Source organism: Pseudomonas sp. JH-2 (genome assembly GCF_036231725.1).
In the GTDB taxonomy this organism is placed as follows: Bacteria; Pseudomonadota; Gammaproteobacteria; order Pseudomonadales; family Pseudomonadaceae; genus Pseudomonas; species Pseudomonas delhiensis.
In genome coordinates, this window is record NZ_JAZAQP010000014.1 from 100,907 (window position 1) to 144,463 (window position 43,557).

41 protein-coding genes (1 of these 41 running past the window's edge) are annotated in these 43,557 nt (G+C 67.4%); 10 read left to right on the forward strand and 31 right to left on the reverse strand.

Features of this window, described 5'->3' with window-relative positions; genetic code table 11:
• Both VV867_RS12620 and erdR read right to left on the reverse strand, forming a co-directional pair.
• Positions 1-132 carry the start of a diacylglycerol kinase gene (locus tag VV867_RS12620; RefSeq protein WP_089394559.1) on the reverse strand. 240 nt of this gene lie to the left of the window's left edge, so the window shows 132 of its 372 coding nt (coding positions 1-132); its start codon is at positions 130-132; its stop codon lies beyond the left edge, outside the window.
• An 81-nt stretch (positions 133-213) separates the two neighbouring features.
• A complete protein-coding gene (gene erdR, locus VV867_RS12625; RefSeq protein ID WP_089394560.1) occupies positions 214-864 on the reverse strand; it encodes a response regulator transcription factor ErdR in 651 nt (216 codons plus the stop codon).
• A gap of 227 nt (positions 865-1,091) precedes the next feature.
• Here erdR and VV867_RS12630 point away from each other — a divergent pair, with 227 nt between their 5' ends.
• The gene (locus VV867_RS12630; RefSeq protein ID WP_275629086.1) at positions 1,092-1,973 is read left to right on the forward strand and encodes a DMT family transporter; all 882 of its coding nucleotides are present in this window, start codon (positions 1,092-1,094) and stop codon (positions 1,971-1,973) included.
• A 3-nt stretch (positions 1,974-1,976) separates the two neighbouring features.
• Here the strand turns inward: VV867_RS12630 and VV867_RS12635 are convergent, their stop codons facing one another.
• The gene (locus VV867_RS12635; RefSeq protein ID WP_109937119.1) at positions 1,977-2,717 is read right to left on the reverse strand and encodes a tRNA-uridine aminocarboxypropyltransferase; all 741 of its coding nucleotides are present in this window, start codon (positions 2,715-2,717) and stop codon (positions 1,977-1,979) included.
• A 167-nt stretch (positions 2,718-2,884) separates the two neighbouring features.
• Here VV867_RS12635 and VV867_RS12640 point away from each other — a divergent pair, with 167 nt between their 5' ends.
• The gene (locus VV867_RS12640) at positions 2,885-3,292 is read left to right on the forward strand and encodes a quorum-sensing-regulated virulence factor family protein (RefSeq protein ID WP_109937118.1); all 408 of its coding nucleotides are present in this window, start codon (positions 2,885-2,887) and stop codon (positions 3,290-3,292) included.
• A 10-nt stretch (positions 3,293-3,302) separates the two neighbouring features.
• Positions 3,303-3,524, forward strand: coding sequence for a DUF3820 family protein (locus VV867_RS12645; RefSeq protein WP_109937117.1), 222 nt, complete (start codon positions 3,303-3,305; stop codon positions 3,522-3,524).
• A gap of 14 nt (positions 3,525-3,538) precedes the next feature.
• Here VV867_RS12645 and VV867_RS12650 read toward each other — a convergent pair whose 3' ends face one another.
• Entirely contained in the window at positions 3,539-5,944 is a 2,406-nt protein-coding gene (locus tag VV867_RS12650) for a xylulose 5-phosphate 3-epimerase (protein ID WP_328566578.1), read from the reverse strand.
• A 129-nt stretch (positions 5,945-6,073) separates the two neighbouring features.
• Between VV867_RS12650 and VV867_RS12655 the strand changes: the two genes are divergently transcribed.
• Both VV867_RS12655 and VV867_RS12660 read left to right on the forward strand, forming a co-directional pair.
• A complete protein-coding gene (locus VV867_RS12655) occupies positions 6,074-7,495 on the forward strand; it encodes an MBL fold metallo-hydrolase RNA specificity domain-containing protein (RefSeq protein WP_109937115.1) in 1,422 nt (473 codons plus the stop codon).
• 85 nt (positions 7,496-7,580) lie between these two features.
• Positions 7,581-8,672 carry an LOG family protein gene (locus VV867_RS12660; protein ID WP_109937114.1) on the forward strand — a complete coding sequence of 364 codons (1,092 nt, stop codon included), beginning with the start codon at positions 7,581-7,583 and terminating at the stop codon, positions 8,670-8,672.
• Positions 8,673-9,112: 440 nt separating this feature from the next.
• Here VV867_RS12660 and recX read toward each other — a convergent pair whose 3' ends face one another.
• From recX to VV867_RS12675, 3 genes are all read right to left on the reverse strand, one after another.
• Positions 9,113-9,577, reverse strand: a complete 465-nt coding sequence (gene recX / locus VV867_RS12665; RefSeq protein WP_089394568.1) for a recombination regulator RecX — start codon at positions 9,575-9,577, stop codon at positions 9,113-9,115.
• Between the two features lie 8 nt (positions 9,578-9,585).
• Positions 9,586-10,647 (reverse strand): recombinase RecA, encoded by a 1,062-nt coding sequence (gene recA / locus VV867_RS12670; RefSeq protein WP_328566579.1) that lies wholly within the window; start codon positions 10,645-10,647, stop codon positions 9,586-9,588.
• Between the two features lie 87 nt (positions 10,648-10,734).
• Positions 10,735-11,247 (reverse strand): CinA family protein, encoded by a 513-nt coding sequence (locus VV867_RS12675; RefSeq protein WP_328566580.1) that lies wholly within the window; start codon positions 11,245-11,247, stop codon positions 10,735-10,737.
• Between the two features lie 82 nt (positions 11,248-11,329).
• Between VV867_RS12675 and mutS the strand changes: the two genes are divergently transcribed.
• Positions 11,330-13,903, forward strand: a complete 2,574-nt coding sequence (gene mutS / locus VV867_RS12680; protein WP_328566581.1) for a DNA mismatch repair protein MutS — start codon at positions 11,330-11,332, stop codon at positions 13,901-13,903.
• Positions 13,904-13,969: 66 nt separating this feature from the next.
• Entirely contained in the window at positions 13,970-14,293 is a 324-nt protein-coding gene (gene fdxA, locus VV867_RS12685; protein ID WP_074985513.1) for a ferredoxin FdxA, read from the forward strand.
• A 753-nt stretch (positions 14,294-15,046) separates the two neighbouring features.
• Here the strand turns inward: fdxA and rpoS are convergent.
• From rpoS to VV867_RS12725, 8 genes are all read right to left on the reverse strand, one after another.
• A complete protein-coding gene (gene rpoS / locus VV867_RS12690; protein ID WP_009616703.1) occupies positions 15,047-16,048 on the reverse strand; it encodes an RNA polymerase sigma factor RpoS in 1,002 nt (333 codons plus the stop codon).
• A gap of 95 nt (positions 16,049-16,143) precedes the next feature.
• The gene (locus VV867_RS12695) at positions 16,144-17,022 is read right to left on the reverse strand and encodes a peptidoglycan DD-metalloendopeptidase family protein (protein ID WP_109933392.1); all 879 of its coding nucleotides are present in this window, start codon (positions 17,020-17,022) and stop codon (positions 16,144-16,146) included.
• 66 nt (positions 17,023-17,088) lie between these two features.
• Positions 17,089-17,724 (reverse strand): protein-L-isoaspartate(D-aspartate) O-methyltransferase, encoded by a 636-nt coding sequence (locus tag VV867_RS12700; protein WP_099049128.1) that lies wholly within the window; start codon positions 17,722-17,724, stop codon positions 17,089-17,091.
• A gap of 22 nt (positions 17,725-17,746) precedes the next feature.
• Positions 17,747-18,505 carry a 5'/3'-nucleotidase SurE gene (surE, locus tag VV867_RS12705; RefSeq protein WP_109933391.1) on the reverse strand — a complete coding sequence of 253 codons (759 nt, stop codon included), beginning with the start codon at positions 18,503-18,505 and terminating at the stop codon, positions 17,747-17,749.
• Positions 18,493-19,551 carry a tRNA pseudouridine(13) synthase TruD gene (gene truD, locus VV867_RS12710; RefSeq protein ID WP_328566582.1) on the reverse strand — a complete coding sequence of 353 codons (1,059 nt, stop codon included), beginning with the start codon at positions 19,549-19,551 and terminating at the stop codon, positions 18,493-18,495. The genes surE and truD overlap by 13 nt, the downstream gene beginning before the upstream one ends.
• On the reverse strand, positions 19,548-20,021 hold the full coding sequence (gene ispF, locus VV867_RS12715) for a 2-C-methyl-D-erythritol 2,4-cyclodiphosphate synthase (RefSeq protein WP_109933389.1): 474 nt from the start codon (positions 20,019-20,021) through the stop codon (positions 19,548-19,550). Before ispF ends, truD begins: the two co-directional genes overlap by 4 nt.
• A 56-nt stretch (positions 20,022-20,077) precedes the next feature.
• On the reverse strand, positions 20,078-20,926 hold the full coding sequence (gene fghA, locus VV867_RS12720; protein ID WP_089394575.1) for an S-formylglutathione hydrolase: 849 nt from the start codon (positions 20,924-20,926) through the stop codon (positions 20,078-20,080).
• A 49-nt stretch (positions 20,927-20,975) separates the two neighbouring features.
• Positions 20,976-22,088: an S-(hydroxymethyl)glutathione dehydrogenase/class III alcohol dehydrogenase gene (locus VV867_RS12725; RefSeq protein ID WP_328566583.1), complete on the reverse strand. Its 1,113-nt coding sequence runs from the start codon at positions 22,086-22,088 to the stop codon at positions 20,976-20,978.
• A 190-nt stretch (positions 22,089-22,278) separates the two neighbouring features.
• On the opposite strand from VV867_RS12725, the gene VV867_RS12730 reads away from it, so the two are divergent.
• The 3 genes from VV867_RS12730 to yedF all read left to right on the forward strand — a co-directional run bounded on the left by VV867_RS12730 (position 22,279) and on the right by yedF (position 24,678).
• Positions 22,279-23,169 carry a LysR substrate-binding domain-containing protein gene (locus VV867_RS12730; protein WP_275628961.1) on the forward strand — a complete coding sequence of 297 codons (891 nt, stop codon included), beginning with the start codon at positions 22,279-22,281 and terminating at the stop codon, positions 23,167-23,169.
• 68 nt (positions 23,170-23,237) lie between these two features.
• Positions 23,238-24,464, forward strand: a complete 1,227-nt coding sequence (gene yedE, locus VV867_RS12735) for a selenium metabolism membrane protein YedE/FdhT (protein WP_109935159.1) — start codon at positions 23,238-23,240, stop codon at positions 24,462-24,464.
• Positions 24,430-24,678: a sulfurtransferase-like selenium metabolism protein YedF gene (gene yedF / locus VV867_RS12740; RefSeq protein ID WP_009616683.1), complete on the forward strand. Its 249-nt coding sequence runs from the start codon at positions 24,430-24,432 to the stop codon at positions 24,676-24,678. The genes yedE and yedF overlap by 35 nt, the downstream gene beginning before the upstream one ends.
• 428 nt (positions 24,679-25,106) lie before the next feature.
• Here yedF and VV867_RS12745 read toward each other — a convergent pair whose 3' ends face one another.
• The 16 genes from VV867_RS12745 to bamA form a co-directional block, all read right to left on the reverse strand.
• Positions 25,107-25,679: a hypothetical protein gene (locus VV867_RS12745; protein WP_109935160.1), complete on the reverse strand. Its 573-nt coding sequence runs from the start codon at positions 25,677-25,679 to the stop codon at positions 25,107-25,109.
• A 4-nt stretch (positions 25,680-25,683) separates the two neighbouring features.
• Complete coding sequence (gene ispD / locus VV867_RS12750) at positions 25,684-26,397, reverse strand: 2-C-methyl-D-erythritol 4-phosphate cytidylyltransferase (RefSeq protein ID WP_328566584.1); 714 nt, start codon at positions 26,395-26,397, stop codon at positions 25,684-25,686.
• Entirely contained in the window at positions 26,394-26,672 is a 279-nt protein-coding gene (gene ftsB, locus VV867_RS12755; protein WP_024128518.1) for a cell division protein FtsB, read from the reverse strand. The genes ispD and ftsB overlap by 4 nt, the downstream gene beginning before the upstream one ends.
• Before the next feature lie 75 nt (positions 26,673-26,747).
• Positions 26,748-28,037 carry a phosphopyruvate hydratase gene (eno, locus tag VV867_RS12760; RefSeq protein WP_089394581.1) on the reverse strand — a complete coding sequence of 430 codons (1,290 nt, stop codon included), beginning with the start codon at positions 28,035-28,037 and terminating at the stop codon, positions 26,748-26,750.
• 47 nt (positions 28,038-28,084) lie between these two features.
• Positions 28,085-28,930: a 3-deoxy-8-phosphooctulonate synthase gene (gene kdsA, locus VV867_RS12765; RefSeq protein ID WP_109935162.1), complete on the reverse strand. Its 846-nt coding sequence runs from the start codon at positions 28,928-28,930 to the stop codon at positions 28,085-28,087.
• Between the two features lie 2 nt (positions 28,931-28,932).
• Entirely contained in the window at positions 28,933-30,561 is a 1,629-nt protein-coding gene (locus VV867_RS12770; protein ID WP_089394583.1) for a CTP synthase, read from the reverse strand.
• A gap of 169 nt (positions 30,562-30,730) precedes the next feature.
• A complete protein-coding gene (gene tilS / locus VV867_RS12775) occupies positions 30,731-32,044 on the reverse strand; it encodes a tRNA lysidine(34) synthetase TilS (RefSeq protein WP_328566585.1) in 1,314 nt (437 codons plus the stop codon).
• A gap of 378 nt (positions 32,045-32,422) precedes the next feature.
• Complete coding sequence (locus VV867_RS12780; RefSeq protein ID WP_109935165.1) at positions 32,423-33,373, reverse strand: acetyl-CoA carboxylase carboxyltransferase subunit alpha; 951 nt, start codon at positions 33,371-33,373, stop codon at positions 32,423-32,425.
• Positions 33,374-33,489: 116 nt separating this feature from the next.
• Complete coding sequence (gene dnaE, locus VV867_RS12785; protein ID WP_328566586.1) at positions 33,490-37,023, reverse strand: DNA polymerase III subunit alpha; 3,534 nt, start codon at positions 37,021-37,023, stop codon at positions 33,490-33,492.
• Positions 37,024-37,120: 97 nt separating this feature from the next.
• A complete protein-coding gene (rnhB, locus tag VV867_RS12790; RefSeq protein ID WP_109935167.1) occupies positions 37,121-37,732 on the reverse strand; it encodes a ribonuclease HII in 612 nt (203 codons plus the stop codon).
• On the reverse strand, positions 37,732-38,874 hold the full coding sequence (gene lpxB / locus VV867_RS12795; RefSeq protein WP_328566587.1) for a lipid-A-disaccharide synthase: 1,143 nt from the start codon (positions 38,872-38,874) through the stop codon (positions 37,732-37,734). The genes rnhB and lpxB overlap by 1 nt, the downstream gene beginning before the upstream one ends.
• A 2-nt stretch (positions 38,875-38,876) precedes the next feature.
• Positions 38,877-39,653, reverse strand: a complete 777-nt coding sequence (gene lpxA, locus VV867_RS12800; protein ID WP_109935169.1) for an acyl-ACP--UDP-N-acetylglucosamine O-acyltransferase — start codon at positions 39,651-39,653, stop codon at positions 38,877-38,879.
• A complete protein-coding gene (gene fabZ / locus VV867_RS12805) occupies positions 39,650-40,090 on the reverse strand; it encodes a 3-hydroxyacyl-ACP dehydratase FabZ (RefSeq protein ID WP_009616653.1) in 441 nt (146 codons plus the stop codon). The genes lpxA and fabZ overlap by 4 nt, the downstream gene beginning before the upstream one ends.
• 48 nt (positions 40,091-40,138) lie before the next feature.
• Entirely contained in the window at positions 40,139-41,200 is a 1,062-nt protein-coding gene (lpxD, locus tag VV867_RS12810) for a UDP-3-O-(3-hydroxymyristoyl)glucosamine N-acyltransferase (RefSeq protein WP_328566588.1), read from the reverse strand.
• A complete protein-coding gene (locus VV867_RS12815; RefSeq protein WP_109935171.1) occupies positions 41,200-41,703 on the reverse strand; it encodes an OmpH family outer membrane protein in 504 nt (167 codons plus the stop codon). The genes lpxD and VV867_RS12815 overlap by 1 nt, the downstream gene beginning before the upstream one ends.
• A gap of 48 nt (positions 41,704-41,751) precedes the next feature.
• The coding region (gene bamA, locus VV867_RS12820; RefSeq protein ID WP_328566589.1) for an outer membrane protein assembly factor BamA at positions 41,752-43,557 on the reverse strand (1,806 nt) is incomplete at its 5' end.

The window sequence follows — 43,557 nt, forward strand, 5'->3', positions numbered from 1 at the left end:
GACGTTGATCAGCACCAGTTGGCGGAAGGCCGCCTCGCCACGGAAGGCGGCGACGAAGCCGGCCATGGAGTAGCCGGCGGCATTGAGGATGCGCTTCAGGCCGGTCTGGCCCTTGAAGGGGGAGGAAGTCACGAAGGGCTCTCTGCGAAAAAGACGCGGCACTCTAAACCAGGCGCCGTAGGAAAGTGTGAAACGAAGGTCACGGGCAGCCGCTCAGGCGCCCGGAACCGTTTCCATCTGTTGCAGCAACAGCGCCGCCTGGGTACGGGTGCGCACGTTGAGCTTGCGGAAGATGGCCGTGACGTGGGCCTTCACGGTAGCCTCGGAGACGCTCAGCTCGAAGGCGATCTGCTTGTTCAGCAGGCCCTCGCAGACCATGGTCAGCACGCGGAACTGCTGCGGCGTGAGGCTGGCCAGGCCGGCGCTGGCGGCGCGCACTTCCTCGCTGAGCTCGGTCACCGCGTCGGCCTGCGGCGGCCACCAGACATCGCCGTCGAGCACCGCGCGCACCGCCTGCTGCAGGGTGGCCATGTCGCTGGACTTGGGAATGAAGCCGCTGGCGCCGAACTCCCGGGAGCGCTGCACCACGGCGGCGTCTTCCTGGGCCGAGATCATCACCACCGGAATCTGCGGGTACTGCCCGCGCAGCAGCACCAGGCCGGAGAAACCGTAGGCGCCCGGCATGTTCAGGTCGAGCAGGACCAGGTCCCAGTCGGCCTTGTCGTTGAGCCTGGCTTCCAGCTCGGCGATGCTCGCCGCCTCCACCAGCTTCGCGTCGGGACCCAACCCGAGGGTCAGGGCCTGGTGCAGGGCACTACGGAACAGCGGGTGATCGTCAGCGATCAGGATTTCGTAGGAAGCCATGTAAGTTCCTTGGTGGCCAGGCTCGATCCCCGACCAAGGGTAGTGGCGGGGCCAGCGTGGGAAAGGTCGTAACCTGATTGCCGCATTGTACGCAAATGCATCGGCCGATGCCCGTGCAGAATGCGCCCCGCCCCCATTCCCGGCGCTCCCGCTGACAGGTTGGACAGCTTTTCAAAGTCCCCGGCTTGCGGCAGAGTTGCGCTCTTTTTTTGCCTGCCGAGAACACCATGAAGAGCCACGCCCTGCGCGCCGATATCCTGATGCTGGTCACCGCCATGATCTGGGGGGTGTCCTTCGTCGCGCAGCGGTTGGGGATGGATGCCATCGGGCCCTTCCTCTACACCGGCCTGCGCTTCGCCCTCGGCGCCCTGATGCTGCTGCCGCTGCTGGCCTGGTCGGCCAGGCGCGGCGCCCAGCCGTTCAACCGCGGCCTGCTGCTGGCGGGCCTGGCCATCGGCACCGCGCTGACCCTCGGCATCAATCTGCAGCAGGTCGGCCTGCTGTTCACCAGTGTGACCAACTCCGGCTTCATCACCGGGCTGTACGTGATCATAGTGCCGCTGCTCGGCCTGCTGCTGGGCCACCGCACCGGCATGGGCACCTGGCTCGGCGCCGCGCTGGCGGTGATCGGCATGGCCATGCTGAGCATCGGCCCGGGCTTCCAGGTGGCCTCCGGCGACTGGCTGCAGCTGACCGGCGCGCTGGTGTGGGGCTGCCACGTGCTGCTGGTGGGCCTGTTCGCCAGCCGCTACGACCCGATCCGCCTGGCCTTCCTGCAGTTCGCCACCTGCTCGGTGGTGAGCATGGTGCTGGCGGTGATCTTCGAGGAAATCCACTGGGACGCCATCGTCCAGGCCGGCCCGGCCCTGCTCTACGGCGGCCTGCTGGGCGTCGGCACCGGCTTCACCCTGCAGGTGATCGCGCAGAAGCACGCCATCGCCTCCCACGCCGCGATCATCCTGTCCCTGGAGGCGGTGTTCGCCGCCATCGCCGGGGCGATCTTCCTCGACGAGAGCCTGCACACGCGCGGCTACATCGGTTGCGCGCTGATGCTCGCCGGCATGCTGGTGGCCCAGCTGTGGCCGCAGAAGAAGGCCGCGGCGGCCTGAGCCCTAGAGTGCGGTATAAGGCCGCAGGGCTTGGTGCGCCGGGCTCTGCTCGTCCAGGCCGCGCTGGTGCTTGGCGCCCAGGTAGCGCTCGCTGAACACATCCAGGTAGGCGTCCAGCGCATCCCCCGCGCGCCGGTCGCCGGCCAGGCCCAGGCACAGCGCCGCCACTTCCGCGGTGCACAGGTGCTCGTCGAACTTGGAGCGGCGCAGGCGGTAGCGCGACAGCGCCTCGGGGGTGATGCTCAGCACCGGGAAACGGTCCAGGTAGGGGCTCTTGCGGAACATCTTGCGCGCCTCGTTCCAGGTGGCGTCCAGCAGGATGAACAGCGGGCGCTTGCCGGGCGCCGGTTCCACCCGCTCCACCACCCGCTCGGCGGCGACGAACTCGCCGGGGAACACCACGTAGGGCTGCCACTGCGGGTCGTCCAGCAGCGCCAGCAGGGCCGGGTCGACCTCGATCCGCGACCAGCCGAAGGCCCAGGTGTCCGGCACCGTCTCGGCGATCAGCCAGCCGGTGTTGCTCGGCTTCAGCGGCTCGGTGTCGAACATCACCAGGCACATCCCGGCATTGGCCTGCACCCGCGGCTGCCAGGCGCACATGCAGTAGTCCGGGCGCAGGCGGCAGCCGGCGCAGCGCGGCGAACGCGAGCCGCGAGCCACGAAGGGCTTCACGCAACGGGCCAGGCGCTCGGCGCGCAGGCGGGCGACGGCATGGTTCTTGGCGGCGGGATGGGCGGGCGACATCGGCGACTCGGGCGGGCGATCACGGCGGGCGGCGATTGTAGCAGAGCCCCTGCGCGCCCAGGCCGCTCGGCAGCCAGGCGGTTTTCGGGGACAATGGCGCCCGCATCCATCCGCCGAACCCAGAAGGGTCCGCGCGGTCGAACAGGCACCCATGCCAGGAGATACCCATGCTGCGCCTAACCGCCCTCGCCCTCTGCCTCGTCCTGCCCGCGGCCCACGCCGCGTCGCTCAAGAATTTCGAACTGGCCAAGACACTGGAGAAAGTCGCCAAGGAAAGCAGCGAAGGCACTCCGCGCGCGATCAACGAGGATATCCTCGACCAGGGCTACACCGTCCAGGGCAACCAGTTGATCAACCACCTCAGCGTGCGTGCCAGCCACGCCGCGAAAATGCGCGCCAACCCCGAGAAGGTGCGCAGCCAGCTGGGTGACAGCGTGTGCAGCAATACCGGCTACCGCCAGTTGCTGGCCCAGGGCGCGGTCCTCACCTACGACTTCACCGAGTACCACACCAACGCCCCGGTGGCCGTCGAGCGCTTCGACGCCGGCAGCTGCCGCATCAAGCTGCAGAAGTGAAGCCGGCGCCATGCTGGAGTCGGAAAAGCTCAACCTGCTGAAGATCGCCCGCACGCCGATGCCCTTCGGCAAGTACCAGGGGCGCATGCTGGTGGACCTGCCGGAGGAATACCTGCTGTGGTTCCAGCGCAATGACAGCTTTCCCAAGGGCGAGCTGGGCCGCCTGATGCAGATAGTGCTGGAACTGAAAGTCGAGGGCCTCGACGCCCTCGTCAAACCGCTGAAGCGCTAAGACGCCCCAGCGTTTCAGCGCAGGGCCCGCGGGTCCCCCTTGCCGGCCAGCGCCGCGACCTCCTCGGCGGTCAGCAGCGCGCTGCGCGGCACTTCCAGCAGGCGCGCGCAGGCTGCCAGTACATCGCCCCAGCTGGCCCGGTTGGCGAACAGCATGCCGGGCTCGTCGAGGGTCCCGCCGCGGTTGCGATACCCCAGCACCGAACTGCGCAGCGCATCCGGCAGGATCGGCCAGAGATGCCCGCGCGCCACCTCCGGGCGCATGTGGGTGAGCAGCACGCGGCGCCCATAGGCATCCGGGAACAGCTGCTCGATCAGCGCCTCGTCGGCCACCGCCGCCAGCTCCCAGTTGTCCCTGGGGGCGCGGAAACGCCCGGGCTCCTGCAGGTAGACCAGGCGGTACGGGTAGCCGGCCTCGGCCAGGCGCTCCGCAGCGCGGCGCATCTCGCCGAGCTGGTAGCTGCCATTGGCGATCAGCAGCAGTGGGTCGCTGCCCGGGTGTTCCTCCACCACGATGGCGCCGTCGCGCGCCAGTTGCTCGGCCTGGGCCCGGTCGAACAGGTTCGGCCGCTCGCGCTTGGGCGCCACCAGGCAGGCCAGCTGCCCGCGGCTGCGGTAGATCTGCGGCAACAGCGCCAGCAGGCTGTTGTGGTCGGCGGGGAACAGCACCCGCACCATGTCGCTCATCTCGCCGAGCAGGCTCTCGCAGAAAGTGGTGTCCTGGTGCGACTGCTGGTTCTTGCCGTTCTCCCAGGTGTGCGAGGTGGCCACCAGCGGCCAGCCGAGCCAGCCGGCCGGGCGCCCGGCCTCCTTCTGCAGGCGGGCGAAGATCAGCGCCTGGCGCACCGCGCCGAGCATCTTCACGCAGAAGGCCTCGTAGCTGGCCACCAGGTTGAGCCCGCCCTGGTTGGCCAGGCAGGCGGAGACCACGGTCTCCTCGTTGAGCGCGGTGATGACCCGCCCGTCGAGGGCCTCCAGCACGCTCTCCGGCTGGCAGACGCGGTGCTTCAGCGCCTTGAGCACGCCGCCCAGGCGGTTGCTGGCCAGTTCGTCGGGGTTGCCGACGCGTGCCCGCAGGTCCGGGTTCGCCGCGCACAGCTCGGTGAAGAAGCGGTCCAGCGCCAGCATCGGCGAGCACTGGTCGTTGCGGTAGTGCAGTTGCGGCAGGCTGGGCTCGATGGGCCGCCGCACCGCCAGCGGGTTGTCGCGCTCCAGCAGGCGCCCCTGGCGGCTCGCGGCGAACAGCGCGCAGGCGGCGTCCAGCTCGGCCTCCGGCACCCACAGCTGCGCCGCGTGGTGGTTGAACAGCTCCCGGGCGTTCTCGTCCTCGCCGGGGTTGCCCGGCAGCGGCAGGTTGTGCGCGGCGTTGCTGCCGGCGCCGTAGAAGCCGAAGCCCTTGACCGTCTCGGCGATGCCGTAGGGGATCGGCAGCGGGTAATGCAGGATGCCGCTGTTCTTCTCGTGGACGCGATGGGCCAGGCGCTGCTCCATTTCCCAGAGGGCGCAGACGAAGGCGGCCGGATCGCGGCCATCGAAACTCAGGGGGTCGAAGCCACAGCCGCTGAGGTGGTGCTTGAAGCCTTCCAGGCCCTCGCGGGTCCCCAACTGGGTGCGCTGCTCGATGCGCCGGCCATTGGCGATCATCACCGGCAGGGCCACGCCGCAGTCCTCGGCGCGCCACCAGCGCGGCATCCAGTCGCTGCCGCGCTGTTCCTCGGCGGCGCCATCGGAGAGGAAGGCCACCAGGGTCTCGCCGGGCAGCGGCAGGTGCGCGTACTGCAGTTCGGCGAAGCCCAGGTAGCCGCCTTCGGCGATGCCGCCGGCGGTATGCGGGTTGACGTGGCTGCCCAGGGGCGCGGCGACGCTGCCGTCCGGCGCCTGGGCGTAGCTGTAGAAGTCCTGCACCAGGCGCTCCAGGCCGGCGGCGTCGATGCCGTAGCGCCGTGCCTGCTCGGGGTGCAGGTTGCCGGTCAGCACGTTGAGCGCCTCGATGGCCGCCACGCAGTGCCCCTGCCCCATCAGCCAGCCGCGGGTGGTGCCGGTCAGGGCATTGAGCGCCAGGTAGCCGGCGTAGGCCGGCACCATGTTCAGGGCGCCGCCGGTGTGGCCCTCGGGGCTGGCCTTGAAGTCCTCGGCCTGCAGCGGCGTGCCGTCCAGGTGCACGCGCCGCGCGTAGGTCATGTGCACCACCAGCCAGAGCCCGGCGCAGGTCAGCCGGTCCAGCGCGCGGAACATCCGATAGACGCTGGGCAGGTCCGGCTGCAGGCCGGCTTGGACCAATTGATGAGCCATGCGGAAGACCGCAGCCTGGGTCTGCGCGCTATGCTCAAGCGGACCGTATCCGCTCAGCCATTCGGTGAATGCCGGCTGCTCCGCCGCGTGCGCGGCCAGCTCCTCCGGACTGGGCAGTATCTGCGACATGCTCGACGTTCTCCCTTGGGCTATTGGAGGAAGTCTAGGTCGCCGGATGGGAGCGGCGCTGACCTGTATCAACGCCATTTCGTTCCAGCTACGCGAGTCTGAAATACCGAATCCTGCTAAGGAGGCCCCATGGCCCTACTCACCTTCATCGGCGCAGCCCAGGAAGTCACCGGCTCCTGCTACCTGCTGGAAACCCGGGATGGCGCGCGCGTGCTGCTCGAGTGCGGCATGCGCCAGGGCCGCAGCAACGGCAAGGGCACCCGCGACAATGAGGCCAGCAACCGCACGCCCTTCCCCTTCGATCCGAAGAGCCTGAACGCGGTAGTCATCTCCCACGCCCACATCGACCACAGCGGGCTGCTGCCGCGCCTGGCGAAGGAAGGCTACAAGGGGCCGATCTACGCCACCGAGTCCTGCTGCGAGCTGCTGGAACTGATGCTGATGGATTCGGCCAACATCCAGGAAAAGGACGCCGAGTGGGAGAACAAGTGGCGCGCCCGCCTGAACAAGCCGGCGACCACCCCGATCTACACCGTCGAAGACACCGAGAAGGCCCTGGCCCTGCGCCGCGGCGTCAGCTACGGCAGCACCGTGGAAGTGGCGCCCGGCATCCGCGTGACCTTCCACAATGCCGGGCACATCCTCGGCTCGGCCATCGTCGAGATCGAGATCCACGAGCAGGGCCTGACGCGCCGCCTGGTGTTCTCCGGCGACCTGGGCAACACCTGCTCGCCGCTGATGCGCACGCCGACGCCGCTGAGCCGCGCCGACGTGGTGCTGCTGGAGTCCACCTACGGCGACCGCGACCACCGCGACAACAACGAGACGCTGCTGGAACTGGCGGACATCCTCGAACAGGCGCAGAAGGACGGCGGCAACGTGCTGATCCCCGCCTTCGCCGTCGGCCGCACCCAGGACCTACTGTTCTACCTCGGGCGCTTCTACCAGGAAGGCCGCCTGCCGCAGCAGATGGTCTTCCTCGACAGCCCCATGGCCGCGCGGGCCAACGACATCTACCTGCGCCACTCCGGCGAATTCTCCGATAGCGACCGCGAATACATCCGCGGCACCGGCACCGTGAAGCTGTCCGAATGGCTGCCGCTGCTGCGCACCACGCAGACGCCGGAAGACTCCATGGCGATCAACCGTATCAAGAGCGGCGCCATCATCATCGCCGGCAGCGGCATGTGCACCGGCGGGCGCATCGTCCACCACTTCAAGCACAACCTCTGGCGCGAGGAATGCCACATCGTTTTCCCCGGCTTCCAGGCCAAGGGCACCCTGGGCCGCGCCATCGTCGACGGCGCCGAGAGCGTGCGCGTGCTGCGCCAGCGCATCGCCGTGCGGGCGAAGGTCCACACCCTCGGTGGCTTCTCCGCCCATGCAGGACAATCGCAATTGATTCAGTGGGTTGGCCACTTCGAGAACAAACCCGAGCTATACCTGATACATGGCGAGCGGGAAAAGATGGATGCCCTGCAGGCCGCACTGCTCGAACGCCTCGACTGGAAAGCCAACATTCCCGAACAGGGGGACCGCATCGCAATCTGAAACAGGGTCATCGCCAACAGCCGTCGGCGGCATGTCAGACTGGCGCAAGCCTACGACAAGGGGTTGAAGAACAAGGAGTATCCCCATGCCCTATGAACCCGAGGACTACCTCTCCAGGCACTTCCAGACCAGCGGCACCGACCTGACGCAGAAGGTCGAGGAGCTGGCCGCCCTCGCCGCGCCGGGCGACAGCCCGAACCTGCCGCTGTACCGCGAGATGCTCTTCACCGTGGCGCGCATGGCCCAGGCCGACCGCAACCGCTGGGACGCCAAGATCATGCTGCAGACGCTGCGCGAGATGGAGCACGCCTTCGCCACCCTCGAGCAATTCAAGCGCCGGCGCAAGGTCACGGTGTTCGGCTCGGCGCGCACGCCCCCGGACCACCCGCTGTACGCCCTGGCCAGGGACCTGGGGCGCACCCTGGCCCGCTACGACCTGATGGTCGTCACCGGCGCCGGCGGCGGCATCATGGCCGCCGCCCACGAAGGCGCCGGGCTTGAGAACAGCCTGGGCTTCAACATCACCCTGCCCTTCGAGCAGCAGGCCAACCACACGGTGGCCGGCACCAACAACCTGCTGTCGTTCCACTTCTTCTTCCTGCGCAAGCTGTTCTTCGTCAAGGAAGCCGACGCCCTGGTGCTCTGCCCCGGCGGCTTCGGCACCCTGGACGAGGCGCTGGAAGTGCTGACGCTGATCCAGACCGGCAAGAGCCCGCTGGTGCCGGTGGTGCTGCTCGACCAGCCCGGCGGGCATTACTGGGAGCAGGCGCTGCAGTTCATGCAGGAGCAGTTGCTGGACAACCGCTACATCCTGCCCAGCGACATGCACCTGATGAAGCTGGCCCGCTCGGTGGAGGACGCGGTCGGGGAGATCGCCCACTTCTACAGCAACTTCCACTCCAGCCGCTGGCTCAAGGACAACTTCGTCATCCGCCTCAACCACCGCCTCAGCGACAGCGCCATCCAGCGCCTGCACGAGGAGTTCGGCAACCTCTGCCTGCACGACGGCTTCCACCAGCAGGCCTGCGGCGAACTGGAAAAGGACGAACCGGAATTCACCAAGCTCACGCGCCTGGCCTTCGCCTTCAACGGCCGCGACCACGGCCGCCTGCGCGAGTTGGTGAATTTCATCAATGACAAGCAGAACTGGACCGAGGCTTGTCCCGTTCCTGCATAGGCCACCGCACCTGTAGGAGCGGGCCCTGCCCGCGAATCGTGCGCAGGGCGCGCTCCTACATGGGATGGCGCTCCTACGCCCACGCCCAACCGTAGGGCGTATAACCGTTCGCGGTTATACGCCGTTGGCCCGACGTGACACTGCGCTGGCGCGTGATTCCGGGGGGAACGGTGTGTGAAATGGCGTAGGGGCAACTGTCTTGCCGACTACGCCGAGATGTTCTCTGTAGGAGCGAGCTTGCTCGCGAACAGACTCCGCTGCGGGGTTTATTCGCGAGCAAGCTCGCTCCTACGAGAAGCCGTTCCCGCGCCTTACAAGCGGATCTTATCCACGAACCGCGCCGATACCGCCAGCTATCGCGGACAAGCCAGGGGAATGTGGGCGTAGGAGCGGACTCCGTCCGCGATCCGGCCGATAGGCCGGCCAGCACCGCGCAGGGCTCAGTCGTCCCCGCCGCGCCCGCTGAACAGGCGGTTGATGGCTTCCATGGAAAACCCCCGGTAGGCGAGGAAACGCCCTTGCTGGGCACGCTCGCGGGCATCCTGGGGTAGACGGGGGAACTTGCGGCGCCAGGCGTCCCGCAATTGCGCCTGCCAGTCGACGTCGGCCTCGCCCAGGGCCTTCTCGATCTCGCCGCGGGGCAGGCCGCGCTGGCTCAGTTCGTCGCGGATGCGCAAGGGGCCATAGCCGCTGCGCGCCTTGCTGGCGATGAAGGCTTCCAGGTAACGGGATTCGTTGAGCAACCCCTCCTCGGCCAGGCGGTCGAGGGCGGGCTCGATGAGTTCCGCAGGTGCGCCGCGCTGGCGCAGCTTGCGGACGAGTTCGGCGCGACCGTGCTCGCGCCGCGCCAGGAGGTCCATGGCGGCCCGTCGCACGGCGACGGGCGTATCGAGCACGGTCGGCATCGGCGGGATCAGTAGTCGAGGTCGGCTTCAGCGGCCTCGGCGGCTTCGGCTGCAGCCAGCTCGGCCTTGGTCGGCGCCGGCTGGTTGCTCAGCAGTTGCTCGCGGATGGCCTTGTCCAGCACCGCGCAGATTTCCGAGTTTTCTTCCAGGAACTTGGCGGCGTTGGCCTTGCCCTGGCCAATCTTGCTGCCCTGGTAGCTGTACCAGGCGCCGGATTTCTCCACCAGGCCCAGTTGCACGCCCAGGTCGATGATCTCGCCGGTGCGGTAGATGCCCTTGCCGTAGAGAATCTGGAACTCGGCCTGGCGGAACGGCGGAGCGACCTTGTTCTTCACGACCTTGACGCGGGTTTCGCTGCCGACCACCTCGTCGCCTTCCTTCACCGCGCCGGTACGGCGGATGTCCAGGCGCACGGAGGCGTAGAACTTCAGGGCGTTACCACCGGTGGTGGTTTCCGGGTTGCCGAACATCACGCCGATCTTCATGCGGATCTGGTTGATGAAGATGACCAGGCAGTTGGCGTTCTTGATGTTGCCGGTGATCTTGCGCAGCGCCTGGGACATCAGGCGGGCCTGCAGGCCGACGTGGGCATCGCCCATCTCGCCTTCGATCTCGGCCTTGGGCACCAGGGCCGCCACGGAGTCGACGATGATCACGTCCACCGCGTTGGAGCGCACCAGCATGTCGGTGATTTCCAGGGCCTGCTCGCCGGTGTCCGGCTGCGAGACCAGCAGGTCGTCGACGTTGACGCCCAGCTTGCCGGCGTAGTCCGGGTCCAGCGCGTGCTCGGCGTCGACGAAGGCGCAGGTGGCGCCCTGGCGCTGGGCTTCGGCGATGACCGAGAGGGTCAGGGTGGTCTTGCCCGAGGATTCCGGGCCGTAGATCTCGACGATCCGGCCTTTCGGCAGGCCGCCGATGCCCAGGGCGATGTCCAGGCCCAGGGAGCCGGTGGAGATGGCCGGGATGGCCTGGCGCTCGTGGTCGCCCATGCGCATCACCGCGCCCTTGCCGAATTGGCGTTCGATCTGTCCCAGGGCCGCGGCCAGGGCGCGCTTCTTGTTGTCGTCCATTGAAGTCCTCGCGAAGTCAGGCGGCCGGGATGGGCCACGAACAACTGTATAAGTAGACAGTATTATTTCACAGGGCAAGGCGCTCGCCTACCCCCGGACGGGATTTTCCCCGACGGCCAGTCGCAACACCCCGTCCAGAGCGGCCGCCACCGCCTGCCGGCGCACCGCGAGGCGGTCGCCGGCGAAATGCAGGCACGCCGGGAGCAGCCTTTCGCCGTCGGCCCAGCACAACCAGACGGTTCCTACAGGCTTCTCTGGTGAACCACCGTCCGGCCCGGCGATACCGCTGACCGCCACGGCGAAACGCGCGCCACTGCGCGCCTGTGCGCCACGGGCCATGGCCTCGACCACCTCGCGGCTGACCGCGCCGACCTGTGGGAAAAGTTCGTCGGGCACGCCCAGTTGCGCGGTCTTCTGCGCGTTGGAATAGGTGACGTAGCCGGCATCGAACCAGGCCGAGCTGCCGGCGATCCGCGTGATCGCCTCGGCGATGCCGCCGCCGGTGCAGGATTCCGCGGTGCAGACCCGCGCGCCCAGCCGCTGCAACTGCGCGCCCAGGCGCGCGGCCAGGTCGGTGATGCCTTCGTCGCCGATGCTCATTGCGTACTCCGATGCTTAAGCCGTCAGGCCGGATACCGTACACTAGGCGCTTTTGCATATAGAAGACGGACCGCCCAAAGTCATGAGCCAAAGCGACCTTTCCGCTCACACCCCGATGATGCAACAGTACTGGAAGCTGAAGAGACAGCATCCGGAACAACTGCTGTTCTACCGCATGGGCGACTTCTACGAGCTGTTCTACGAGGACGCCAAGAAGGCTGCCAAGCTGCTCGACATCACCCTCACCACCCGCGGCCAGTCCGCCGGCACGCCCATTCCCATGGCCGGCATTCCCTTCCATGCCGTGGAGGGCTACCTGGCCAAGCTGGTCAAGCTCGGCGAGTCGGTGGCGATCTGCGAGCAGATCGGCGACCCGGCTACCAGCAAGGGCCCGGTGGAACGCCAGGTGGTGCGCATCATCACCCCCGGCACGGTCAGCGACGAGGCACTGCTCGACGAGCGCCGCGACAACCTGCTGGCGGCCCTGCTGGGCGACGAGCGGCTGTTCGGCCTGGCGGTGCTGGACATCACCAGCGGCCGTTTCAGCGTCCAGGAAATCCGCGGCTGGGAAACCCTGCTGGCCGAGCTCGAGCGCCTGAACCCCGCGGAACTGCTGATCCCCGACGACTGGCCCGCCGGCCTGCCGGCGGAGAAGCGCCGCGGCGTGCGCCGCCGCGCGCCCTGGGACTTCGACCGCGACTCGGCGTTCAAGAGCCTCTGCCAGCAGTTCGCCACCCAGGACCTGAAGGGCTTCGGCTGCCAGGACCTGACCCTGGCCATCGGCGCCGCCGGCTGCCTGCTGGCCTACGCCAAGGAAACCCAGCGCACCGCCCTGCCGCACCTGCGCAGCCTGCGCCACGAGCGCCTGGACGACACCGTCATCCTCGACGGCGCCAGCCGCCGCAACCTGGAGCTGGACACCAACCTCTCCGGCGGCCGCGACAACACCCTGCAATCGGTGGTGGACCGTTGCCAGACCGCCATGGGCAGCCGCCTGCTGACCCGCTGGCTGAACCGCCCGCTGCGCGACCGCGCCGTGCTGGAGGCGCGCCAGGAGTCGATCGCCTGCCTGCTGGAACGCTACCGCTTCGAGACCCTGCAGCCACAGCTGAAGGAAATCGGTGACGTCGAGCGCATCCTCGCCCGTATCGGTCTGCGCAACGCCCGCCCGCGCGACCTGGCGCGCCTGCGCGACGCCCTGGCCGCCCTGCCGGAGCTGCAGCGCGGCATGACCGAGCTGGAGGCCCCGCACCTGGGCGAGCTGGCCGCGAGCATCCGCACCTACCCGGAACTGGCCGAGCTGCTGGCCCGGGCGATCATCGACAACCCGCCGGCGGTGATCCGCGACGGCGGCGTCATCAAGCGCGGCTACGATGCCGAGCTGGACGAGCTGCAGACCCTCAGCGAGAACGCCGGCCAGTACCTGATGGACCTGGAGATCCGCGAGAAGGAACGTACCGGGCTGTCGGGCCTGAAGGTCGGCTACAACCGCATCCACGGCTACTACATCGAGCTGCCGCGCATGCAGGCCGAGCAGGCGCCGGCCGACTACCAGCGGCGGCAGACGCTGAAAGGCGCCGAACGCTTCATCACCCCGGAGCTGAAGGCCTTCGAGGACAAGGCGCTGTCCGCCCAGAGCCGCGCCCTGGCGCGGGAGAAGCAGCTCTACGAGGAACTGGTGGAACTGCTGATCGCCCAGCTGGCGCCGCTGCAGGACACCGCCGCCGCCCTGGCCGAACTGGACGTGCTGGCCAACCTGGCCGAGCGCGCGCTGAACCTCGACCTGAACCGCCCGCGCTTCGTCGAGGCGTCGGGCATCCTCATCGAGCAGGGCCGCCACCCGGTGGTGGAGCAGGTGCTGGAAACGCCCTTCGTGGCCAACGACCTGAAGCTCGACGAAGACACCCGCATGCTGGTGATCACCGGCCCGAACATGGGCGGTAAATCCACCTATATGCGGCAAACGGCGCTGATCGTGCTGCTGGCGCATATCGGCAGCTTCGTCCCGGCGGCGCGCTGCGAGCTGTCGCTGGTGGACCGCATCTTCACCCGTATCGGCTCCTCCGACGACCTCGCCGGCGGCCGTTCCACCTTCATGGTGGAGATGAGCGAAACCGCCAACATCCTGCACAACGCCACCGACCGCAGCCTGGTGCTGATGGACGAAGTGGGCCGCGGTACCAGTACCTTCGACGGCCTGTCGCTGGCCTGGTCGGCCGCCGAGCACCTGGCGCACCTGCGCGCCTTCACCCTGTTCGCCACCCACTACTTCGAGCTGACCGTGCTGCCGGAGAGCGAGCCGGTGGTGGCCAACGTGCACCTGAACGCCACCGAGCACAACGAGCGCATCGTCTTCCTGCACCACGTGCTGCCCGGCCCGGCGAGCCAGAGCTACGGCCTGGCGGTGGCGCAGCTGGCCGGCGTGCCCGGCCCGGTGATCCTGCGCGCCCGCGAGCACCTGGCACGCCTGGAGACCACCAGCCTGCCCCACGAGGCGCCCCGCCAGGAGGCCGGCAAGCCCACCGCGCCGATGCAGAGCGACCTGTTCGCCAGCCTGCCGCACCCGCTGATCGACGAGCTCGCACGCCTCAAACCCGATGACCTGAGCCCACGCCAGGCGCTCGATTTGTTATATGCATGGAAGACGCGAATCTGACGGATAGCGGAACAAGCTGCTAGAATCGCGCGCGCTTAGCCGCCCGCCTGAGGAGAGAACTAGAAAATGACCTTCGTCGTCACCGACAACTGCATCAAGTGCAAATACACCGACTGCGTGGAAGTCTGCCCGGTGGACTGCTTCTACGAAGGCCCGAACTTCCTGGTCATTCACCCGGATGAGTGCATCGACTGCGCGCTCTGCGAACCGGAATGCCCGGCCCAGGCGATCTTCTCCGAAGACGAAGTGCCGGAGAACATGCAGGAATTCATCGAGCTGAACAAGGATCTGGCCGAGGTGTGGCCGAACATCACCGAGAAGAAGGATTCGCTGCCGGACGCGGAAGAGTGGGACGGCGTCGCCGACAAGCTCAAGCACCTGGAGCGTTGACCGCTTCCTCCAAGGCCCGCCTAGCGCGGGCCTTGTACCATCTGTGATGGCACTTTTTCGCAGGCAAAAAAAGGGGCGGGATGGCCCGCCCTTTTTTCCCTACCCCATCATCCTGATGAGTCGCATCCCGCGACGTCCCGACCGGCATCCCTGTCGGCCTGCGTCATTCCCTGTACGCAGGAGTGATATTAGCCATCCGTACGAACGCCGCAAGCGGCTGCGGGTCGCACCCGGCGATGTGCAGGTCGAGCGCAGGCAAAAATAAAATCCTTTTTATTCAATAAGTTAATTATGAAAACCAGGAAAAAGAGCCCCTGGCCGGCAGGCCGAATCGTCAAAGGCTCACAGCATATGTAAGCGATGGCTTACAAAACCAAACTTAAAAAGTGCTGTCTCGCCTGCTCTCGCGGGCAGGGAAACGGGAATTCCGTTGGGCGTATAACCGTTCGCGGTTATCCGCCGTTAGCCGCAACACCGGCGTCAGGGACAATGGCGGATAACGCCATAGGCGTTATGCGCCCTACAATGCGGCTTCAGCGAGGAGGTATGGAGCGCTCCTCGTAGGATGGGTCGAGCGAAGCGATACCCATCGCCGTGCCGGATCAGGCGCCGGCCTTGCCGACGGAATCGCGGACGGAGTCCGCTCCTACGCTGCATTCACGAGCGGCGCCCTGCGCGCGAACCGCGACAGGTACGCCACAGACGAAAAAGCCCGGAGGGATGCTCCGGGCTTTTTTCGCTACGGGTGGTGCCTTACTGGAATAGCGCGTCGCTCGACAGACCGTTCTTCTCCAGGATTTCCCGCAGGCGCTTGAGCGCCTCGACCTGGATCTGCCGCACCCGCTCGCGGGTCAGGCCGATTTCCTGGCCGACTTCTTCCAGGGTGCTGCTTTCGTGGCCGCGCAGGCCGAAGCGGCGTATCACCACCTCGCGCTGCTTGTCGGTCAGCTCGGACAGCCACTGGTCGATGCTCTGGCTCAGGTCGTCATCCTGCAGCAGTTCGCAGGGGTCGGTGGGACGGTCGTCGGTCAGGGTGTCCAGCAGCGTCTTGTCCGAGTCCGGGCCGAGGGACACGTCCACCGAAGTCACCCGCTCGTTGAGGCCGAGCATGCGCTTGACCTCGTCGACCGGCTTCTCCAGCAGGTTGGCGATTTCCTCGGGGGACGGCTCGTGGTCCAGCTTGTGCGTCAGCTCGCGGGCCGCGCGCAGGTAGACGTTGAGTTCCTTGACCACGTGGATCGGCAGGCGGATGGTGCGGGTCTGGTTCATGATGGCCCGTTCGATGGTCTGGCGAATCCACCACGTCGCGTAGGTGGAGAAGCGGAAACCCCGTTCCGGATCGAACTTCTCCACCGCCCGGATCAACCCCAGGTTGCCTTCCTCGATCAGGTCGAGCAGGGACAGGCCGCGGTTGACGTAGCGCCGGGCGATCTTCACCACCAGGCGCAGGTTGCTTTCGATCATGCGCCGACGCCCGGCGGGATCGCCCCTTTGCGCGAGCCGCGCGAAGTGGACCTCCTCCTCGGGAGTCAGCAGGGGGGAAAAACCGATTTCGTTGAGGTAGAGCTGGGTGGCATCCAGCGCGCGGCTGTAATCGATGTGCTTGTGCTGCTTCGATGACAGCGAGCTTGCCTTGCCGGTGACCTGAAGTGAGACCTGCTCTTCGGCAAGTGACTCGTCGAATGTGATGGCGGGCTCTAGAAGCAGCAGCTCGTCATCCACGTCAAACTCCGGCCCTTCTTTTTTGAGTGCCATGTCGTTATCCCTTGCTGAGTTCGACAACAAGCCCGGACGAATCCATATCCTTGGGACGTCCAAGCCCGCTCACCCACGCGGGATACGGCGGTCGATCAACGAGGTGGCAGGTATTGCAAGGGGTCCACGGGTTTGCCCTGACGGCGAATCTCGAAGTGCAGCTTCACCCGGTCCGTGCCTGTGGAGCCCATCTCGGCAATGCTCTGCCCGACTTTGACCTGTTGCCCTTCCCGAACGAGCAGCCTGCGGTTGTGGCCGTAGGCACTCACGTAGGTATCGCTGTGCTTGATGATCACGAGTTCGCCGTAGCCCCGCAAACCACTACCGGCGTACACAACCGTGCCATTCGACGCAGCCAGGACAGGCTGGCCCAATTGCCCGGCTATATCAATCCCTTTATTCAAACTGCCGTTTGATGCAAAGCGGCCTATCAAAGTGCCATTGGTCGGCCACATCCAGCCCTCCGCGCCCTTGCCCGAAGCCTGGGAAGGAGCACTGCTGGCGGGGGGTGTCGTATTGCTGACGGTGGCCGCGGGCGCGGGCTTGGCCGGTGCCGGAGAACCGGCGGTGGGCTTGCCGGCCACCACTGGCACGACGGACGGCGCGGTTTTGGCGACCACCGGCTGTGCCGCCGTACTGGAGCCGGCACCGCCGAAACGAATGGCCTGCCCCGGGCGGATGGTGTAGGGCGGCGGGATGTTGTTGTGCGCGGCCAGGGCCTTCCAGTCCCAGCCGTAGCGGAAGGCGATGGAGTACAGGGTGTCGCCGCGGCGCACCACGTACTGGCCGCTGGTGGTCGCCGGCGTGCGGTCGGCCTGGTTGCGGTCGACCACCTTGACCTTGCCCCCGGAGGAGGATGCGCAGGCCGCGAGCAGGGAACAGAATGCTGCCGCCAGCAGCAAGCGGACGCCGCTCCGAATCCAGATCCATTGTTTCTGGGCCGCGATAGGGCTCACCCCTTCCCCCTTATCCATCGAATATGTGCCCGGCATCTCGCCGTTATGCTCCCCCTGGCCGTGCGACGGCGCTCCCGCCGCCGCTCAGCCCAGGGGGCCGTTGAGCAGGGGAACGAAGCGCACCGAGTCCAGCACGCGCCGGTCGAATCCGTCGCCGGTGCGCTCGATCAGCATCAGTTGCTGCACTTCGCCGCTGCCCACCGGGATCACCAGGCGCCCGCCCGGCGCCAGTTGGTCGAGCAGCGCCTGCGGGACCTCGGCGGCTGCCGCGGTGACGATGATACCGTTGTACGGTGCCAGCGCCGACCAGCCTTCCCAGCCATCCCCCCAGCGAAAGACAACATTTCTCAGGTTTAGCTCCGCAAGTCGCTCCTTGGCGCGGTCCTGCAGGGCCTGAATCCGCTCGACGGAGAACACCCGCTCGACCAGTTGCGCCAGCACCGCGGTCTGGTAGCCGGAGCCGGTGCCGATCTCCAGTACCTTGTCCAGGGGGCCGGCGGCCAGCAGCAGTTCGGTCATCCGCGCCACCATGAAGGGTTGCGAGATGGTCTGATTGTGGCCGATGGGCAGCGCCGTATCCTCGTAGGCGCGGTGCGACAGCGCCTCGTCGACGAACAGGTGGCGCGGCGTGCGGCGGATCACCTCGAGCACCCGGGCGTTGGACAGGCCTTCCTCGTACAGGCGCTGGATCAGCCGTTCGCGGGTACGCTGGGAAGTCATGCCGATACCGCGGCGACTCAGTTCATCGGCCATGGTCCAGCCCTCCGATCCAGTCCTGCAGTCCATTGAACGCCTCGCGGAAGGTTCGGTCCAGTTGCAGCGGCGTGACCGAGACGTAGCCCTGCATCACCGCATGGAAGTCGGTGCCCTCGCCGCCGTCCTCGGCGTCGCCGGCCGCCGCGATCCAGTAGCCTTCGCGCCCCCGCGGGTTGACCACCCGGACCGGCGCCGCGGCGCGCTTGCGATGGCCCAGGCGGGTCAGCTGGATGCCGCGGATGCGCTCCAGCGGCAGGTTCGGGATGTTGACGTTGAGCACGGTGCGCGGCGGCAGCTCGAGCCGCTCGTGGTTCTGCACCAGCAGGCGGGCGAAGTGCATGGCGCTGTAGAGGTTGTCCGGCTGGCGCGAGAGCAGCGAGAAGGCGAACGCCGGGCGCGCCAGGAAGCGGCCCTCGATGGCGGCGGCCACGGTGCCGGAATAGAGCACGTCGTCGCCCAGGTTGGCGCCCAGGTTGATGCCCGAGACGACCATGTCCGGCAGCGTCTCCAGCAGGCCGTTGAGGCCCAGGTGCACGCAGTCGGTCGGCGTGCCGTCGATGCCGATGAATCCATTGCTCAGCCGCTGCGCGTGCAGCGGCCGGTCCAGGGTCAGCGAGCTGCTGGCGCCGCTGCGATCCTGTTCGGGAGCGACCACCACGCATTCGGCATCTTCGCTCAGCGCGTCGTAAAGCGCGGCGATACCGGGTGCGTTCACCCCGTCGTCGTTGGCAATCAGTATGCGCATGGGTTTTCCGTTTGCCCTGCCGGTACCAGCTCGACCAGCTCGCGCACGACGACGGTGGCGAAGCAGCCTGCCGGCAGGACGAATTCCAGTTGCAGAATGTCAGGGGCCGGATAATGCCATGCCAGGGCCTGGATGGGGAGGCGCAGGATGCGCCGTTCGTGCGCCAGATCAGCATTGCCCAGCCACTGGCAAAGCGCCACCTCCGCGGCCCCCACGATATTTTCCAGCTCGCCGCTGGCGTCGCCGGCCGGCGAGGCGCCCTGGCCCCAGAGCGGCCCGGTGGGGTGCAGGTCGAGGGCGGCCAGGCGCGGGTCGTCGCATTCCGCCTGGCCCGCCGGGAAGAAACTGCGGCTGTCGGTGAAGGCCAGCAGGTCGCCGACCTGGGCGCGGTTCCAGCTGCCGTCGGCCACCCGTCGCGCCAGCACCCGGTTGAACAGGTAGCTGCGCCCGGCCGAGAGCAGGCGCGAACGCAGGTTGCGCTGCCCGGGCAGGATGCCGCGCTCGGCACAGCTGCGGGCATCCACGACGTTGCCGCCGTCGAAGCCGAAGCGCTGGCTGCCGAAATAGTTGGGCACGCCCTCGGCAGCGATACACCGCAGCCGCTCGTCGAGTGCCTCATGCTCACCCTGCAACTGCGTCAGGCGCAGGGTGAAGCCGTTGGCCGCATGGGCGCCGCGCTGCAGCTTGCGCTGGTGGCGGGTGCGCTTGAGGATGCGCAGGCTGTCGTCCTCGGCCGCGGCCAGGTCGGGGTCGGCCTTGCCCGGCAGGTGCAGGCTGAACCACTGCCGCGTCAGGGCCTGGCGGTCCTTGAGCCCGGCGTAGCTGATCAGCCGCTGCGACACCCCGGCCGCACGGGCCAGGCGGCGCGCGGCCTCCTCGGTGTTCAGCCCGCGCTTTTCCACCCACAGCCAGAGGTGCTCGCCCTCGCCGGACAGCGGGATGTCCAGCACCTCGTCGACCTGGAAGTCCTCGGCCACCGCCTTGAGCACCGCGCGGCCGCAGGGCTCGCCATGGGCGCGCGGGCCCAGCAGCTCCAGTTCGGTCATGGACGGACCAGCAGGGCGACGGCGTGCACCGCGATGCCTTCCTCGCGCCCGGTGAAGCCGAGCTTCTCGGTGGTGGTGGCCTTGACGTTGACCTGTTCGATATCGACCTGCAGGTCCTCGGCGATGGCGGCGCGCATGGCCTCGATGTGCGGCGCCATCTTCGGCGCCTGGGCGATGATGGTGGCGTCGACGTTGCCGATCACATGGCCCTTCTCGTGCACCAGGGTCACCACGTGGCGCAGCAGCGCGCGGCTGTCGGCGCCCTTGAAGCGCGGGTCGGTGTCCGGGAAGTGCTTGCCGATGTCGCCCAGGGCGCAGGCGCCGAGCAGCGCATCGCTCAGCGCATGCAGCAGCACGTCGCCGTCGGAGTGGGCGATGAGCCCGAACTTGTGGGGAATGCGCACGCCGCCGAGGGTGATGAAGTCGCCCTCGCCGAAGCGGTGCACGTCGTAGCCATGGCCGATACGCATAGAAAAACGCCCTGAGTCAGTCAGGGCGTCGATTCTACCGGAAAGCCGCGGCGCCTTCAGGACAGCGCCCGCGCATGGTGGCGCAGGTGGTCGTCGATGAAGCTGGCGATGAAGTAGTAGCTGTGGTCGTAGCCCGGGTGCAGGCGCAGCTCCAGCGGGTGCCCCGCCGCTTCCGCCGCCTGGCGCAGGGCCTCGGGCTTGAGCTGGGTGGCGAGGAAGTCGTCGCGCTCGCCCTGGTCCACCAGGATCGGCAGACGCTCGCCGGCGCCGGCCAGCAGCTCGCAGGCGTCCCATTCGGCCCAGGCCTTGCGGTCCTCGCCCAGGTAGCGGCCGAAGGCCTTCTGGCCCCAAGGGCAGTCGCTGGGATGGCTGATGGGCGCGAAGGCCGACAGCGACTGGTAGCGCCCCGGGTTGCGCAGCGCGCAGACCAGCGCGCCATGGCCGCCCATGGAGTGGCCGGCGATGCCGCGGCGGGCGGAGACCGGGAAGTTGTCCTCGATCAGCGCCGGCAGCTCGTGCACCACGTAGTCGTGCATGCGGTAGTTGCGCGCCCAGGGCTGCTGGGTGGCGTTGAGGTAGAAGCCCGCGCCCAGGCCGAAGTCCCAGGCGCCTTCCGCGTCACCGGGCACCTCGGGGCCGCGCGGGCTGGTGTCCGGCGCCACTATCACCAGGCCCAGCTCAGCGGCCAGGCGCTGGGCGCCGGCCTTCTGCATGAAGTTCTCGTCGGTGCAGGTCAGCCCCGACAGCCAGTAGAGCACCGGCAGGCCGGCCTCGGGCTCGGCCTGGGGCGGCAGGTAGATGGCGAACACCATGTCGCAGCCGAGCGTCGGGGAATGGTGGCGGTAGCGCTGGTGCCAGCCGCCGAAGCTCTTCTGGCTGCTGAGCAGTTCGATGGATTCCGTCATGGCAGTCTCCTTGTGTCGCGAAGCCGGGGCCGTGGCCCCGGCGGCTCGATCAGTAGTGGATGACGGAGCGGATGCTCTTGCCTTCGTGCATCAGCTCGAAGGCCTCGTTGATCCTGTCCAGGCCCATGGTGTGGGTGATGAAGGTGTCCAGCGGGATTTCGCCCTTCTGCGCCTTCTCCACGTAGCTGGGCAGCTCGGTACGGCCGCGCACGCCGCCGAACGCCGAACCGCGCCAGACGCGGCCGGTGACCAGCTGGAACGGCCGGGTGCTGATCTCCTGGCCGGCGCCGGCGACGCCGATGATGGTCGACTCGCCCCAGCCCTTGTGGCAGCACTCCAGCGCCGCGCGCATCAGCTGCACGTTGCCGACGCACTCGAAGGAGTAGTCCACGCCGCCGTCGGTCATCTCGACGATGACGTCCTGGATCGGCTTCTGGTGGTCCTTCGGGTTGACGAAGTCGGTGGCGCCCAGTTCCCTGGCGATGTCGAACTTGGCCGGGTTGATGTCGACGGCGATGATCCGCGAGGCCTTGGCCATCCTGGCGCCGATGATTGCCGCCAGGCCAATGCCGCCCAGACCGAAGATGGCCACGCTGGCGCCCTCTTCCACCTTGGCGGTGTTGAGCACGGCGCCGATGCCGGTGGTGACGCCGCAGCCGAGCAGGCAGACCTTCTCCAGCGGCGCGTCCTTGGGAATCTTCGCCAGGGAGATTTCCGGCAGCACGGTGTACTCGGAGAAGGTCGAGCAGCCCATGTAGTGGTAGACCGGCTGGCCGTTGTAGGAGAAGCGGCTGGTGCCGTCGGGCATCAGGCCCTTGCCCTGGGTGGCGCGCACGGCCTGGCAGAGGTTGGTCTTGCCGGACTTGCAGAACTTGCACTCGCGGCATTCGGCGGTATACAGCGGGATCACGTGGTCGCCGACCTGCAGCGAGGTCACGCCCTCGCCCACCGCTTCGACGATGCCGCCACCCTCGTGGCCGAGGATGCACGGGAACACGCCTTCGGAATCCTGGCCGGACAGGGTGTAGGCGTCGGTGTGGCAGACCCCGGTGGCGACGATGCGTACCAGCACCTCGCCCTTCTTCGGCGGCGCCACGTCCACCTCGACCACCTGCAGCGGCTGGTTGGGGGCGAAGGCGACGGCGGCACGGGACTTGATCATCTCGGAACTCCTGGCGGGTTGATGCATGGGCCTCCGCCTGCGGGGCGGAAGCGGCCGGCGAAGGACGCCGGCGGAAACCGGGCGGCCCCGGCGAAAAGCGCGGGGCACAGCCTTGAAAGTGTAGAAAAGTGCCTGGAAAGAAATAATCAGGCAATAATCAAAACATTATTGCCATGCAGGGATAATCCAGATGAATCGCTGGGAAGGCCTCGACGAATTCGTCGCGGTGGCGGAAACCGGGCAGTTCACCGCCGCCGCCGAACGCCTGGGCGTCTCCTCCTCCCATGTCAGCCGGCAGATCGCCCGGCTGGAGGAGCGCCTGCAGGCCCGCCTGCTCTACCGCAGCACCCGGCGCGTTTCGCTGAGCGAGGCCGGGCAGACCTTCCTGCAGCACTGCCAGCGCCTGCAGGATGCCCGCGACGAGGCGCTGCGGGCGGTCAGCGACCTCTCCGCCGAACCCAAGGGCCTGCTGCGCATGACCTGCGCGGTGGCCTACGGAGAGCGCTTCGTGGTGCCGCTGGTGAATGCCTTCATGGCCGACTACCCGCAGTTGCGGGTGGACATCGAGCTGTCCAACCGCCAGCTCGACCTGCTCCACGAGGGGTTCGACCTGGCCATCCGCCTCGGCCGCCTGAGCGACTCGCGCCTGGTGGCCACGCGCCTGGCGCCGCGGGTGATGTACCTGTGCGCCACGCCCGGCTACCTGGAACACCACGGCGCGCCGCAGTCGCCGGCGGAACTGGCGCAGCACAACTGCCTGGTGGGTAGCAGCGACCTGTGGAGCTTCCTGGAGGACGGCCGCGAGACGCAGCACCGGGTCCAGGGCAACTGGCGCTGCAACAGCGGCCAGGCGGTGCTCGACGCCGCGCTGCGCGGCTTCGGCCTGTGCCAGCTGCCGGACTACTACGTGCTGGAACACCTGCGCAGCGGCCGCCTGGTCTCCCTGCTGGCGGACCATCAGCCGCCGAACACCGCGGTCTGGGCGCTCTACCCGCAGCAGCGGCACCTGTCGCCGAAGGTGCGCCAGCTGGTGGACTTCCTCAAGGATGGCCTGCAGCGCATCCACCCCGGCATGCCCTGAGGCAAGGCTGGTTCCGGCGATTCAGTTAAACTTGTCGTTTTACCCGCTACCCTGCCAAGGATGCCGTCATGCCCACTCTTGCCGCCTTCCGCGAACGCTACCTGCTGCGCTTCTGGTCGCCACTGCCGACGCTGGTCGCGCTCGGCGTCGCCTCCGCCTACTACTTCGCCCTGACCGGGACCTTCTGGGCCGTCACCGGGGAATTCACCCGCTGGGGCGGCCACGTGCTGTCCTGGTTCGGCGTGCCGGTGCAGGACTGGAGCTACTTCAAGATCATCGGCCTGCAGGGCACGCCGCTGGACCGCATCGACGGCGTGATGATCATCGGCATGTTCCTCGGCGCGCTGTGCTGCGCGCTCTGGGCCGGCAACGTCAGCCTGCGCTGGCCGACCAGCCGGCGGCGCCTGCTGCAGGGCCTGGTGGGCGGCATCGTCGCCGGCTTCGGCGCGCGCCTGGCCATGGGCTGCAACCTGGCGGCCTTCTTCACCGGCATCCCGATGTTCTCGGTGCATGCCTGGGCCTTCATGCTGTCCACCGTGATCGGCGCCTGGTTCGGCGTGAAGCTGAGCCTGCTGCCGTTCCTGCGCACGCCGCTGAAGGTCACCGGCAAGGCCGCCAGCCTGCCCGACGCGGCGAGCCTGGCCCGCCGCGCCAAGGTGCAATGGCGCCTGGGCCTGGCGGTGCTGGCCGTGGCCGCGCTGTTCGCCGCCTGGCGCTTCGAGGTGTCCCTGGTGCTGGGCCTGGCCACCCTGTTCGGCCTGCTGTTCGGCGGCCTGATCGAGCGCGCGCAGATCTGCTTCACCAGCGCCGCCCGCGACCTCTGGACCACCGGCAGGACCAAGGCAGCCTTCGGCATCCTGCTGGGCATGGCCGCGGCCTGCGTCGGCACCTTCGCGGCGATCCACCTGGGCGTGGCGCCGAAGACCTTCTGGATGGGCCCCAACGCGGTGATCGGCGGCGTGCTGTTCGGCATCGGCATCGTCCTCGCCGGCGGCTGCGAGACCGGCTGGATGTACCGCTCGATGGAAGGCCAGGTGCATTTCTGGGTGGTCGGCGTCGGCAACGTGATCGGCGGCACCCTGGTGGCGGTGTACTGGGATTCGCTGGGCAGCGCACTCGCCCTGCCCTATCCCAAGCTCAACCTGCTGCAGATCTTCGGCCCCGGCGGCGGCCTGCTGCTGACCTTCGCCGGCCTTGCGCTGTGCATGCTGCTGGTGCAGCTGAACGCCAACCGCTTCACCCGTTCGAGGAAAACCGCCAATGAGCGCGAACAAGACGCCGACGCTGTCGCTTGACCTGCGCGGCGAGCATTGCCCGTACAACGCCATCGCCACCCTGGAAACCCTGGAGACGCTGAAGCCGGGCGACCTGCTGGAGGTAGTCACCGACTGCTCGCAGTCGGTGCACGGCATCCCCGAGGACACCAAGCGCCACGGCTACAACTGCCTGGCGGTGGAGCAGCATGGCGCGCTGTTCCGCTTCCTCATCGAGGTGCCGTTGTTGGGGTGAAAGCGGCGGCAGGCGGCAGGCTGCAAGCGGCAGGCAAGAGCGAAAAGCCTGCCCCTGCGGAAGCGGACCTTGTCCGCGATAGTCGGACGTATCGGCGCGGTTCGCGGATGAGATCCGCTCCTACGCTGCCCCGCCACACCATCCCCCTGTAGGAGCGCGCCCTGCGCGCGATTCGCGGGCAGGGCCCGCTCCTACAATTGCCATGAGACACGGTATATCCCTCCCCCGTAGGAGCGGACCTTGTCCGCGATAGCCGGACGTATCGGCGCGGTTCGCGGATGAGATCCGCTCCTACGCTGCCCCGCCGCACCATCCCCTTGTAGGAGCGCGCCCTGCGCGCGAAATCGCGGACGGAGTCCGCTCCTACAGGTTGCCGTGCGGCATGGCGTTTCTCGTTCGCGATGGCCGGATATCCCGGCGCGCCGTCTCTAGGCCGAATCGCCACGGCTGGCATGGCGGCCGTGGCGGTGCAGGAAGGCGTGGATACGCCCGGGGAAGCGCGAACCGACCCAGGCGAACGCCAGGTACTTGAGCAGCTTGCCGGTGAAGATCGCCAGCAGCACGCCGGGATAGTGCAGCGGCACGTTGGACAGCACCACCAGCGCCGGCGTCTGCGGCAATGGCGAGATGGACACCAGGAACAGCGCCAGCAGGCCGTAGCGGTGGGTCCAGTCCATCACCCGCGCCCAGCTCGGGTCCTGCAGCAATTGCGGGAAGTGGGCGTACAGGCTGGCCCAGCCCATGTGGTGCAGGACGATCGTCAGCAGCAGGGCCCCCAGTGCGCTGCCCAGGGCGGCGCTCAGCGCTATGCCGGCCCAGCGCCGTGGCGCCACGAGGACCGCCGGCACCACCACGGAGGTGATCGGGTAGGCGGCGCTGCAGGTACCCAGCAGCGCCAGGCCCAGGCACAGCCAGGGCATGCGCCAGCCGTCGCCGGCCCAGCGCAGGATGCGGTGCAAGTCGCCTTCGAGCCTGGGCAGGAACCTCGCAAGGCGCTTCATGGTTTCAGCGTTTTCCGAAAGTCCGTTGCAGCCGCTGCAGGTCTTCCGGGGTGGTGACCTTGATGTTGTCGGCGCGGCCCTCGACCATCTTCGGCGCGCTGCCGGCCCACTCCATCGCCGAGGCTTCGTCGGTGATGGCGGCGCCCGCCACCAGGGCGTCGGCCAGGGCGCGGTGCAAGGCGCCGAGGTGGAACATCTGCGGCGTGTAGGCCTGCCAGACCACACTGCGGTCGACGGTTTCCAGCACCCGGCCATCGGCGCCGACGCGCTTGAGCGTATCCCGCGCCGGCACGCCGAGCAGGCCGCCCACGGCGTCGTTCTCCAGCTCGCCCAGCAGGCGGTCGAGGTCGCCACGGCTGAGGTTCGGCCGCGCCGCGTCGTGCACCAGCACCCAGTCGTCGCTGGCGGCACCCTGTTCGTTGAGCAGCAGCAGGCCGTTGAGCACCGAGTCGGCGCGCTCGCAGCCGCCTTCGGCGCGCAGGATGCGCGGGTCGGCGGCGCAGGGCAGCTCCGGCCACCAGGGGTCGTCAGGCGCCAGGCAAACCACCAGGCCCTTGAGCATGGGATGGCCGAGGAAGCAGTCGAGGGTGTGTTCGAGGATGCAGCGACCGGCGAGGTCGAGGTATTGCTTGGGGCGATCGGCGCGCATGCGCGAGCCAATGCCCGCGGCGGGGATCACGGCCCAGAAGGCCGGCAGGGAGATGTCGCGGAATTTCATTGCGCCAGCTGGTAGAGGGTTTCCTTGTCCTTGACCATGCCGAGCTCGTGGCGGGCACGCTCCTCGACCGTCTCGGTGCCTTTCTTCAGTTCCGCCACCTCGGCCTCGAGGATGCGGTTGCGCTCGAGCAGGCGCTGGTTCTCGCCCTGCTGGTCGGCGATCTGCTTCTCCAGCTCGCGCACCTGCGCCAGGCTGCCGTCCCCCACCCACAGGCGATACTGCAGGCCGGCGAGGCCCAGGAGCAGGACGAGGAACAGCCAGTAGGGGCTGCGCAGCTTACTGAGACGCAATTGTGGGCTCCATGTGCGAAGGGGTGGCTCCTGCCACCCCTTCACCGTACCAGACTAGCGTCAGCCGCGGAATTCCGCGCGACCACGGTACGGCGCCTTGGCGCCCAGCTGCTCTTCGATGCGCAGCAGCTGGTTGTACTTGGACACGCGGTCGGAACGGCACAGCGAGCCGGTCTTGATCTGGCCGGCGGCGGTGCCTACGGCCAGGTCGGCGATGGTGCTGTCCTCGGTTTCACCGCTGCGGTGCGAGATCACCGCGGTGTAGCCGGCGGCCTTGGCCATCTGGATGGCTTCGAGGGTCTCGGTCAGCGAGCCGATCTGGTTGAACTTGATCAGGATGGAGTTGCCGATGCCCTTCTCGATGCCTTCCTTGAGGATCCTGGTGTTGGTCACGAACAGGTCGTCGCCGACCAGCTGGACCTTGCCGCCGATCTTGTCGGTGAGGACCTTCCAGCCCGCCCAGTCGGACTCGTCCATGCCGTCTTCGATGGAGATGATCGGGAAGCGCTCGGCCAGGCCGGCCAGGTAGTCGGCGAAACCGGCGGCGTCGAACACCTTGCCTTCGCCTTCGAGGTCGTACTTGCCGTCCTTGAAGAACTCGCTGGAGGCGCAGTCCAGGGCCAGGGTCACGTCGTCACCCAGCTTGTAGCCGGCGTTGGCCACGGCTTCGGAGATGGCGGCCAGGGCTTCTTCGTTGGACGCCAGGTTCGGGGCGAAACCGCCTTCGTCGCCCACCGAGGTGCTCAGGCCACGGGCCTTCAGCACGGCCTTGAGGTGGTGGAAGATCTCGGCGCCCATGCGCAGGGCGTCGGCGAAGGTCTTGGCGCCGACCGGCTGGACCATGAACTCCTGGATGTCGACGTTGTTGTCGGCATGCTCGCCGCCGTTGATGATGTTCATCATCGGCACCGGCATGGAGTACACGCCCGGGGTGCCGTTCAGGTCGGCGATGTGCGCATACAGCGGTACGCCCTTGGCCTGTGCGGCAGCCTTGGCGGCAGCCAGGGACACGGCCAGGATGGCGTTGGCGCCCAGCTTGGCCTTGTTGTCGGTGCCGTCGAGTTCGATCATCGCCTGGTCCAGCGCCTTCTGCTCGACCGGGTCCTTGCCCAGCAGCAGGTCGCGGATCGGGCCGTTGATGTTGGCCACGGCCTTCAGCACGCCTTTACCCAGGTAACGGCTCTTGTCGCCATCGCGCAGTTCGAGTGCCTCGCGGGAACCGGTGGAAGCACCGGACGGGGCGCAGGCGCTGCCGACGATGCCGTTGTCCAGGATCACGTCCGCTTCAACGGTCGGGTTGCCGCGGGAGTCCAGGACCTCACGGCCCTTGATGTCGACGATCTTTGCCATTCTTGATAACACTCCGAAGATAGATAAACGGGGCGGGCTGGTGAGACTTAGGCGGTCTCGATGGTGGGGAAACTCTTCACCAGGTCGTCCAGCTGCTTGAGCTGGGACAGGAAAGGCTCGAGCTTGTTCAAGCGCAGGGCGCACGGACCGTCGCACTTGGCGTGCTCGGGGTCCGGGTGGGCCTCCAGGAACAGGCCGGCCAGGCCCTGGCTCATGCCGGCCTTGGCCAGGTCGGTGACCTGGGCGCGGCGGCCGCCGGCGGAATCGGCGCGCCCGCCCGGCATCTGCAGGGCGTGGGTGACGTCGAAGAACACCGGGTACTGGAACTGCTTCATGATGCCGAAGCCGAGCATGTCCACCACCAGGTTGTTGTAACCGAAGGAGGAGCCACGCTCGCAGAGGATCAGCTGGTCGTTGCCGGCCTCCTCGCACTTGGCCAGGATGTGTTTCATCTCCTGGGGCGCGAGGAACTGGGCCTTCTTGATGTTGATCACCGCGCCGGTGCGGGCCATGGCCACCACCAGGTCGGTCTGCCGCGAGAGGAAGGCCGGCAGTTGGATGATGTCGCACACTTCGGCCACCGGGGCGGCCTGGAAGGGCTCGTGGACGTCGGTGATCACCGGCACCTTGAAGGTCCGCTTGATCTCTTCGAAGATCTTCAGCCCCTCTTCCATGCCCGGGCCGCGGAAGGAGTGCATGGACGAGCGGTTGGCCTTGTCGAAGCTGGCCTTGAACACGTAGGGGATGCCGAGCTTCTCGGTCACCCGCACGTATTCCTCGCAGACCTGCATGGCCAGGTCGCGCGATTCCAGCACGTTCATGCCGCCGAACAGCACGAAGGGCAGCTCGTTGCCGATCTGGATGTCGCCGACGCGGATGATCTTCTGGGTCATGCTCAGGCCTTCCCGGCTTGCTTCAGGGCGGCGTTGACGAAGCCGCTGAACAGCGGGTGGCCATCACGCGGGGTGGAGGTGAACTCCGGGTGGAACTGGCAGGCGACGAACCACGGATGGTCCGGGGCCTCGACCACTTCCACCAGGGCGCCGTCGCCGGAGCGGCCGGAAATCTTCAGGCCGGCTTCCCGCAGTTGCGGCAGCAGGTTGTTGTTCACTTCGTAGCGGTGGCGGTGGCGCTCGACGATCACGTCCTTGCCGTAGCAGTCGTGCACCAGGGTGCCGGCTTCGAGCTGGCACTCCTGGGCGCCCAGGCGCATGGTGCCGCCCAGGTCGGAGGCCTCGGTGCGCACTTCGGTGGCGCCGGTGGAATCCTGCCATTCGGTGATCAGGCCGACCACCGGGTGGCCGCTGGCCTTGTCGAACTCGGTGGAGTTGGCGTCTTTCCAGCCCAGCACGTTGCGGGCGTATTCGATGACCGCCACCTGCATGCCCAGACAGATGCCCAGGTAGGGGACCTTGTTCTCGCGGGCGTACTGCACGGCGGTGATCTTGCCTTCCACGCCGCGCAGGCCGAAGCCGCCCGGGACCAGGATGGCGTCGGCGCCGTCGAGCAGGCCGGTGCCCTGCTGCTCGATGTCCTCGGAGTCGATGTAGCGCAGGTTGACCTTGGTGCGGCTCTGGATGCCGGCGTGGGTCATGGCCTCGATCAGCGACTTGTAGGCGTCGAGCAGTTCCATGTACTTGCCGACCATGGCGATGGTGACTTCGCGCTCGGGGTTGAGCTTGGCGTCGACCACCCGGTCCCACTCGGACAGGTCGGCCGGGCCGCACTCCAGGCCGAAGCGCTCGACGACGATGTCGTCCAGGCCCTGGGCGTGCAGCACCGAGGGGATGCGGTAGATGGTGTCGACGTCTTCCAGGGAGATGACCGCGCGCTCTTCGACGTTGGTGAAGAGGGCGATCTTGCGGCGCGAGGAGACGTCCACCGGGTGGTCGGAGCGGCAGACCAGCACGTCCGGCTGCAGGCCGATGGAGCGCAGTTCCTTGACCGAGTGCTGGGTCGGCTTGGTCTTGGTCTCGCCGGCGGTGGCGATGTACGGGACCAGGGTCAGGTGCATGAGCATGGCGCGGCGCGAGCCGATTTCCACGCGCAGCTGGCGGATCGCCTCGAGGAACGGCTGCGACTCGATGTCGCCGACGGTGCCGCCGACTTCCACCAGGGCCACGTCGGCATCGCCGGCGCCCTTGATGATGCGACGCTTGATCTCGTCGGTGATGTGCGGGATCACCTGCACGGTGGCGCCGAGGTAGTCGCCGCGGCGCTCCTTGCGCAGCACGTCCATGTAGACGCGGCCGGTGGTGAAGTTGTTGTTCTGGGTCATGGTGGTGCGCACGAAGCGCTCGTAGTGGCCCAGGTCGAGGTCGGTTTCCGCGCCGTCGTGGGTGACGAACACCTCGCCGTGCTGGAACGGGCTCATGGTGCCCGGATCGACGTTGATGTAGGGGTCCAGCTTGAGCATCGTGATCTTCAAGCCACGCGCTTCCAGAATGGCAGCCAAGGAAGCCGAGGCGATGCCTTTCCCCAATGAAGAAACAACACCACCCGTGACGAAGATGTAGCGCGTCATGAAAAGCCCTGAATGTCAGCGTTTAGGCGGCTGTGCCGCCGGGGAAGCGATGAATGGGCCGCGGCCCAAACCGCGGCGCATGCCGCTCAAAATAGCGTACTCCCGCTGATTCCGTGGGAATCGGCGGGAGCGGTACAAGACGGGAGCGTAGTCTACCGGAAAGGCCCTTTCATCTCAAACCCGGGTCACTCGTCGGGGGCGTCCAGCACAGGCGCCAGCCCGTCTCGCCGGCCCGGCGCAGCGCCGGCAGGTTGGCCGCGCCGAGCAGTTGCCCGCCACGCCAGAGCAGCGGCAGCCGCGGCCGGACGAAGGCCGGCACGGCGCTTTCGTTGAGCAGCCGCTTGAGGTCGCGGTGGCCGCGCCGGGCCAGTTCCAGCCGCTCGCCGCCGCCGCGCAGGCTCACCCGCAGCGGCCCGACGGGCGGTGCACCTTCCAGGTGCAGAAGGCCATTGCCGGGCAGCGCCAGGGGCTGCGACGGGTCGTCCCAGTTCAGCTCGCACGCTGCCTCCTGCAACCAGGCACCCGATAGCCACCAGAGCCGCCCGCCGCTGCGTTGCAGCTCGCCGGTGGCCAGGCGCCAGACCGGTTCGGCATCCCCGGCGGCATCGCGCAGGGCCTGCCAGCCGGCCCAGTGGGCGCTGTCCGGCATCGGCGCGAAGGGCGCCAGCCAGTGGCGCAAGGCATTGCGCTGGCGGCTTTCGCCGAGCGCCAGCAGCGGCGCCAGGGCCAGCGAGGGCACGTCCAGCCAGTCGAATGGGTTGCCGGGCCGCGCCGCGGCCAGGTCCTGCTGCGCCAGTTCGGCCAGCAGCGCCTCGGCCTCGGCCAGGTGCGCGGCGCTGCGGGCGATGTTGCCCGGCGCCTGCGGCCAGCGCTCGGCGAGCAGCGGCAGCACGCGCTGGCGCAGGTAGTTGCGGGCGAAACCGGTGTCGGCGTTGGACGGGTCCTCGATCCAGCGCAGGCCATGTTCGAGGGCGTAGGCTTCGAGTTCGGCGCGGGAGACATCCAGCAGCGGCCGCAGCAACATGCCGGCGCCCAGCGGCCGGGCCGTCGGCATGCCGGCCAGCCCGCGCACACCGGCGCCACGCAATAGGCGGAACAGCAGGGTCTCGGCCTGGTCGTCGCGGTGCTGGGCGGCCAGCAGGCAATCGCCCGTTTTCAGGTGTTTCGCAAAAGCCTCGTAGCGTGCGCGGCGCGCGGCCTGCTCCAGGCTGGCGCCCGCCGCTACCGTCACCCGCTCGATCGTCAGCGGCACGCCCAGCTCACAGCAGAACGTCTCGCAGTGCGCCGGCCAGGCATCGGCCGCAGCCTGCAGGCCATGGTGGACGTGGATGGCGGACAGCGGTGGCAGGGACTCGATCCTGGCCAGCCCGGCCAGCAGGTGCAGCAGCACCGTGGAATCCAGCCCGCCGGAGAAGCCCACCCGCCATGCAGGGACCTGGCGCCAGGGGGCCAGGGCGGTGAGCAGGCGGGATGCTAGGGGCATGGGGGCGGCTACAGGCTACAGGCTACAGGCTACAGGCTACAGGCTACAGGCTACAGGCTACAGGCTACAGGCTACAGGCTACAGGCTACAGGCTACAGGCTACAGGCTACAGGCGAAGAGCGTATGGCATAACCGGCGACTCCGCAGGCTCTTCGTAGGAGCGAGCTTGCTCGCGAATGGAGTTTTCCGGTAGCTGCGGTGTGGGGGATTGACGCTGTTCCCTCTCCCCAACCCTCTCCCTGAAGGGAGAGGGGGCTGTTCGGAGCGGTTTGGGAGTGAGGCGTCTCCTGCCAGGTTCGCAAGCAAACTCGCTCCTACAGGGCTGGGCAGGCTCTTCGCTCTTGCCTGCAGCCTGCCGCCTGTAGCCTGCCGCCGCCCTCAGGCAATCCCGTAGCTCATCAGCCGCTCGTAGCGGCGCGCCAGCAGTTCGTCGACGCTCAGGCCCTTGAGGGCGCCCAGTTGCGCCTTGATGGCGTTGCGGATGTTCTGCGCAGCGGCGGCCGGGTCGCGGTGGGCGCTGCCCAGGGGCTCGGGGATCACGGTGTCGACGATGCCCAGGTCCTTCAGGCGGGCCGCGGTGATGCCCATGGCCTCGGCGGCTTCCGGGGCCTTTTCGGCGGTGCGCCAGAGGATCGAGGCGCAGCCTTCCGGGGAGATCACCGCGTAGGTGGAGTACTGCAGCATGTTCAGGTTGTCGCAGACGCCGATGGCCAGGGCGCCGCCGGAGCCGCCCTCGCCGATGACGGTGGCGATGATCGGCGTCTTCAGGCGCGCCATCACGCGCAGGTTCCAGGCGATGGCCTCGCTCTGGCCGCGCTCTTCGGCGTCGATGCCCGGGTAGGCCCCGGGGGTGTCGATGAAGGTCAGGATCGGCATCTTGAAGCGTTCGGCCATTTCCATCAGGCGGCAGGCCTTGCGGTAGCCTTCGGGGCGCGGCATGCCGAAGTTGCGGCGCACCTTCTCGCGCACTTCGCGGCCCTTCTGGTGGCCGATGATCATCACCGGCTGGTCGTCCAGGCGGGCGACGCCACCGACGATGGCGGCGTCGTCGGCGAAGTGGCGGTCGCCGTGCAGCTCTTCGAACTCGCTGAAGATGTGCTCGATGTAGTCCAGGGTGTAGGGCCGGCGCGGGTGGCGCGCGAGCTGGGCGATCTGCCAGCTGCTCAGGTTGCCGAAGATGTTCTCGGTCAGCGCGCGACTCTTGTCTTCCAGGCGGGCGATTTCATCGCTGATGTTGATGGAGTTGTCGTTGCCGACCAGACGCAGCTCTTCGATCTTGGCTTGCATGTCGGCGATCGGCTGTTCGAAATCGAGGAAGTTCGGGTTCATGGGCTATCCGTCGTGCTGAATGGCGGCAGGGCCTGGTCCGTATGGCGCCCTACCTTACGGTATCGGGCGCCCAGGGTCGAGACTGGCGGGCGGCGGCACGGGGCCACCGGCTCACGCTAGCGGTAGTTGAGGAAGACGTTGTCGCGCCCGAACTGGTCACGCAGGGCTTGAATCAGCGCATCGGCCGGGTCGATGCGCCAGTCGTCACCGAACTGCAGCAGGGCACGGGCGTCGCTGGAACTGTAGTCGACGGTCACCGGGCAGTTGCCGCGGTGGCGGGTGCAGAGGTCGGCCAGCCAGCGCAGGCGGTCGCCCTTGAGCGCGTCCGCCGCGACCTTCAGCCGCAGGCTCTCGGCCAGCGCGGTGCGCGCCTCCTCCAGGCCCATGACGCGCTTGGCGCGCAGGCGCAGGCCGCCGGAGAAGTCGTCCTGGCTGACCTCGCCCTCGATCACCACCATGGCGTCGGTCTGCAGCAGGCCCTGGTTGGCGGCGAAGGCCTCGGCGAACAGCGAGGCCTCGATGCGCCCGGAACGGTCGTCGAGGGTGACGAAGCCCATCTTGTCGCCGCGCTTGTTCTTCATCACCCGCAGGTTGACGATCAGCCCGGCCACGGTCTGGGTGTCGCGCGCCGGCTTCAGCTCGACGATGCGCTGGCGGGCGAAGCGGCGCACCTCGCCCTCGTACTCGTCGATCGGGTGGCCGGTGAGGTACAGGCCGAGGGTGTCCTTCTCGCCTTTCAGGCGTTCCTTGAGGGTGAGTTCCTTGGCCTTGCGGTGGTTGGCGTAGACGTCCGCCTCGGGCTCGGCGAACAGCCCGCCGAACAGGTCCATGTGGCCGCTGTCGTGGCTGCGCGCGGTCTGCTCGGCGGCCTGGATGGCTTCCTCCATCGACGCCAGCAGCACCGCGCGGTTGCGGTCGATGTCGGCCAGGTAGGCCTTGGGCTCGTCATGGAAGTACGGGCCCAGGCGGTCCAGGGCGCCGGCGCGGATCAGCGCATCGAGGGTACGCTTGTTGATGCGCTTGAGGTCGATGCGGTCGCAGAAGTCGAACAGGTCCTTGAACGGCCCACCCTCGTTGCGGCATTCGGTGATGGCTTCCACCGGGCCTTCGCCGACGCCCTTGATCGCGCCCAGGCCGTAGACGATCTGGTTGTCGTCGTCGACGGTGAAGCGGAACTCGGAGTTGTTCACGTCCGGGGCGACGATGCGCAGCTTCATGTGCCGGCATTCTTCGATCAGCGTCACCACCTTGTCGGTGTTCTGCATATCCGCGGTGAGTACCGCGGCCATGAAGGGCGCCGCCCAGTGGGTCTTCAGCCAGGCGGTCTGGTAGGAAACCAGGCCGTAGGCGGCCGAGTGCGACTTGTTGAAGCCGTAGCCGGCGAACTTTTCCACCAGGTCGAAGATGTTGCCCGCGAGGTTGCCGTCGATGCCGTTGTTGGCGCAGCCCTCGATGAAGCCGCCGCGCTGCTTTGCCATCTCCTCGGGCTTCTTCTTGCCCATGGCGCGGCGCAGCATGTCGGCGCCGCCGAGGGTGTAGCCGGCCATCACCTGGGCGATCTGCATCACCTGCTCCTGGTACAGGATGATGCCGTAGGTGGGCTTGAGTACCGGTTCGAGGCCGGCGTACTGGTAGTCCGGGTGCGGGTAGGAGATTTCCTCGCGACCGTGCTTACGGTTGATGAAGTCGTCCACCATGCCCGACTGCAGCGGGCCGGGACGGAACAGCGCCACCAGTGCGATCAGGTCTTCCAGGCAGTCCGGCTTGAGCTTCTTGATCAGCTCCTTCATGCCGCGCGATTCCAGCTGGAACACCGCGGTGGTCTCGGCCTTCTGCAGCAGGTCGTAGGTCTTCTTGTCGTCCAGCGCGATGCGGTCGATATCGACCAGCTCCGCCTCGGCGACGCCGGCCTTGCGCTGGATGCGATGGATGATCTCCATCGCCCACTTGATGATGGTCAGGGTGCGCAGGCCGAGGAAGTCGAACTTCACCAGGCCGGCGGCTTCCACGTCGTCCTTGTCGAACTGGGTCACCAGGCCGCCGCCTTCCTCGTCGCAGGCGATCGGCGAGAAGTCGGTGAGCTTGGTCGGCGCGATCACCACGCCGCCGGCGTGCTTGCCGGTACCACGGGTGACGCCTTCCAGCTTCAGGGCCATGTCCCAGATTTCCTGGGCTTCCTCGTCGGACTTGAGGAAGTCGCGGAGCATCTCTTCCTGCTCGAAGGCCTTGTCCAGGGTCATGCCGACTTCGAAGGGGATCATCTTCGACAGCTTGTCGGCCAGGCCGTAGGACTTGCCCTGCACCCGCGCCACGTCGCGCACCACCGCCTTCGCGGCCATGGAGCCGAAGGTGATGATCTGGCTCACCGCGTTGCGCCCGTAGGCGTCGGCCACGTAGTCGATCACCCGGTCGCGGCCTTCCATGCAGAAGTCCACGTCGAAGTCGGGCATGGAGATACGTTCGGGGTTGAGGAAGCGTTCGAACAGCAGGTCGTAGGCCAGCGGGTCGAGGTCGGTGATCTTCAGCACGTAGGCCACCAGGGAACCTGCGCCCGAACCCCGGCCGGGGCCCACCGGCACGCCGTTGTTCTTGGCCCACTTGATGAAGTCCATCACGATCAGGAAGTAGCCGGGGAAGCCCATCTGGATGATGGTGCCCAGCTCGAACTCCAGGCGGTCGACGTAGACCTGCCGCTTCTCTTCGTAGTTCGGCGTGTCCTTGGGCAGCAGCACCTCCAGGCGCTCCTCCAGCCCTTCGTAGGAGACATGGCGCAGGTAGTCGTTGATGTCCATGCCTTCGATGGGAATCGGGAAGTTGGGCAGGAAGTACTTGCCCAGCTGCACCTCGATGTTGCAGCGCCTGGCGATCTCGACGGTGTTCTCCAGGGCCTCGGGCAGGTCGCTGAACAGCTCGGCCATTTCCGCCGGGGTCTTCAGGTACTGCTGGTCGGAGTAGTTGCGCGAACGGCGCGGGTCGTCCAGGGCGCGGCCTTCACCGATGCACACGCGGGTCTCGTGGGCCTCGAAGTCGTCCTGCTTGATGAAGCGCACGTCGTTGGTGGCCACCAGCGGCGCGCCGCTGCGCTCGGCCAGGGCCACGGCGGCGTGCAGGTGCTCCTCGTCGTTGACCCGCGCGGTGCGCTGCACTTCCAGGTAGAAGCGGTCCGGGAAGACTTCCATCCATTCGGCCAGCAGCGAGTCGGCCTGGGCGTCGTCGCCGCTGAGCAGGGCCTGGCCGATCTCCCCTTCCTTGGCCGCGGACAGTGCGATCAGGCCCTCGGCGGCCTGCTTCAGCCAGTCGCGCTCGATGATGATCTCGCCGTTGCGCTGGCCGTCCTGCCAGCCGCGGGAGATGAGTTCGGTGAGGTTGCGGTAGCCCTTGGCGTTCATCGCCAGCAGCGACAGGCGGCTGAGCGGACCGTCCTCGTCACGGCTGGCCAGCCAGATGTCGGCGCCGCAGATCGGCTTGATGCCGGCGCCCATGGCGGTCTTGTAGAACTTCACCAGCGAGCACATGTTGCTCTGGTCGGTGATCGCCACTGCCGGCATGCCGGCGCCGGCCACCGCCTTGCACAACGGTTTGACCCTGACCAGGCCGTCGACCAGGGAGTACTCGGAGTGCAGACGCAGGTGGACGAAAGAGGCGGTCATGACGGTCCTATGCAACACGGAAACGATAAGCGGCCGATTGTACCGGCCCGCTCCGCAAAGCTACAGGCTTCAGATCGCCACTGCCGCCGTGTGGCGCTCAGAAGATGCCGGTCGGGCTTTCCAGCAGCACGCGCACCGGGGCGAAGGAGCGCCGGTGGATGGGCGTCGGGCCCAGGCGCTTGAGCGCCTCCAGGTGCACCGGGGTCGGGTAGCCCTTGTGCCCGCCGATGCCGTAGCCGGGATAGAGGGCTTCCATTTCCTGCATCTCGCGGTCGCGGGAGACCTTGGCCAGGATGGAGGCGGCGGCGATGGCCGGCACCTTGGCATCGCCCTGCACCACCGGGGCCGCCGGCACCCTGAGTTTCGGGCAGCGGTTGCCGTCGATCAGCGCCAGTTTCGGGATGACGCTCAGGCCTTCCACCGCGCGCTGCATGGCGAGCATGGTGGCGTGGAGGATGTTCAACTGGTCGATTTCCTCGACCTCCGCGCGGGCGATGCACCAGGCCAGGGCCTTCTCGCGGATTTCGTCGAACAGCGCCTCGCGGCGCGCCTCGCTGAGCTTCTTCGAGTCGTTCAGGCCGATGATCGGCCGCGCCGGGTCGAGGATCACCGCGGCGGTGACCACCGGGCCGCAGAGCGGGCCGCGGCCCACCTCGTCGACACCGGCCACCAGTTCCTCGACCAGGTCAAAATCCAGGCCCATCTGCATCAGCGTTTCTCCACCAGGGCGAGCACCGCTTCGGCGGCCTGCGCGGACGCATCCTGGCGCAGGGCGCGGTGGATGGCGTCGAAGGATTCGGTCTGCGCGCTGCCGTCGTCCAGCAGCGGCAGCAGGTGTTGCGCCAGGGCCTCGGGGGTCGCCGCGTCCTGGATCAGCTCGGGGGCCAGCAGGCGCCCGGCGAGCAGGTTGGGCAGCGAGACGTAGGGACTCTTCACCAGGCGCTTGAGGATCTTGTAGGTCAGCGGCGCGACCTTGTAGGCCACCACCATCGGCCGCTTGTACAGCAGCGCCTCGAGGGTGGCGGTGCCGGAGGCGATCAGTACCGCGTCGCAGGCGGCCAGGGCCTCGTGGGACTGGCCGTCGAGCAGTTGCAGCGGCAACTGGCGGCCTTGCAGCATCTGCTCCAGTTGCACGCGCCGCTCGGGGCTGGCACAGGGCAGCACGAAGCGCAGGCCCGGCCGCTGTTGCAGCAGGCGTTCGGCGGTGTCGAGGAAGAGCGCACCGAGCTTGCCCACCTCGCCACCGCGGCTACCCGGCAGCAGCGCCACCACCTGGGCGTCGGCCGGCAGCCCGAGCTGCTCGCGCGCGGCGGCGCGGTCGGCTTCCAGGGGGATGGTGTTGGCCAGCGGATGGCCGACGAAGCGCACCGGTACGCCGTGCTCTTCGTAGAACCTCGCCTCGAAGGGGAACAGCGCCAACATCAGGTCGCAGGCCTGCTTGATCTTCAGCACGCGCTTCTGCCGCCAGGCCCAGACCGAGGGGCTGACGTAGTGCACGGTGCGGATGCCGGCGCGGCGCAGTTGCAGTTCCAGGCCGAGGTTGAAGTCCGGCGCGTCGATGCCGATGAAAACGTCGGGGCGCGCGAGTATCAGGGTACGGATCAGGTCCTTGCGGCGCTTCAGCAACTCGCGCAGGCGGCCGAGAACCTCGACCAGGCCCATGACCGCCAGGCGCTCCATGGGGAATTCCGAGACCAGGCCCTGGGCCTGCATGCGCGCACCGCCCACGCCGATGAACTCGACCTCGGGATGACGCTCGCGCAGGGCCTGCATCAGGCCGGCGCCGAGGATGTCCCCCGAGGCCTCGCCCGCCACCAGGGCGACGCGCAGCTTGCCGGTGCCCGCAGCCATGGTCAGCGGGTGATGCCGCGGGTAGCGCTCTGGATGGAAGCGCAGAACACCGCGACTTCCGGGAACTGCGCGGCGGATTCGGCCAGCTCGGCGAGCGCCTCCTCCACGGTCAGGCCCTGGCGGTACACCACCTTGTAGGCCCGGCGCAGGGCATGGATGGCCTCGGCGCTGAAGCCGCGGCGGCGCATGCCCTCGAAGTTCATGCTGCGCGCCTCGGCGGGGTTGCCGAAGACGGTCACGTAGGCCGGCACGTCCTTGCCGATGGCGGTGCCCATGCCGGAGAAGCTGTGGGCGCCGATGCGGCAGAACTGGTGCACCAGGGTGTAGCCGGAGAGGATCGCCCAGTCGTCCACGTGCACGTGCCCGGCCAGCGCGGTGTTGTTGACCAGGATGCAGTGGTTGCCGATCACGCTGTCATGGCCGACGTGGACGTAGGCCATGAACAGGTTGTGGTCGCCGATGGTGGTTTCCGAGCGGTCCTGGACGGTGCCGCGATGGATGGTCACACCCTCGCGGATCACGTTGTGGTCGCCGATCACCAGGCGCGTCGCCTCACCCTTGTACTTCAGGTCGGGAGTGTCCTCGCCGACGCTGGAGAACTGGAAAATCCGGTTGTGTCTGCCGATCTTCGTGGGGCCCTTGAGCACCACGTGCGGACCGATCACCGTACCTTCGCCGATTTCCACATCCGGCCCGACGATGGACCAGGGGCCCACCTCTACGTCGTCGGCCAGCCTTGCCCGCGGATCGATGATGGCGCGAGGATCGATCAAACTCATAGTTTGCGTTCCGCACAGATGATTTCGGCCGAGCACACCGGCTTGTCATCGACGGTGGCGTGGCAGTCGAACTTCCAGATGCCGCGCTTCACGCTGATGAACTGGGCATGCAGGTTCAGTTGGTCGCCCGGCAGCACCGGCTGGCGGAAGCGCAGCTTGTCGGAGCCGACGAAGTAGTACAGGGTGCCGTCGGCCGGCTTCACGTCGAGCATCTTGAAGCCGAGGATGCCGGCCGCCTGGGCCATGGCCTCGATGATCAGCACGCCGGGCATGATCGGGTGCTGCGGGAAGTGGCCGTTGAAGAAGGGCTCATTGATGCTGACATTCTTGTAGGCGCGAATGCGCTTGCCCTCGATGTCCAGCTCCACCACCCGGTCCACCAGCAGGAAAGGGTAGCGATGAGGCAGGTATTCGCGAATCTCGTTGATGTCCATCATGTTCAGGGGAGCCTGTTCAGAAAAGGGAAACGCCAAAAAATGCGTGACTCACGCATCAGATGGAGTGTCTCCGCTCGGGGTCACGGCGGCCAGGCGCTTTTCCAGCTGTTGCAGACGACGGGCCATGTCGTCGAGCTGGCGAATACGGGCGGCGCTCTTCTTCCATTCAGCGGCGGGCTGCATGGCCGTGCCGGATGAGTAGGCGCCCGGCTCGGTGATCGAGCGGGTGACCATGGTCATGCCGGTGACGAAGACGTTGTCGCAGATCTCGATGTGCCCGACCAGGCCGACGCCGCCGGCGAGCATGCAATGCCTGCCGATCTTGGCGCTGCCGGAAATCCCGCAGCAGCCGGCCATGGCGGTGTGATCGCCGATCTGCACGTTGTGCGCGATCATGATCTGGTTGTCCAGCTTGACGCCGTTGCCAACCAGGGTATCGGACAGCGCACCACGGTCGATGGTGGTGTTGGCGCCGATCTCGACGTCGTCGCCGACGGTCACCCCGCCGATCTGCGCGATCTTCTGCCAGACGCCCTGCTGCTTGGCGAAGCCGAAGCCTTCGCCGCCGAGCACGGCGCCGGACTGGATGACCGCGCGCTTGCCGATGCGCACGTCGTGGTAGAGGGTCACGCGCGGGGCCAGCCAGCCGCCGTCGCCGATCACGCTGCGCGCGCCGACGAAGCAGTGGGCGCCGAGAGTGACGCCGGCGCCGATCTGCGCGCCGGCCTCGATCACCACGTAGGGGCCGATGCTGGCCGTGGGATCGACGCTGGCGCTGGCATCGACCACCGCGGTGGGGTGGATGCCGGCGGGCGCCCTGGGCTTGGGATCGAACTGGTGCGACAGCCCGGCGTAGGCCAGGTAGGGGTCGGGCACCACCAGTGCGTTGCCGGCGAAGCCTTCGGCATCGGCGGCGGTGAGCAGCACCGCTCCGGCCCGGCTGTCGACCAGGAACTTGCGGTACTGTGGGTTGGCCAGGAAGCTCAGTTGCTCGGGGCCTGCGTCCTGCAGGGTGGCCAGGCCGTGGATGACCACGGCCGGGTCGCCGCGCAGCTCCGCCTGGAGCTGAGCTGCCAGTTCGGCGAGGGTATGGGACCGCGGGCTCATCATCAGCGCAGCTGGTTCATCCGCTCGATGACCTGGCGGGTGATGTCGTACTGGGGCTTGACGTCTACCACCGCGCCGCGCTCGACCACCAGGTCGTAGCCGCCCTTCTTGATGGTTTCCTCGACGGCCTGGTCCAGCTTCGGCTTGAGCTTCTTGAGCATCTCGCGGTCGGCGGAGGCCTTGGCTTCGTTCAGCTCCTTGGACTGGAACTGGAAGTCACGGGCCTTCTGCTTGAAGTCGTTCTCGGCCTTGTCGCGCTCGGACTGGGACAGCTTGCTGCCGCCGTTGACCAGCTTGTCCTGCAGGGCCTTGGCGTCGCTTTCCAGGGCGCGCAGCTTGGTCAGCTGCGGGCCGAACTTCTTCTCGGCGTCGACGGCATACTGCTTGGCCGCATCGGACTCGAGGAGTGCCATCTGGTAGTTGAGTACCGCGATCTTCATGTCGGCGAACGCGGGGCTCGCCATCAGGGCGGCGGTGATCAGGACGAACTGGGTCAACTTACGCACATTGCACTCCTGCACAAAGCTAGGTTGTCTATACAACAATACGGCGAATTAGAAGGTCTGCCCCAGGGAGAACTGGAAGATCTGGGTTTCCGCGTTGTCCGGCTTCTTGATCGGGGTACCGAGGCTGAAGCTCAGCGGGCCCAGCGCGGTGATCCAGGTCAGGCCCACGCCCACGGACATGGCCATGTCGTTGAGCTTGATGCCGTCGCAGCCCTGGGTGCTGGACAGCGGGCAGTCGGAGTCGAACACGTTGCCCACGTCCCAGAACAGTACGGTACGCAGCTGGCTCTGGTCCTTGACGAAGGGCAGCGGGAACAGCAGTTCGGCGCCGCCGGTGATCATCACGTTACCACCGAAGGCCTGCGGGTCCTGGTCCGGGTCGGTGTAGCGGCCACGGGCGTCAGGTCCACCCGCTGCGATGCTGGTCGCGGGGTCGGCGACACTCGGCGTACTGCGCGGGCCGAGGGAGCTGTCCTTGAAGCCGCGCACCGAGTTGAAGCCGCCGGCGTAGTAGTTCTCGTAGAACGGCAGGCGGTCGGTGGAGCCGTAGCCGTCGCCGTAGCCCAGCTCGGTGTGGAAGCGCATGGTGTAGGTGTCGGACAGCGGCGCGAAGATCTGGCCGCGGTAGTCCAGCTTGTAGAACGACAGGTCGCTGCCGGGGATGGTCGACTCCAGCACCAGGCTCTGGGAATGGCCGCGGGTCGCCAGCACGCCCTTGTTCAGGGTGGATTCGGACCAGCCGATGGAGGCCTTGAAGTTGGTGAAGTTGTCGCCTTCCTTCTCGAGGAAGTCGAAGATCTCGTCGACGGTGTAGGCGCCGGTGTCGATGGTGTCGCGCTGCACGGTCAGGCCGTAGGTCAGGCGCGAGGTCTCGCTGATCGGGTAGCCGATGCTGACGCCGGCGCCGAGGCTGTTCACCGAGTAGTCGGAGACGTCGACGTCGAGCTTGTCGTAGTCGGTCTTGCGGTAGAAGGCGTTGTAGCCCAGGCTCACGCCGTCGACGGTCCAGTAGGGGTCGACGAAGCCGAAGTTGTAGCGGGTCTGGTAGTCGGACTTGGTCAGGCCGATGCTGACCTTGTTGCCGGTACCCAGGAAGTTGTTCTGGCTGATCGAGCCGCCGAGGATCAGGCCCGCGTCCTGGGCGAAGCCGATGCTGGCGGTGATGGAGCCGGAGGGCTGCTCTTCCACGCTGTAGTTGACGTCCACCTGGTCGTCGGTGCCGGGTACCGCCGGGGTCTCGACGTTGACCGTCTTGAAGTAGCCCAGGCGCTCCAGGCGCTGCTTGGACTGGTCGATCAGGTAGGTGGAGGCCCAGCCGCCTTCCATCTGGCGCATCTCGCGGCGCAGCACCTGGTCTTCGGTCTTGGTGTTGCCGCGGTAGTTGATGCGGTTGACGTAGGCGCGCTTGCCCGGGTCGACCACGTAGGTGATGGACACGGTCTTGTCGTCGTCGTGCGCTTCCGGCACGCCGTTGACGTTGGCGAAGGTGTAGCCCTCGTTGCCCAGGCGGCGGGTGATCAGGTCGGAGGTGGAGGTCATCACCTTGCGCGAGAACACCTGGCCCGGCTCGACCAGCATCAGCTTCTTGATCTCTTCTTCCGGCACCTTGAGGTCGCCGGTCAGTTTCACCTCGCGGACCTTGTACTTCTCACCCTCGTTGATGTTGACGGTGATGTAGACGTGTTTCTTGTCCGGGGTGATGGACACCTGGGTGGAGGCGATGTCCATGTGGATGTAGCCGCGGTCCAGGTAGTAGGAGCGCAGGCGCTCCAGGTCGCCGGAGAGCTTCTCGCGGGAGTACTTGTCGTCGTTCTTGAAGAAGGACAGCCAGTTGGTGGTCTTCAGCTCGAACAG

Bases quoted from the DNA above. Each gene is read 5' to 3' on its own strand.
- VV867_RS12635 (WP_109937119.1), bottom strand. From the start codon at position 2,717: ATGTCGCCCGCCCATCCCGCCGCCAAGAACCATGCCGTCGCCCGCCTG.
- ispF (WP_109933389.1), bottom strand. From the start codon at position 20,021: ATGCGTATCGGCCATGGCTACGACGTGCACCGCTTCGGCGAGGGCGAC.
- ispD (WP_328566584.1), bottom strand. From the start codon at position 26,397: ATGAAATTCCGCGACATCTCCCTGCCGGCCTTCTGGGCCGTGATCCCC.
- VV867_RS12660 (WP_109937114.1), top strand. From the start codon at position 7,581: ATGCCCTATGAACCCGAGGACTACCTCTCCAGGCACTTCCAGACCAGC.
- VV867_RS12645 (WP_109937117.1), top strand. From the start codon at position 3,303: ATGCTGGAGTCGGAAAAGCTCAACCTGCTGAAGATCGCCCGCACGCCG.
- recA (WP_328566579.1), bottom strand. From the start codon at position 10,647: ATGGACGACAACAAGAAGCGCGCCCTGGCCGCGGCCCTGGGACAGATC.
- VV867_RS12725 (WP_328566583.1), bottom strand. From the start codon at position 22,088: ATGATCAAGTCCCGTGCCGCCGTCGCCTTCGCCCCCAACCAGCCGCTG.
- tilS (WP_328566585.1), bottom strand. From the start codon at position 32,044: ATGCCCCTAGCATCCCGCCTGCTCACCGCCCTGGCCCCCTGGCGCCAG.
- recX (WP_089394568.1), bottom strand. From the start codon at position 9,577: ATGCCGACCGTGCTCGATACGCCCGTCGCCGTGCGACGGGCCGCCATG.
- VV867_RS12745 (WP_109935160.1), bottom strand. From the start codon at position 25,679: ATGAAGCGCCTTGCGAGGTTCCTGCCCAGGCTCGAAGGCGACTTGCAC.
- VV867_RS12640 (WP_109937118.1), top strand. From the start codon at position 2,885: ATGCTGCGCCTAACCGCCCTCGCCCTCTGCCTCGTCCTGCCCGCGGCC.
- lpxD (WP_328566588.1), bottom strand. From the start codon at position 41,200: ATGATGAGCCCGCGGTCCCATACCCTCGCCGAACTGGCAGCTCAGCTC.
- VV867_RS12650 (WP_328566578.1), bottom strand. From the start codon at position 5,944: ATGTCGCAGATACTGCCCAGTCCGGAGGAGCTGGCCGCGCACGCGGCG.
- lpxA (WP_109935169.1), bottom strand. From the start codon at position 39,653: ATGAGTTTGATCGATCCTCGCGCCATCATCGATCCGCGGGCAAGGCTG.
- VV867_RS12630 (WP_275629086.1), top strand. From the start codon at position 1,092: ATGAAGAGCCACGCCCTGCGCGCCGATATCCTGATGCTGGTCACCGCC.
- surE (WP_109933391.1), bottom strand. From the start codon at position 18,505: ATGCGCATACTGATTGCCAACGACGACGGGGTGAACGCACCCGGTATC.
- mutS (WP_328566581.1), top strand. From the start codon at position 11,330: ATGAGCCAAAGCGACCTTTCCGCTCACACCCCGATGATGCAACAGTAC.
- truD (WP_328566582.1), bottom strand. From the start codon at position 19,551: ATGACCGAACTGGAGCTGCTGGGCCCGCGCGCCCATGGCGAGCCCTGC.
- yedF (WP_009616683.1), top strand. From the start codon at position 24,430: ATGAGCGCGAACAAGACGCCGACGCTGTCGCTTGACCTGCGCGGCGAG.
- yedE (WP_109935159.1), top strand. From the start codon at position 23,238: ATGCCCACTCTTGCCGCCTTCCGCGAACGCTACCTGCTGCGCTTCTGG.
- dnaE (WP_328566586.1), bottom strand. From the start codon at position 37,023: ATGACCGCCTCTTTCGTCCACCTGCGTCTGCACTCCGAGTACTCCCTG.
- erdR (WP_089394560.1), bottom strand. From the start codon at position 864: ATGGCTTCCTACGAAATCCTGATCGCTGACGATCACCCGCTGTTCCGT.
- VV867_RS12655 (WP_109937115.1), top strand. From the start codon at position 6,074: ATGGCCCTACTCACCTTCATCGGCGCAGCCCAGGAAGTCACCGGCTCC.
- VV867_RS12675 (WP_328566580.1), bottom strand. From the start codon at position 11,247: ATGAGCATCGGCGACGAAGGCATCACCGACCTGGCCGCGCGCCTGGGC.
- fabZ (WP_009616653.1), bottom strand. From the start codon at position 40,090: ATGATGGACATCAACGAGATTCGCGAATACCTGCCTCATCGCTACCCT.
- kdsA (WP_109935162.1), bottom strand. From the start codon at position 28,930: ATGACCCAGAAGATCATCCGCGTCGGCGACATCCAGATCGGCAACGAG.
- VV867_RS12780 (WP_109935165.1), bottom strand. From the start codon at position 33,373: ATGAACCCGAACTTCCTCGATTTCGAACAGCCGATCGCCGACATGCAA.
- lpxB (WP_328566587.1), bottom strand. From the start codon at position 38,874: ATGGCTGCGGGCACCGGCAAGCTGCGCGTCGCCCTGGTGGCGGGCGAG.
- fghA (WP_089394575.1), bottom strand. From the start codon at position 20,926: ATGACGGAATCCATCGAACTGCTCAGCAGCCAGAAGAGCTTCGGCGGC.
- rpoS (WP_009616703.1), bottom strand. From the start codon at position 16,048: ATGGCACTCAAAAAAGAAGGGCCGGAGTTTGACGTGGATGACGAGCTG.
- VV867_RS12695 (WP_109933392.1), bottom strand. From the start codon at position 17,022: ATGGATAAGGGGGAAGGGGTGAGCCCTATCGCGGCCCAGAAACAATGG.
- VV867_RS12700 (WP_099049128.1), bottom strand. From the start codon at position 17,724: ATGACTTCCCAGCGTACCCGCGAACGGCTGATCCAGCGCCTGTACGAG.
- fdxA (WP_074985513.1), top strand. From the start codon at position 13,970: ATGACCTTCGTCGTCACCGACAACTGCATCAAGTGCAAATACACCGAC.
- eno (WP_089394581.1), bottom strand. From the start codon at position 28,037: ATGGCAAAGATCGTCGACATCAAGGGCCGTGAGGTCCTGGACTCCCGC.
- rnhB (WP_109935167.1), bottom strand. From the start codon at position 37,732: ATGCAGATGGGCCTGGATTTTGACCTGGTCGAGGAACTGGTGGCCGGT.
- VV867_RS12730 (WP_275628961.1), top strand. From the start codon at position 22,279: ATGAATCGCTGGGAAGGCCTCGACGAATTCGTCGCGGTGGCGGAAACC.
- VV867_RS12770 (WP_089394583.1), bottom strand. From the start codon at position 30,561: ATGACGCGCTACATCTTCGTCACGGGTGGTGTTGTTTCTTCATTGGGG.